This is a genomic window from Pseudomonas sp. TMW22080, from assembly GCF_022496745.1.
Lineage (GTDB): Bacteria > Pseudomonadota > Gammaproteobacteria > Pseudomonadales > Pseudomonadaceae > Aquipseudomonas > Aquipseudomonas bubulae.
Genome location: NZ_SCFF01000003.1, coordinates 626,657 through 683,711, shown reverse-complemented (window position 1 = coordinate 683,711; position 57,055 = coordinate 626,657). Strand labels below are relative to the sequence as shown.

52 protein-coding genes (2 of these 52 cut by a window edge) are annotated in these 57,055 nt (G+C 59.5%); 28 read left to right on the top strand and 24 right to left on the bottom strand.

Annotated features, from left to right (window positions below):
* A protein-coding gene (locus tag EQV96_RS13430; RefSeq protein ID WP_016779282.1) for a DUF1820 family protein crosses the window boundary here: on the top strand, positions 1-190 show its 3' portion. The gene continues 137 nt to the left of window position 1, outside the view; 190 of the gene's 327 nt are visible here — the last part of the coding sequence; its start codon lies beyond the left edge, outside the window; the stop codon is at positions 188-190.
* 35 nt (positions 191-225) lie between these two features.
* Here the strand turns inward: EQV96_RS13430 and EQV96_RS13425 are convergent, their stop codons facing one another.
* From EQV96_RS13425 to EQV96_RS13405, 5 genes are all read right to left on the bottom strand, one after another.
* A complete protein-coding gene (locus EQV96_RS13425) occupies positions 226-1,344 on the bottom strand; it encodes a succinylglutamate desuccinylase/aspartoacylase family protein (protein WP_095023451.1) in 1,119 nt (372 codons plus the stop codon).
* 10 nt (positions 1,345-1,354) lie between these two features.
* On the bottom strand, positions 1,355-2,065 hold the full coding sequence (locus EQV96_RS13420) for an ABC transporter permease (RefSeq protein WP_240882110.1): 711 nt from the start codon (positions 2,063-2,065) through the stop codon (positions 1,355-1,357).
* Positions 2,062-2,754, bottom strand: a complete 693-nt coding sequence (locus tag EQV96_RS13415; RefSeq protein ID WP_095019043.1) for an ABC transporter permease subunit — start codon at positions 2,752-2,754, stop codon at positions 2,062-2,064. Before EQV96_RS13415 ends, EQV96_RS13420 begins: the two co-directional genes overlap by 4 nt.
* Positions 2,751-3,548: a transporter substrate-binding domain-containing protein gene (locus EQV96_RS13410; RefSeq protein WP_095020948.1), complete on the bottom strand. Its 798-nt coding sequence runs from the start codon at positions 3,546-3,548 to the stop codon at positions 2,751-2,753. Before EQV96_RS13410 ends, EQV96_RS13415 begins: the two co-directional genes overlap by 4 nt.
* Before the next feature lie 86 nt (positions 3,549-3,634).
* Positions 3,635-5,689: an FAD-dependent oxidoreductase gene (locus tag EQV96_RS13405; protein ID WP_340068449.1), complete on the bottom strand. Its 2,055-nt coding sequence runs from the start codon at positions 5,687-5,689 to the stop codon at positions 3,635-3,637.
* 572 nt (positions 5,690-6,261) lie between these two features.
* Here EQV96_RS13405 and EQV96_RS13400 point away from each other — a divergent pair.
* A complete protein-coding gene (locus EQV96_RS13400) occupies positions 6,262-6,504 on the top strand; it encodes a hypothetical protein (protein ID WP_133143810.1) in 243 nt (80 codons plus the stop codon).
* Here EQV96_RS13400 and EQV96_RS13395 read toward each other — a convergent pair.
* From EQV96_RS13395 to EQV96_RS13380, 4 genes are all read right to left on the bottom strand, one after another.
* Positions 6,490-7,038 carry a tetratricopeptide repeat protein gene (locus EQV96_RS13395; RefSeq protein ID WP_094999416.1) on the bottom strand — a complete coding sequence of 183 codons (549 nt, stop codon included), beginning with the start codon at positions 7,036-7,038 and terminating at the stop codon, positions 6,490-6,492. The genes EQV96_RS13400 and EQV96_RS13395 overlap by 15 nt on opposite strands.
* A gap of 223 nt (positions 7,039-7,261) precedes the next feature.
* Positions 7,262-8,545: a glutamate-1-semialdehyde 2,1-aminomutase gene (hemL, locus tag EQV96_RS13390; RefSeq protein WP_095019041.1), complete on the bottom strand. Its 1,284-nt coding sequence runs from the start codon at positions 8,543-8,545 to the stop codon at positions 7,262-7,264.
* A 31-nt stretch (positions 8,546-8,576) separates the two neighbouring features.
* Complete coding sequence (thiE, locus tag EQV96_RS13385; RefSeq protein ID WP_094999414.1) at positions 8,577-9,200, bottom strand: thiamine phosphate synthase; 624 nt, start codon at positions 9,198-9,200, stop codon at positions 8,577-8,579.
* A 17-nt stretch (positions 9,201-9,217) separates the two neighbouring features.
* Positions 9,218-10,015: a hydroxymethylpyrimidine/phosphomethylpyrimidine kinase gene (locus EQV96_RS13380; RefSeq protein ID WP_094999413.1), complete on the bottom strand. Its 798-nt coding sequence runs from the start codon at positions 10,013-10,015 to the stop codon at positions 9,218-9,220.
* 285 nt (positions 10,016-10,300) lie between these two features.
* Here EQV96_RS13380 and EQV96_RS13375 point away from each other — a divergent pair, with 285 nt between their 5' ends.
* The 4 genes from EQV96_RS13375 (at position 10,301) to EQV96_RS13360 (ending at position 16,809) form a co-directional block, all read left to right on the top strand.
* Positions 10,301-12,679 carry a hybrid sensor histidine kinase/response regulator gene (locus EQV96_RS13375; RefSeq protein WP_095023448.1) on the top strand — a complete coding sequence of 793 codons (2,379 nt, stop codon included), beginning with the start codon at positions 10,301-10,303 and terminating at the stop codon, positions 12,677-12,679.
* 74 nt (positions 12,680-12,753) lie between these two features.
* On the top strand, positions 12,754-14,403 hold the full coding sequence (locus EQV96_RS13370; RefSeq protein WP_240882108.1) for an acyl-CoA dehydrogenase family protein: 1,650 nt from the start codon (positions 12,754-12,756) through the stop codon (positions 14,401-14,403).
* 230 nt (positions 14,404-14,633) lie between these two features.
* Positions 14,634-16,106, top strand: coding sequence for an AMP nucleosidase (gene amn, locus EQV96_RS13365; protein WP_153327098.1), 1,473 nt, complete (start codon positions 14,634-14,636; stop codon positions 16,104-16,106).
* Between the two features lie 136 nt (positions 16,107-16,242).
* Positions 16,243-16,809, top strand: coding sequence for a pseudouridine synthase (locus tag EQV96_RS13360; protein WP_169916967.1), 567 nt, complete (start codon positions 16,243-16,245; stop codon positions 16,807-16,809).
* On the opposite strand, the gene EQV96_RS13355 is transcribed toward EQV96_RS13360, so the two are convergent.
* A complete protein-coding gene (locus EQV96_RS13355; protein ID WP_016779292.1) occupies positions 16,804-17,013 on the bottom strand; it encodes a DUF2788 domain-containing protein in 210 nt (69 codons plus the stop codon). The genes EQV96_RS13360 and EQV96_RS13355 overlap by 6 nt on opposite strands.
* Before the next feature lie 349 nt (positions 17,014-17,362).
* A complete protein-coding gene (locus EQV96_RS13350) occupies positions 17,363-17,860 on the bottom strand; it encodes an Lrp/AsnC family transcriptional regulator (RefSeq protein ID WP_016779293.1) in 498 nt (165 codons plus the stop codon).
* A gap of 397 nt (positions 17,861-18,257) precedes the next feature.
* Here EQV96_RS13350 and EQV96_RS13345 point away from each other — a divergent pair, with 397 nt between their 5' ends.
* The gene (locus tag EQV96_RS13345) at positions 18,258-19,094 is read left to right on the top strand and encodes a DUF6515 family protein (protein WP_095023446.1); all 837 of its coding nucleotides are present in this window, start codon (positions 18,258-18,260) and stop codon (positions 19,092-19,094) included.
* A gap of 11 nt (positions 19,095-19,105) precedes the next feature.
* Here EQV96_RS13345 and EQV96_RS13340 read toward each other — a convergent pair whose 3' ends face one another.
* The gene (locus EQV96_RS13340; RefSeq protein WP_240882107.1) at positions 19,106-20,008 is read right to left on the bottom strand and encodes a cation diffusion facilitator family transporter; all 903 of its coding nucleotides are present in this window, start codon (positions 20,006-20,008) and stop codon (positions 19,106-19,108) included.
* A 29-nt stretch (positions 20,009-20,037) separates the two neighbouring features.
* On the bottom strand, positions 20,038-20,457 hold the full coding sequence (locus EQV96_RS13335; protein ID WP_094999406.1) for a polyribonucleotide nucleotidyltransferase: 420 nt from the start codon (positions 20,455-20,457) through the stop codon (positions 20,038-20,040).
* Positions 20,458-20,536: 79 nt separating this feature from the next.
* On the opposite strand from EQV96_RS13335, the gene hrpB reads away from it, so the two are divergent.
* Entirely contained in the window at positions 20,537-23,056 is a 2,520-nt protein-coding gene (hrpB, locus tag EQV96_RS13330; protein ID WP_218722779.1) for an ATP-dependent helicase HrpB, read from the top strand.
* Positions 23,057-23,159: 103 nt separating this feature from the next.
* Here hrpB and EQV96_RS13325 read toward each other — a convergent pair whose 3' ends face one another.
* The 3 genes from EQV96_RS13325 to EQV96_RS13315 form a co-directional block, all read right to left on the bottom strand.
* Complete coding sequence (locus EQV96_RS13325; RefSeq protein ID WP_240882106.1) at positions 23,160-24,605, bottom strand: aldehyde dehydrogenase family protein; 1,446 nt, start codon at positions 24,603-24,605, stop codon at positions 23,160-23,162.
* Positions 24,606-24,788: 183 nt separating this feature from the next.
* Positions 24,789-25,871 carry an endonuclease/exonuclease/phosphatase family protein gene (locus EQV96_RS13320; RefSeq protein ID WP_095018410.1) on the bottom strand — a complete coding sequence of 361 codons (1,083 nt, stop codon included), beginning with the start codon at positions 25,869-25,871 and terminating at the stop codon, positions 24,789-24,791.
* 91 nt (positions 25,872-25,962) lie between these two features.
* Complete coding sequence (locus EQV96_RS13315) at positions 25,963-26,622, bottom strand: YciC family protein (RefSeq protein WP_094999402.1); 660 nt, start codon at positions 26,620-26,622, stop codon at positions 25,963-25,965.
* Positions 26,623-26,797: 175 nt separating this feature from the next.
* Here EQV96_RS13315 and EQV96_RS13310 point away from each other — a divergent pair, with 175 nt between their 5' ends.
* The 5 genes from EQV96_RS13310 (at position 26,798) to EQV96_RS13290 (ending at position 31,146) form a co-directional block, all read left to right on the top strand.
* Positions 26,798-27,466, top strand: coding sequence for a DUF2076 domain-containing protein (locus EQV96_RS13310; RefSeq protein ID WP_150628947.1), 669 nt, complete (start codon positions 26,798-26,800; stop codon positions 27,464-27,466).
* A 124-nt stretch (positions 27,467-27,590) separates the two neighbouring features.
* Positions 27,591-28,067 carry an NYN domain-containing protein gene (locus EQV96_RS13305; protein ID WP_094999400.1) on the top strand — a complete coding sequence of 159 codons (477 nt, stop codon included), beginning with the start codon at positions 27,591-27,593 and terminating at the stop codon, positions 28,065-28,067.
* 28 nt (positions 28,068-28,095) lie between these two features.
* Positions 28,096-28,707, top strand: a complete 612-nt coding sequence (locus EQV96_RS13300) for a 3'-5' exonuclease (RefSeq protein WP_095018408.1) — start codon at positions 28,096-28,098, stop codon at positions 28,705-28,707.
* Positions 28,708-28,850: 143 nt separating this feature from the next.
* Complete coding sequence (gene yedA / locus EQV96_RS13295; RefSeq protein ID WP_094999398.1) at positions 28,851-29,741, top strand: drug/metabolite exporter YedA; 891 nt, start codon at positions 28,851-28,853, stop codon at positions 29,739-29,741.
* 67 nt (positions 29,742-29,808) lie between these two features.
* Positions 29,809-31,146 (top strand): DEAD/DEAH box helicase, encoded by a 1,338-nt coding sequence (locus EQV96_RS13290; RefSeq protein WP_094999397.1) that lies wholly within the window; start codon positions 29,809-29,811, stop codon positions 31,144-31,146.
* A gap of 86 nt (positions 31,147-31,232) precedes the next feature.
* Here the strand turns inward: EQV96_RS13290 and EQV96_RS13285 are convergent, their stop codons facing one another.
* Both EQV96_RS13285 and EQV96_RS13280 read right to left on the bottom strand, forming a co-directional pair.
* Positions 31,233-32,474 (bottom strand): TIGR03862 family flavoprotein, encoded by a 1,242-nt coding sequence (locus EQV96_RS13285; RefSeq protein ID WP_240882105.1) that lies wholly within the window; start codon positions 32,472-32,474, stop codon positions 31,233-31,235.
* A 223-nt stretch (positions 32,475-32,697) separates the two neighbouring features.
* A complete protein-coding gene (locus EQV96_RS13280) occupies positions 32,698-33,618 on the bottom strand; it encodes a histone deacetylase (protein WP_095018406.1) in 921 nt (306 codons plus the stop codon).
* A gap of 91 nt (positions 33,619-33,709) precedes the next feature.
* Here EQV96_RS13280 and EQV96_RS13275 point away from each other — a divergent pair, with 91 nt between their 5' ends.
* The 3 genes from EQV96_RS13275 to EQV96_RS13265 all read left to right on the top strand — a co-directional run bounded on the left by EQV96_RS13275 (position 33,710) and on the right by EQV96_RS13265 (position 35,821).
* The gene (locus EQV96_RS13275; RefSeq protein ID WP_095018405.1) at positions 33,710-34,279 is read left to right on the top strand and encodes a GNAT family N-acetyltransferase; all 570 of its coding nucleotides are present in this window, start codon (positions 33,710-33,712) and stop codon (positions 34,277-34,279) included.
* Positions 34,280-34,364: 85 nt separating this feature from the next.
* Positions 34,365-35,234, top strand: coding sequence for an acyl-CoA thioesterase II (tesB, locus tag EQV96_RS13270; protein WP_094999393.1), 870 nt, complete (start codon positions 34,365-34,367; stop codon positions 35,232-35,234).
* Entirely contained in the window at positions 35,231-35,821 is a 591-nt protein-coding gene (locus tag EQV96_RS13265; RefSeq protein ID WP_095018403.1) for an HAD family hydrolase, read from the top strand. The genes tesB and EQV96_RS13265 overlap by 4 nt, the downstream gene beginning before the upstream one ends.
* Before the next feature lie 166 nt (positions 35,822-35,987).
* Here EQV96_RS13265 and EQV96_RS13260 read toward each other — a convergent pair whose 3' ends face one another.
* Positions 35,988-36,974, bottom strand: a complete 987-nt coding sequence (locus tag EQV96_RS13260; protein WP_095024976.1) for a hypothetical protein — start codon at positions 36,972-36,974, stop codon at positions 35,988-35,990.
* The gene (locus tag EQV96_RS13255; protein WP_094999390.1) at positions 36,975-37,868 is read right to left on the bottom strand and encodes a neutral zinc metallopeptidase; all 894 of its coding nucleotides are present in this window, start codon (positions 37,866-37,868) and stop codon (positions 36,975-36,977) included. It lies immediately after the preceding gene.
* A gap of 203 nt (positions 37,869-38,071) precedes the next feature.
* On the opposite strand from EQV96_RS13255, the gene pcaQ reads away from it, so the two are divergent.
* The 3 genes from pcaQ (at position 38,072) to pcaG (ending at position 40,436) form a co-directional block, all read left to right on the top strand.
* Positions 38,072-39,001: a pca operon transcription factor PcaQ gene (gene pcaQ / locus EQV96_RS13250; RefSeq protein WP_095024975.1), complete on the top strand. Its 930-nt coding sequence runs from the start codon at positions 38,072-38,074 to the stop codon at positions 38,999-39,001.
* A 98-nt stretch (positions 39,002-39,099) separates the two neighbouring features.
* The gene (pcaH, locus tag EQV96_RS13245; protein ID WP_016779340.1) at positions 39,100-39,819 is read left to right on the top strand and encodes a protocatechuate 3,4-dioxygenase subunit beta; all 720 of its coding nucleotides are present in this window, start codon (positions 39,100-39,102) and stop codon (positions 39,817-39,819) included.
* Between the two features lie 11 nt (positions 39,820-39,830).
* Positions 39,831-40,436, top strand: a complete 606-nt coding sequence (gene pcaG / locus EQV96_RS13240; RefSeq protein WP_094999387.1) for a protocatechuate 3,4-dioxygenase subunit alpha — start codon at positions 39,831-39,833, stop codon at positions 40,434-40,436.
* Between the two features lie 65 nt (positions 40,437-40,501).
* Here pcaG and EQV96_RS13235 read toward each other — a convergent pair whose 3' ends face one another.
* A complete protein-coding gene (locus EQV96_RS13235; protein WP_094999386.1) occupies positions 40,502-41,386 on the bottom strand; it encodes a DMT family transporter in 885 nt (294 codons plus the stop codon).
* Between the two features lie 23 nt (positions 41,387-41,409).
* The gene (locus EQV96_RS13230; RefSeq protein WP_094999385.1) at positions 41,410-42,738 is read right to left on the bottom strand and encodes an MFS transporter; all 1,329 of its coding nucleotides are present in this window, start codon (positions 42,736-42,738) and stop codon (positions 41,410-41,412) included.
* A 244-nt stretch (positions 42,739-42,982) separates the two neighbouring features.
* Here EQV96_RS13230 and quiC point away from each other — a divergent pair, with 244 nt between their 5' ends.
* From quiC to EQV96_RS13185, 9 genes are all read left to right on the top strand, one after another.
* On the top strand, positions 42,983-44,893 hold the full coding sequence (quiC, locus tag EQV96_RS13225) for a 3-dehydroshikimate dehydratase QuiC (protein ID WP_218722775.1): 1,911 nt from the start codon (positions 42,983-42,985) through the stop codon (positions 44,891-44,893).
* Positions 44,894-44,960: 67 nt separating this feature from the next.
* Positions 44,961-45,638 (top strand): TetR/AcrR family transcriptional regulator, encoded by a 678-nt coding sequence (locus EQV96_RS13220; RefSeq protein ID WP_095021298.1) that lies wholly within the window; start codon positions 44,961-44,963, stop codon positions 45,636-45,638.
* Positions 45,639-45,741: 103 nt separating this feature from the next.
* On the top strand, positions 45,742-46,248 hold the full coding sequence (locus tag EQV96_RS13215; protein ID WP_095018398.1) for an RNA polymerase sigma factor: 507 nt from the start codon (positions 45,742-45,744) through the stop codon (positions 46,246-46,248).
* Positions 46,249-46,334: 86 nt separating this feature from the next.
* Entirely contained in the window at positions 46,335-47,336 is a 1,002-nt protein-coding gene (locus EQV96_RS13210) for a FecR family protein (RefSeq protein WP_218722795.1), read from the top strand.
* A 128-nt stretch (positions 47,337-47,464) separates the two neighbouring features.
* Positions 47,465-50,245, top strand: coding sequence for a TonB-dependent receptor (locus EQV96_RS13205; protein WP_094999380.1), 2,781 nt, complete (start codon positions 47,465-47,467; stop codon positions 50,243-50,245).
* Positions 50,246-50,351: 106 nt separating this feature from the next.
* Positions 50,352-50,981, top strand: coding sequence for a heme acquisition protein HasA (locus EQV96_RS13200; RefSeq protein ID WP_016779349.1), 630 nt, complete (start codon positions 50,352-50,354; stop codon positions 50,979-50,981).
* 149 nt (positions 50,982-51,130) lie between these two features.
* The gene (locus EQV96_RS13195) at positions 51,131-52,876 is read left to right on the top strand and encodes a type I secretion system permease/ATPase (protein WP_095023432.1); all 1,746 of its coding nucleotides are present in this window, start codon (positions 51,131-51,133) and stop codon (positions 52,874-52,876) included.
* On the top strand, positions 52,873-54,201 hold the full coding sequence (locus EQV96_RS13190; RefSeq protein ID WP_130871832.1) for an HlyD family type I secretion periplasmic adaptor subunit: 1,329 nt from the start codon (positions 52,873-52,875) through the stop codon (positions 54,199-54,201). The genes EQV96_RS13195 and EQV96_RS13190 overlap by 4 nt, the downstream gene beginning before the upstream one ends.
* Positions 54,198-55,517 (top strand): TolC family outer membrane protein, encoded by a 1,320-nt coding sequence (locus EQV96_RS13185; protein ID WP_240882104.1) that lies wholly within the window; start codon positions 54,198-54,200, stop codon positions 55,515-55,517. Before EQV96_RS13190 ends, EQV96_RS13185 begins: the two co-directional genes overlap by 4 nt.
* Positions 55,518-55,635: 118 nt before the next feature.
* On the opposite strand, the gene trmA is transcribed toward EQV96_RS13185, so the two are convergent.
* Together trmA and EQV96_RS13175 are read right to left on the bottom strand one after the other, a co-directional pair.
* A complete protein-coding gene (trmA, locus tag EQV96_RS13180; RefSeq protein ID WP_240882103.1) occupies positions 55,636-56,724 on the bottom strand; it encodes a tRNA (uridine(54)-C5)-methyltransferase TrmA in 1,089 nt (362 codons plus the stop codon).
* Positions 56,721-57,055: the final stretch of an NCS2 family permease gene (locus EQV96_RS13175; protein ID WP_094999374.1), read on the bottom strand. It continues 961 nt past the right edge of the window; the window shows 335 of its 1,296 coding nt (coding positions 962-1,296); the start codon falls outside the window, past its right edge; it ends in the stop codon at positions 56,721-56,723. Before EQV96_RS13175 ends, trmA begins: the two co-directional genes overlap by 4 nt.

The window sequence follows — 57,055 nt, the reverse complement described above, 5'->3', positions numbered from 1 at the left end:
CACACAAATGGTTGTCGACCCCAGCGAAGAAAAGCTCAAGGCTCAGTTTGAAGGTGTGGTGCGCAGCTTTGTGCCGATGCACTCGATTGTCCGTATCGATGAGGTTGAGCGGCTGGGCACGCCTAAAATCAGTGAAGCCCGTGGTGTCAGCAATGTGATGCCGTTTCCGTTTCCGATGCCGGACAAGTAAGGGCTTTTCTTTCCCTTCCCGCGCTCGCAATCCCTTCATGGCGACAGCAAGTCCCCTTGTCGATACGCCTGCGCCCCGGCGACATGGGCAATGGTCATTCCCGCAGTCGCCATGCGCCGCAATGAGCGGACATAGAGCAAGCCTTCGCGTTGACAGACCACTGGAGTAATACGGTCCGTGATGGGGTCAATGATGTCTGCCACCACAGCCCCCGCCTGCAGGTAGTCACCCACTTGCGCATAAAACACCAGCAAACCCCCCGTGGGGCTGTTCAACGGCTCGACGCCCGCTAGCGGGGTCGGCGGGTTGAGCAATGCCGGAAGTGCTTTTGGCTGCCCTTCGACTGCACCCGCATGGATCAAGTAGTCGATCAGCGCCTGGCTATCGTCACGCGCCAGTTCGTGGGTCACATCCGCCACCCCTCGCAGCTCAACGGTCACGGCAAAGCTGCAGCACGCCAGGGGGAAGCGTGGCGCAAAGCGCGCTTGCATCTGCGCCCAGAACAGGGTGAACCATTCATCGAAGGACTGCCCGCCCGACTCGGTGGCCATAAAGCAGGCTCGGGCCCCCAGGTAACGGGCCAGGGGCTCTACCTGCGGCCAGAAGGCCGGGGCCAGGTACAGGTGCTGCACGGCTTCGAAGTCGCAGTGCAGGTCCAGGACCATATCGGCATCGCACGCCAGGGTCTGCAGGGTCTGACGCAGGGCCTGCACGTGGGTCAGCGGCTGCGTGGCGACCAGGACACGGCGCAAGGCTGAGCGAATCAGTTGCGTGTTGTGCTCTGGATCCTGGGTCAACTGGCCCTCGACACTATCGCCCACCTCCTGACTGACATCCACAAAGAAGCGGTTGAAATTCTGTCGGCTTTCGTTATCAAAACGCCCCTGGGGCACGTCCATCAGCACCTGCTCCAGCCCCGCCGGGTTGGCCACGGGCACCAGCACTATGTGCTTGCGCAACAGGCCGGCCTGCTCGAGCTCCAGCATGCGCTGCTTGAGATGCCAGATCACCAGCATGCCCGGCAGCTCGTCCGCGTGCAGCGACGCCTGGATATAGATTTTCCCGTGCTCTGGCGCTGGTCCGTAATGAAAACTATGGATTTGCCGACAGGTGCCCGGTACGGCGGCCAGCACATCATGACGTTGGTGGTGCATGGGGGTTCTCCTATCGGCGCGGGCCGAGAAATGCCAGCCAGCGCCGCTCGGCCAGGCGAAACAGTCCCACCAGGGCAAAGGTGGCGATAAGGTACAGCCCGGCAGCGATGACAAACGAAGGGAAGGTCTGAAGGGTGGCCGCGTTGGCATCCCGGGCGACTTTGAGAATGTCAGGGACCGTGGCGGTGAAGGCCAGGGTGGTGGAGTGCAGCAACAGGATCACTTCGTTGCTGTAAACCGGCAAGGCGCGGCGCAGTGCCTGGGGCATGACGACGCGACGGTAGAGCTTCCAGCCATTGAAGCCATACGCCCGGGCAGCTTGTACCTCCCCCCGGGCGATTGAACGGATCGCACCGGCGAAGATTTCCGTGGTGTAGGCGCACGTATTGAGGGTGAAGGCCAGCAGGGTGCAGTTGATGGCATCGCGAAAAAATGCGCCCAGCAACGGCTGCGACTGAACGGCGGCAAGGCTGTAGATGCCCGAGTAGCAGATCAACAGCTGGATATACAGCGGCGTGCCGCGAAACAGGTAAGTAAAGCCATGCACCGGCCAGCGCACCCAGCGGTTTTCAGAAACCCGGGCAATGGCCAGCGGGATCGAGAGTACAAAACCCATGCCGATGGAAGCAGTGGTCAGCCACAAGGTCATGGCCAGACCGCTGATCTTCTGGCCATCGCTATACAAAAAAGGCTGCCAATACGACAGCAATACTTCGATCATCGCGCACCCCGCTCGAACCCCACGGCGAAGCGCCGCTCAAGCCTGTGCAATACGCTGTTGGAGGCAACGGCTATCAGCAGGTAGATCACTGCCGCCAGCACCAGGAAGTTAAACAGTTGAAAACTGCTTTTTCCCGCGTCGCTGGCTGCCTTTACCAGCTCGGCCAGGCCGATGATCGACACCAGCGAGGTTGCCTTGAGCAGCACCAGCCAGTTGTTGCCCAACCCCGGCAGCGCAAAGCGCATCATCTGCGGGAACAGCACACGACAAAAACACTGCATCGGGCTCAGGCCGTAGGCCCTGGCAGCCTCAATCTGCCCAAAGGGCACTGCGAGAATGGCGCCGCGCAAGGTTTCGGTGAAGTAAGCACCGTAGATAAAGCCCAGGGTCATCACCCCGGCAGTGAAGGCATCTATCTCTATATAGGCCCAGCCCAGCCTGTCCGTGAGTTGGCCGAGCCAGGTTTGCAGGCCGTAGAAGATCAGCAGCATCAGCACAAGGTCGGGCACGCCGCGGATCAGGGTGGTGTAAAGCCGGGCCATCCATCGCGCCGCACGGCTTGTGGATAACTTGGCTCCTGCGCCCAGCAGCCCCAGAAACAGGCTCAGCAGCAGTGATATCAGCGCCAGCTTGATCGTCATCCAGGTTCCCAGTGCCAGCAATGGCGCGTAAACCTGAAGGCCGCTCATTTATTGCTGTACAGAACAAGATCCCCGAAATACTGCTTTTGCAGCCGTGCGTAGGTGCCATCGGCATGCAGTTGGGCGAGGCCTTTATCGAGCATAGCCTTGAGTGCTTGATTGCCCTTGAGGATGCCAATGGCGCTGGTGCCCGGCATCAGGTCGCTTTCAATCGCCTTGCCGGCCTCAAAGGCAGCACCCTGGGGAGAGCGCAAAAAGCCCAGCTCGGCTTGAACCAGATCCTGGAGGGCCGCGTCCAGTCGCCCGACTTGCAGATCAGCGTAGGCCCGATCCTGATCCGGGTATGCCACGAGTTTCGCCCCGGCCTTGGCCAGCACCGCCTTGGCATAGACCTCCTGGGTGCTGCCCTGCAGGTAGCCGATGGCTTTGCCTTTTACCGCCTGCAGGCTGGCATCCAGGCCAGCGCCTTTTTTGAACACCAGCGCATTGGGCGTGGTCATCACCTCGGACGAGAAATCAATGACCCTTTGCCGCGCCGCCGTCACCGCCATAGTGGCCAGAATGCCGTCGATCTTGCGAGCATTGAGGCTGGGGATCATGCCGTCAAAATCGATTTCGACCCACTTGCAGCTCGCCTGCACGCGCTCGCACAGGGCGTTGCCCAGGTCAATTTCAAAGCCCACCAGTGAGCCGTCGGCACTTTTCGAGGCAAAGGGCGGGTAGGTCGGGTCGGTGCCAAAACGTATGACTTGGTAATCCTTGGCCAGCGCCGGGGCAATGACTACGACACAAGCCAGTACGGCCACCACCAGCAGTGCCAGCATCCACAGTATCTTTTTCATGGGTTGATTCCTTATTGTTGTTGTAATAACCGCCCGTCGGGTCGCTATTACCCGTCGGGCGACAGGTTGACCACTCAAGAAAGAACTCAAGGCGCTGGCCAGTCTTCCAGCGCCACCAACTCCCGGCGCATGCGAAGCAACCCGGGGGGGGCGTCGAACTCCCGGGCAAAGCGATGCCCGGAGTACACCGCGGCAGCAATTGTGCCCGGAGCCAGGCAATCACCGATCTGGATCACCTGCTGCACACCCCGGGGCTCGGCCTGCAGGGCGTCGAACAGACCCTGCTCAGGCTCGCGGGAGGTCACCAGCAGCACCCCTGCGGCAGGAATGAAACGCGGGCGCCCGGTGTAGGTGCACGCTGCCTGTACGCCGTACGGCGTGAGGCTGCACAGCGTATGGGAGGTGATGATGGTGACATCCAGTTCCAGCAAGCGGCGCTGGATCCGGTGCTGTTCAAGGGTATTGTGGGTCCAGGGTGCAACATCTGCGGCCGGGGTGACATACAGCACCTCGACTCCCCGGGCAATCAGGCTCTCGGCCAGTACGCTGCCCATGTAGTAGTGGTCATCGTCGAACACCACCACGGGCGAAGGCAGCACAGCGCCTGCCATCACATCATCCGGCGTGAATACGGGCAGGTTTTCCAGCCCAGGGAGAGGCTGGCGCAACACACGGCCCAGGCCATCGTTGCGCCAACGCGAACCGGTGGCGACAAACACGTGGCTGGCTTCAATGTCGAGAACGTCCTGCACTTCAAGGCGGCTTTCACGGTAGATCTCGACATTGCCCAGACGGCTCAAGGCATCCACCCTGTAATCGACCACCCGCGACCAGCTCGCCAGCCCCGGTAGCCGGGACTCGCTGGCCACGCGTCCGCCCAGGGTGCGAGTGGCTTCAGCCAGCATCACTTCCAGGCCGCGAGCGCCGAGTACCCGGGCACACTCAAGACCGGCAGGGCCTGCGCCGATTACCAGCGCTCGCCCCTCGGCACGCCGGACCGGAACCTGCTCCGGATGCCAGCCGCGTCGCCATTCCTCGCCCATAGTCGGATTTTGTGTGCAGCGCATTGGCGTGCTGGTGTGATCGCCGCTGACGCAAACATTGCAGCCGATGCACTCGCGAATTTCGTCGGTGCGCCCCTGGTCGATTTTGTTGGGCAGGAAAGGATCGGCTATAGAAGGGCGGGCCGCGCCGATCAGGTCCAACACCCCGCGGCGCACCAGCGAGGCCATGGTATCGGGCGAGGTGAAACGTCCTACACCCACCACCGGCTTGCTGGTCAAGGCCTTGAGCCCGGTGAGGAATGCCTCCTGATAACCCTCTGCGGCAAACCGCGAGGTCACGCTGTCATTGGCCCAGTCGGCAACATTGATATCCCAAAGATCCGGCAGCTCGGCCAGCATGGAAAACACTTCGACGCCTTCGCTGTCCCGGGTCAGGCCGGCGCAGCCCTGCTGCTCGTCAACGGCCAGGCGCACGGCAACGGCGCAGCGGTCACCGACGGCATCCCGGGTGTCTTCTATCAACTCGCGCAGCAGGCGCACACGATTGAACAGCGCTCCGCCATATTCATCCGTGCGGCGATTGTTGCGTTGCGTCAGAAAGTGGAACGGCAAGCCCAGATCATGGCCAGCGTATACATAAATGATGTCAAACCCTGCATCACGGGCACGCAAGGCCGCAGCCCTGTGCAGCTCGCGCAGTTGCTTGATGTCGGCGCGGCTCATGGCGCGGGCCTGCACCGGGTCGTAGCCGCGCACGGGGGTATTGGAGGGGGCCCAGGGGATTTCGCGGCTGGTGCGATTGGGCGCGGAATAGCCATTGAAGGCCAGTTCCACACCCGCCAGGCTACCGTGCCGGTGAACCGCGTCACACATGCGGGCCAGCGCCGGTATGTCGCGCTTGTCCCACAGGCGTGCTTCGATATAAGGCGAGAATTCGCTCAAGGGGCTGATTTCGCACTCTTCCGTGCAGACAACACCCCACCCGCCCTCGGCCTTTATTGCGCGCATACGTGCCATAGCCGAAGGATGTACATGCCCCATGCCATTACAGTGCGGTACCTGGTAAAAACGATTGCGCGTACGCACGGGCCCTATCTGGACCGGCTCAAACAAAATGTCATATCTCGGATCACGCACAGGTATTCCCCCGTGCCCAAATAGATCGACGCATTTGATACAAAAACAAAGAACAGCGCGTCAATCAAATGAGCACACTATTGCCACGTTTAAAGAGTGAACTGCGTGATGACACGCCAATAGCTACTGCGCAGCGCAAGACCGTGGGCAGCGAGAGGAAATCATGAGTTGTTTCTTGTAACGGGTCAAACCCGTTAAATCGAGGGTCGCGGCCTATCATCATATTCTGTTCAAGGCTCTAAAACAGGGCTTTGAACAATGATGGGCATAATAATCATGGGTGAAAACAACGTAATCAAGTTAACTTAAGCTTAAGTAAGGTTAATCTTTATTTGGCGTAAGAATAATTACCTAGATATATATTTAACAGCTTCAAGCTGCAGCGCTCAGCCCATGAATCACCCCGTGTGCATAATGCATAAGACGAGGATGGTCTTCACGTAGCGTTTGAGGTTGTGCAGGCGCAGCATTAAGTTGAGTTGGGTAAAAAATGTTTTCGGTGGAGGGTTAAGTGATGCGCTATGAAAAATTCATGCGTCGCTCTATTAGTGCCACTCACCATCAGTCGAGTCATGCCCTATTACGGAATAACATTCTTGCGGACTTTGGTGGCTCACAAGCACGCGAGTGACCTGGCGTTGATTTCGTATGTGCTGGCGATTTTTTCTGTAGTGGCCGTGATGCTTTCAATGTCATTGGGGGCGACGGGTAATTTAATCGCTGAACATTCGGATGACATCCAGGAAAAGCCGTATCCGGCACAGGCACGTTGTCGCCAGCAAACCAGTAAGGGTTTGAAATCAGGGCAATGGTGAAAACGGCGAGCGGGCGTCGGTAGATTGCAGCTCCTGCAAATACTTGCGGAAGATCTGTCCGAGTATCTGGGTAGCCGTTTCGAGCTGGTCGCGCGGCATTTGCTCGGCCACCATGTCGGCGGTGTCCAGGGCGTCTTCGGCGCCGTTGACCGCAGCCATTTTCAGCACGATATAGGCCTGAATGTTGTTGGCCGGCACGCCTTCGCCTTTGAAAAACATGGTGCCGAGCTGGAACTGGGCCATGGCGTGGCCTTGCAGCGAGGCTTTTTCGAAGTAGCTCAGCGCCTTGTTGAAGTCTTGCGGGGTGTTTTTACCGTCGTAATAGAACTCGCCCAACTCGTATTCGGCTTCTGCATCCCCGGCTTTTGCCGCCTCTTCACAGGCTGCAAGCGCCTCGGCGAGGTCCTCAGGCTGAGTATTGAGGGTGCAGCGACCCATCGCTGGGATCAACAACGAGTTACCGCCTGCCTGGGCAAGCAACGGCTGTAGGAGCAACAGGCAGCCCAGTGCAAGGGCGCGGCCGGTGCGGTTCATGGGAATCGACGTACCTCTGGATGACGGGTTAACCCGATCATGGGATGTATAGGCGCGCATTATGAAATAAGCAGAGGCAACCTTACAAAGTCTTTACTCGTTTTTCTGCTGCCTGAGCGCGATATCCATTGATTTAAGACGATTATGGACGGGTGGGCTAAAAGATCTGCTCATTACTGGCATAAAAAAACGGCAAGGGCGCTCGCCCTTGCCGTTTCTTGGATTATTTCAGTGCAGCAAATGCGCGTTCTGCGGCGTCCAGGGTCAGTTGCAACTCGGCTTCGCCGTGGGCGATCGAGGTGAAACCGGCTTCGAAGGCGCTGGGTGCCAGGTATACGCCTCCTTCGAGCATCAAATGGAAGAAGCGCTTGAACAGGTCGGCATCGCTGGCCATGACGTCGTCAAAGGTGACAATGTCATCGGCGCCGCTGAAGTACAGGCCAAACATACCGCCGGCCTGTGTGGTCACGAAGGGGATGCCGGCCGCGTCGGCGCGCTGTTGCAGGCCATCGAGCAGGCGGGTGGTGTAATCGCTCAGCTCGGCGTGGAAGCCCGGGCGGCTGATCAGGCGCAAAGTGGTCAGGCCGGCGGCCATGGCCAGCGGGTTGCCGGACAGGGTGCCCGCCTGGTAAACCGGGCCCAGCGGCGCGATGTGCTGCATGATCTCGCGTTTGCCGCCAAAGCAGCCGACGGGCATGCCGCCACCGATGATCTTGCCGAAGGTACTCAGGTCCGGAGTCACGCCGTAGTGGGCTTGGGCACCGCCGAGGGCGACGCGGAAGCCGGTCATCACTTCGTCAAAGATCAGAACCACGCCGTGCTGGTCGCACAGGCTGCGCAGACCTTCAAGGAAGCCTGGCGCAGGCGGCACGCAGTTCATGTTGCCGGCAACCGGTTCGACGATGATGCAGGCCACGGTGTCGCCGACTTCGCTCAGCAGCTGTGCAACCGCGTCGATATTGTTGAACTCGGTGGTCAGGGTGTGCTTGGCGAAATCTGCCGGCACGCCAGCCGAGCTTGGCACGCCCTGGGTCAGCAGGCCGGAACCGGCTTTTACCAGCAGGCTGTCGGAGTGACCGTGGTAGCAGCCTTCAAACTTGAGGATATTGTCGCGACCAGTGAAGCCACGGGCCAGACGGATCGCGCTCATGGTCGCTTCAGTGCCGGAGCTGACCATGCGCACCATTTCCATTGACGGTACGATGGAGCACACCAGATCGGCCATTTCGGTTTCCATGGCGGTCGGGGCGCCGTACGACAGGCCGTGCTCCAGTTGCGCACGTACTGCGTCCAGCACGTCAGGGTGGCTGTGCCCAAGAATCATCGGGCCCCATGAGCCGACGTAATCGACATAACGCTTGTCGTCCTCGTCAGTCACGTAGGCGCCTTCGGCGTGTTTGAAGAACAACGGCGTGCCGCCCACGCTTTTGAAGGCACGCACTGGCGAGTTCACGCCACCGGGAATGTGTTTCTGGGCGTTGGCAAACAGGGTTTCGGAACGAGACATGGTGGGCTCTCTCAGAATCAGGATTCGGTATTTAAATAGACAACAAGGTGTTGAAGGCCTTGGCGCGCAGGGTGACTTCCCGGGCGCTTTCGGCGCCAAACAGGCCATGCACCACGGCCAGCAGGTCGGCACCGTGGGCCACCAGCGGCGCGGCATTGTCCAGGGTAATTCCGCCTATCACGCAGATCGGCAGGCTGAGGCGGGCGCGGGCCTGGTCCAGGGTCTCAAGGGTAGCGGTTGGCGCCCCGGGTTTGGTGCTGGAATTGAAAAAGCGGCCAAAGGCGACATAACTCGCACCTTCTTTGGCGGCTTGCTCGGCCAGTTCGACCTGGCTGTGGCAGGTCGAACCGATAATTGCCTGTGGCCCCAGCAGGGCGCGGGCAGGGGTCAGCGGGCCGTCGGTCTGCCCCAGGTGCACGCCGACACCCAGGCGGGCGGCCAGCTCGCCATCATCGTTGATGATCAGGTGTGCCTTGTAGCGTTCGCACAACCCGCGCAAGGCTTCGGCCTCGCGCAGTCGGCGGGCGTCGTCAGTGCTTTTGTCGCGATATTGCAACAGGGTCAGGCCGCCATCGAGGGCCGCCTCCACATAGGGCAGCAGTTTGCCAGCCAGCAACTGGCTATCAGTGATCGCATACAGGCCGCGAAGCGTCATGGGGTGAGCCTCATTGGTTACGAGCAAAAATCCAGCGGCAAGCGGCGCGGTACAAATTGCCCTTGCCCCAGTTGCTCTGCATCACGCAGGGTGCGCCATGTGTAATTGAGCGCGGTTTGCACGGCGCTGACCAGTTCTTCACCGATGGCCAGGCGCCCGGCCAACGTGCTGGCCAGGGTGCAACCCGAGCCGTGGTAACTGCCCGGCAAGCGATGGCAGGTAAAGGTGTGGCGGCTGCCGTCGCGGCTGTACAGGCGGTTATGCACTTCGTGCTCATCACCGTGACCGCCGGTTATCAGCAGGTGCCGACAAAATGGCAGGAGTTTTTCAGCGCACTCATCGGCGCTGCCATCGGGCAGTTCGGCCAGGATGCGGGCTTCGGGAAGGTTGGGGGTGGCAATGGTGGCCAGGGGGAGCAGGCGTTCGCGCATGGCGTAACCCACTTCGTCCTTGCCCAGTCGTCCGCCACCGCCTGCACGCAGCACCGGGTCACAGACCATCGGCAGATGCGGATTGGCCTGAAGCAGTTCGACTACGGTATCGACCATCTCCAGTGAACCGAGCATGCCCAGCTTGACCGCCGCAACGGTGGAGTCGCCGAGCACGGCATCGGCTTGCGCCAGTACCCACTCGCGATCCAGCACGCGGAAGTCGCGGACATTGACAGTGTTCTGCACAGTCAGGGCGGTCACTACCGGGGCGGCGTGACAGCCTTGAGCCAGCAGGGCTTCGATATCTGCCTGCAAGCCGGCACCACCACTGGGGTCATGGCCGGAGAGACAGAGGACAACGGGGCGAGAACTGTAGATATTCATGGTGCGCGAGCTTACCACCAAACAGTTTTTACGGGCGCTTGCTCGGTGTCAGGTTAGCGGAAGTTTGTAAGCCGTTGCCTGGCCTTAAGAATCTTCGGTCTCAGCGCTTATTTAGCTCTGTAATGCCCGTACTAGAGCCTTTGTGATGAATTGTTAGATGGTGTGTATGTGCCATTAATGGCTATGTTAAAGTGCCTTCAAATTATTAACCGGTCATTCGGTCGACGCGATCTCAAAGGGAATATGGGGTTGCCCGCGTCTTCGAGTGAGCTACGTTGGGGCTGTATGCGCTATTTGCTGATGATGTTGTTGGGCTGGCTACCGATGCTGGCCAGCGCAGTCGCTTTTGACGAATCCACACAAAGCCTGCCCTTGGGCCGCGTGATGCAGGTGTTCGAAGACGCGGGTGGCGAAGCGACTCTGGCAGATGTCACCGCACACGGCGAACTGTTCGAGCCCCATACCAAAGACACGCTGAACAAGGGCTACTCGCACTCGGCCTTCTGGATCAAAGTGGATTTGCACTACCAGCCACAAGACCCGCAGGTGCATCGCACCTGGCTGCTGGAGCTGGCATACCCGCCGCTTGATTCCATCGAGCTTTACCTGGCAGACGCCGCGGGCAATTACCGGCTGGCCGAGCGAACGGGTGATGCACTGCCCTTCGACAGTCGTCAGATCAAAGAAAATAATTACCTGTTTGAGCTCAACTTCAGCCCGGGGCAAAGCCAGACGGTGTACCTGCGTCTGGCCAGCCAGGGTTCGGTTCAGGCGCCGCTGACGCTATGGTCGGCCCAGGCCTATCTTGAAGAGCAGCCCGTGCGGATTTACATCCTGGGCCTGATTTATGGCGTGTTGCTGGGGATGCTGGTCTACAACCTGTTTATTTACCTCAGCGTGCGTGACACCAGCTACCTCTACTACATCTTTTATATTGCCTCGTTCGGCCTTTACCAGCTGTCGGTCAACGGTGCGGCAGTGCAGTACTTCTGGCCTGACAGCCCGTGGTGGGCCAATGCCTCCACCCCGTTCCTGATTGGTGCATCGGCGTTTTTTGGTTGCCAGTTCGCCCGCTCCTTCTTGCACACCGCCTCCCACAGCCGCTGGCTTGACCGGGCACTGATGTTGCTGATGGGCGTGGGTGCTCTGGTGATGGTGCTCGCGCTGACCACCAGCTATGCCGTGTCGTTGCGCCTGGCCACCGGCCTGGCGCTGGCGTTTATTGTCACCATTTTTACCGCTGGTGTGGTGGCATGGGTACGTGGCCTGCGGGTCGCGCGTTATTTTGTGATCGCCTGGTCGGCCTTCCTGCTCGGGGGGCTGGTCAATACGCTGATGGTGCTGGGTTACCTGCCGAACGTTTTCCTGACCATGTACGCCAGCCAGATAGGTTCGGCAATCGAGGTGGGGCTGCTGTCGCTGGCGCTTGCCGACCGGATCAACGCCATGCGTGACCTGCAGGCGCGTACGCTGCAGGAATCGGGACAGAAACTGGCCGCCATGAACCAGCAACTGGCCCGTACCAACCAGCTCAAAGACGAGTTTCTGGCAACCGTTACCCATGAATTGCGCACGCCCATGAACGGTGTCATTGGCTCTCTGGAATTGATCAAAACCCTGGACATGAGCCCTGAGCTGGAGCAGTACACCAAGACTGCGCAAGGTTCAGCACGAGAAATGATGCACATGGTCAATGGCATCCTGACCCTGACCGAACTGCAGGCCGGACGACTGGTCGCGCAACCCCGGCCCTTCAGCCTGAATGAACTGCTGCAGGGGCTGAGCGATCAGTTCAGGCCGGCGGCACGCAGTAAAGGGCTGGAGTTTTCGTACGAAGTGGGCCGCAATCTGCCGGATCAATGGGTAGGTGATGCGGATAAAATTCGCCAGTGCATGGAGTGCCTGCTGGATAACGCGATCAAGTTCACCCGTGAGGGCGGGGTGATTTTGCGTGTTACCGGTAAACCCGCAGAGACCGGGCGCTGGGCGCTGGCGTTCAATGTAATCGACAGCGGCATTGGTTTTGTTCACCAGGAAGAGGCCGAACTTTATCAGCACTTCTTTCAGGTTGATGGCTCCATGACCCGTGAATATGGCGGCCTGGGTATCGGCCTGGCGATTTGCCGGCGCCTTGTGGAACTGCTCGGCGGGCGCCTGACCCACCATTCCCAGCCGGGGCAAGGCTCACAGTTCCAGCTGTTGCTGGAGCTTGAACCCTCGGTGCAAACCCCGTCGCACACGACTCATTCGGCGTTGCAGCTGAGGGCGCCCGGGGAGTGTGTGGTCTTGCTGGTAGAAGGCCCGGAAAACCCTGTGGTAGTGCGCGCCATGTTGCTCAAACTGGGTTATCGCGTGCTCGGCGTTGACACGGGGCAGGCGGCCATAGAAGCGTTGCGCCGCGAGCGGGTCGATGCGGTGCTGCTGGCGTGCCCGTTGGCCCAGGTCTGTGCTACGTCGATGGGCAGCCAGCTGCTGACATTGGCCGCCTGTGCGCAGTTGCCCGTGCTGGCGCTGTTCGAGTCGCAAGCCCAGGCGCAGCAAGCCCGCGAGCAGGTCGACGGGATCACTGATTATCTGCTGAAACCGCTGCGTTTTGAGGACTTGCAACAGACCTTGGCGCAACGCCTGCTGATCGACAATAACGATAAAAACGCCGAGTTTTAGGCGTTTATGCCCCTTGTTTAGCCGCAGATGCGTGCTTCACTGGCTCATTGGTACGATCCCAAGGAGCCCGCGCAATGAACTTGCATCAATACGCAGAAACCCATCAGGTGACCAATCAGCCGCCGTCTCTGGACGGCGTGAACCTGTACCGCATTGACCTGCCGTTGCAGTATTGGAGCCAGCATTTCGGCGCGGGATGGGCGCAGGCGCGGATTGACGAGTACGGTGCTCTGGCGGGCGGCCCGCTGATGGCTGCGGGTTTTCTGGCCAATGAAAACAAACCGCAGTTTGTCAGTCATGACCGTTTCGGGCATCGGATTGATCTGGTGGAGTTTCACCCGGCTTACCACGAACTGATGCGCACGGCGATTGAGCATGGTTTGCCGTCCTTGCCCTGGGCCCACCCGCAACCCGGTGCCCATGTGGCCCGCGCATCCATGACCTACCTGCACAGCCAGGCCGAAGCGGGCAGCGGCTGCCCCTTGACCATGACCTTCGCCAGCGTGCCGGCCTTGCGTCTGCAACCGGACCTGGCTGCCATCTGGCTGCCCAAAGTGCTGGCCACTGAATATGACCCGCGTAATGTCGATATCAGCCAAAAGGCCGGCGTGACCCTGGGCATGGCCATGACTGAAAAACAGGGCGGCACCGATGTGCGTGCCAATACCACGCGGGCTTACCCCGTAGGGGCCAAAGGGCCGGGGCAGGCCTATGAACTGCTGGGGCACAAATGGTTCTGCTCGGCACCCATGTGTGACGGCTTTCTGACCCTGGCCCAAACCGAAAAAGGCCTGAGCTGCTTTTTGCTGCCGCGCCATCGTCCGGATGGCCGCCGCAACGAATTCTATATTCAGCGCCTGAAGAACAAACTGGGCAATAGCTCCAACGCCTCCAGTGAAGTTGAGTTTCGTGGGGCATTGGCCTGGATGATCGGCGAAGAAGGTCGTGGCGTGCCGACCATTATTGAAATGGTCGCCATGACCCGGTTCGACTGCATGGTCGGCTCCAGTGCCTTGATGCGTCAGGCGCTGACCCAGGCCAGCCATCATTGCGCCCATCGACTGGTGGGCGGTCGGGTGTTGGCAGATCAGCCACTGATGCAGAACGTATTGGCTGACCTGGCGCTGGAAAGCGAGGCGGCACTGGCCCTGAGCCTGCGCATGGGGCGGGCGCTGGACAATCCGGATGACCCGCATGAGGCCAGGTTTTCCCGGTTGGTCACAGCGGTGGGCAAGTACTGGATCTGCAAGCGGGCTCCAGCCATGATCAACGAAGCGGCCGAATGCATGGGGGGCGCAGGTTATGTCGAAGACAGCATCCTGCCGCGCCTGTATCGCGAGGCGCCGGTCAATTCGACGTGGGAAGGGTCGGGTAATGTGCAGTGCCTGGACGTGTTGCGAGCCTTGTCCAAAGAGCCGGGCGTGCTCGATGCGCTGTTTGCCGAGTTGGGCGACGGGCATGGCGATGTGCGCCTGGGGCAGCACATTGTGCAGCTTAAGGCGGCGCTCAACGACACTGACGATATCCAGTATCGCGCTCGCCAACTGACAGAAGACATCGCCCTTGGCCTACAGGCAAAACTGCTACTTGAGGCTGGTAACAGTGATGTCAGCGACGCCTTTATCGCCAGCCGGTTACAGGGCAGCGGCCGGGTTTACGGTACATTGCCACGGGGTTTGAATGTGGCAGCCATCGTTGCCCGCGCTACCCCGCAGGTTGCCTGAATATCCCCAACCCTGTGGGAGCTGGCTTGCCTGCGATGCAGACGACGGGTTTTATCTGCCAGACCCGGTCGATGCCATCGCGGGCAAGCCCGCTCCCACAGGGATTTGCGTGAGGCAGCCGATATTCTGTTTATCCCCAGCAGCCACAGGAAATCTTCGGCAGGCAATTTTGTAGCTGCCTTTAGCCATCGATACAGGCAAGATAAAGGCCTGCCCGCTCAGAAGACAGGATGCTTATCGTGACCGAAGCTTTTATTGTCGTTTCCACCGCTGAAGAGGCCGTTGACCGGCTTGCTGCCTTGCACGAGCGCGCAACCACGGCCTTGAGCCAGGCACTCAAGCGTTATCTCAAGGATCGGGTTGAACCCTCTGCGCAAGAACGCGCGCTGTTTCGCTACCCCGAACTGCGTTTGACCTACCGTATCAACGGTGAAGTGCCGACCACCACCCGTGCTTATGCCAAGGTCCAGTTACCGGGCACCTACAGTGTGACCGTCACCCATCCCGCCTCTTTCCGTAACTACCTGCTGGAACAGCTGGTGCCATTGATGCGCGACTTCACCGTTGAAGTAGAAGTCGGCGTCAGTGAGCAAAATATTCCTTACCCTTATGTGGTCGAGCAAGGTGATGAACTGGCCGGCTCCGGCGTTACCGCTGCTGCGCTGGCGCGGGTGTTTCCGAGCACCGACCTGTCTGCTGCCACCGACGGCATCGCCGATGGCCTGTACGACTGGGAAAACACCGATCCGTTGCCCCTGGCGCTGTTCGACGCCGCGCGGGTCGACTTCTCCCTGCGCCGCCTGGTGCACTACACCGGCAGCGACTGGCGCCATGTGCAGCCGTGGATTCTGCTGACCAACTACCATCGCTATGTTGACCAGTTCATCCTCCATGGCCTTGAGCAATTGCGCGACAACCCGCGCTTTGTGCGCATGGTGATGCCGGGCAATGTGATCATCGAAAAATCGATGGACTACGGCGAGGCCCAGGCCATCGCGGCGGGGGTGGTGTGGCATCGCTACCAGATGCCGGCGTATCACTTGCAGGCCAGTGATGGTCATGGCGTGACGCTGGTCAATATTGGCGTCGGCCCGTCCAATGCGAAAAACATTACCGACCACCTGGCCGTGCTGCGTCCGCATTGCTGGCTGATGATTGGTCACTGCGGCGGTCTGCGCCAGTCGCAGACCATTGGCGATTATGTGTTGGCCCACGCCTACATGCGTCGTGACGGCATTCTTGATCGGGTCGTGCCGCCGAACATTCCGATTCCGGCCCTGGCTGAAGTCCAGCTGGCGCTGCAGGAGGCTGCCGCACAGGTTACCGGTGAGCGCGGCGATGAGCTGAAAAAACGCCTGCGTACCGGCACCGTACTGACCTATGACGATCGCAACTGGGAGCTGCGCTGGGCTCAGGAACGTCCGCTGATCAACCTGTCCCGTGCTGTTGCCGTGGACATGGAAAGCGGCACCATTGCTGCCCAGGGTTATCGCTTGCGCGTCCCGTATGGCACGCTGTTGTGTGTGTCGGACAAACCGCTGCACAGTGAAATCAAACTGCCAGGTTCGGCCAATGCCTTCTATGAGCGTGCGGTCAGCCAGCATTTGAAAATCGGCATTGCTGCCGTGGACTTGATGCGCAGCCAGCTCAACTCCCTGCATTCGCGCAAGCTGCGCAGCTTTGATGAACCGCCGTTCCGTTGATCGGTGATGGTCATTTAGCGATCGGGGGACTAGCATTGCCAGCCCTGATCGCTAGATAGCCTTTTTTGTCATGTCTCGTCCCGCCCCACGCCGCCCGGCCTCGAAAAGCCTCACCGCGCCAGCTGCCAATCGCCGCGTGGCCAAAGCGCCACCGTCTGATCCCAAGCTGTACCTGTTCAATAAACCCTTCGATGTGCTGACCCAGTTCAGCGACGAAGGCGGGCGCGCCACGCTCAAGGACTTTATCCCGATTCCGGGCATCTACCCCGCCGGGCGACTGGACAGGGACAGTGAAGGTTTGCTGCTGTTGACCAATGATGGCCAGCTGCAGGCGCGGATAGCCGACCCCAAGCACAAGTTGCCCAAGACCTACTGGGTTCAAGTTGAAGGCGAGCCCACGCCGGAGCAACTGCAGCAGTTGCGTGATGGCGTTGAACTCAATGACGGCAAGACCCTGCCTGCCGAAGCGCGTGCCCTGGACGAGCCGCACCTATGGCCGCGCAACCCGCCGGTACGCTTTCGCAAAAGTATCCCGACCGCCTGGCTGGAACTGGTGATTCGTGAAGGTCGCAACCGTCAGGTGCGGCGCATGACGGCGGCAGTGGGCTTGCCGACCTTGCGCCTGGTGCGGGTACGCATTGGTGACTGGAGCATTGAAGGGCTGGAGCAGGGGCAGTACCGGGAAGTTCCGGCGCGGCTATAGGGCTCCGGATTCGATCAGGCCGATGACCACGCTTTTGATGATAAACGCGGCAACGCCCAGGCCGAGGACGAAAAACAGGATCATGGAGCCGAAGCGTCCAGCTTTGGACTTCTTCGCCAGATCCCAGACGATAAAGGCCATGAAAATGATCAGCACGCTGACCAGAATCGTCATCATCCATTCTTCAAGTACGGCAGGATCCATCGGTATTCTCCGGCGACATCGTGGGAAAAAGCCGTAGGAGTATACGCCAGGGAAGTGTGGGGATATTGATCTGGGTAGTGAGAGGATGTCGCTACACCCGTAGCAGCTGCTGAAGGCACGAAGCTGCGTTCGATTGTGAAGCAATCGCAAGATCAGAGTGCGCGTTACAACTGAAGAATCGCGTGGGCTGATTTTACGACTGCTTCGCAGCCGAACGCAGCCTTCGTTCCTCGGCAGCTGCAGGAACACTGCAACTGTGGGAGCGAGCCTGCTCGCGAAGGTCGTTCGCGAGCAGGCTCGCTCCCACAATAGGGCTTGACCTGCAACAGAGTATCTACAGGTTCTATTTTTACGTGCGCAAATGGGTCAGCGGCAGCTCGGTGCTGTTGAGCACCTGATTGAGCACAAAGCTCGAACGCACGCTGGTTACGCCTTCGATACGGGTCAATTCACCCAGCAGCAGCTTCTGGTAGTGGTCCATGTCGGCAACCACCACTTTGAGTTGGTAGTCGGCGTCCATGCCGGTCACCAGGCTGCATTCCAGCACCTGCGGCAGGGCGCGGATGCAGGCTTCGAAGTTCTCGAAACGCTCTGGTGTATGTCGGTCCATTCCGATAAGCACGTAGGCTGTAAGGCTCAAGCCCAGCAGTTTGCGGTCGAGCAGCGCCACCTGACGGCTGATGTAGCCGTCATCCTCAAGCTGTTTAACGCGGCGCGAGCAAGGAGATGGCGACAGGCCAATACGTTCGGCCAGTTCCTGGTTAGAGATGCGTGCGTCACGCTGCAATTCCGCCAAAATGCTCAGGTCATACCGGTCGAGTTTGCTCACGAAGTTACCCTTTGTCATAACTATTGCGTGAAAGTATCCACCTTAAGTCAAAAATTGCGCAAGTAATGTTTTATCGAGCAATCTTCGCAATCGCCTGCCGCGGCCAAACGCCTATTCTTTAAACCAGAATCACTGCCCGGACATAGAGTCCACTGCGGCCCGCCGAATCAGGCCAGCCGCGGCCGCCAACCCCACAGGGTTGCCCCGGCCCCCGGGCTACGCACTGTCCAGAAGACGGAGCGAGGTGAGCCAACATCACAAGTGTTGAGCCAGGACAGAAAATTCAAGGGGCGACCGACGGGTCGCCCTTTTTTCGTCTGGCAAAAAATAAGTTGCGTTATGCACTGCCTGGCGTAGAACCGCTTCCTGAAACCCCAGTCTTATCTATAAGCCCTGTCCTTCAGTGAGAAACAGCATGAAATCGCGTATCTGGCGTTTGGCTACAGTTGGCGTGCTCTTTGTGAGCGTCAGCGGCCAGGTGTTGGCCGATGAGCGTGGTGATGGCGGCTGGCAAGGTCGGCCACAGGGTGCAGACAATCATCAGCCGCGCCCGAATCAACAAGGTAATAACCTGCCGATCCAGCCGCGCCCCGACAGGGTTCAGCAGACTCAGTCGCCGAACCGGGGCGGCAATCAGAATTGGTATGGCGGCGGTTACGCTCCTGGCGCGAATAACCGTCATCCCAACGACCAGCGCTGGGCCGGTCGCCCGTCCGGGCATGGCAATGGCTGGGGCCCGGGGCCGCAATATCGCCCGGGTAATGTGGTAGAGCGGTTCCCCGGTCAGCACTGGCAAGTGCCGTATCGCGGCCAGAATTACTACTTTTCAGGCGGCTACTGGTATCGCCCTCAAGGCCCGCGTTACATCGTGGTGCAGCCGCCTTATGGACTGCGCGTAGGGTTTTTGCCTGATTACGCTAGGGAAGTGTGGTTTGGCAGTACCTTGATGTTTCTCGCGGCGGGGGCGTATTACGCCTATCAACCTGCAACTCGCGATTACATAGTGGTCCAGCCGCCGACGGTCTACCAACAGCCCGCGAGCAACAACTATGAGATGGTGGCTTACCCGATGAACGGTCAAAGCCCGGCCCAAATCGGTCAGGACCGTTATGACTGCTATCGCTGGGCTGTGGAGCAAAGCGGCTTCGACCCTGCCAAGGCGACATACGCCCCAGCGGCGCAAGTGGTGCAAGCCTATCGGCAGGCGCAGGGCAGTTGCCTGAGCAGTCGTGGTTATCAAGTGACGTATTGATCTGAAGCCTGCTACGGAGCCTTGCTCAGCCTCGGTTTGACCACTTCCTTCGGGTCTGCATGCACCAGTACTTCGGCCCGCGGATAGGCCTGTTCAATGGCTTCAGCCGCGCGGTCACAGATGCTATGGGCTGCGGACAACGTCAGTTCACCCGGCAGCTCCAGGTGAAACTGCACAAACCAGGTATTGCCCGAGATCCGTGTGCGCAGGTCGTGGGCGCCGAGCACGCCGGGCACGCTGCAGGCCAGATTCAGCATGTTTTCACTGACATCCGTGGGTAACTCCTGATCCATCAACACGGCAAAACTCTCACGGGCGATCTGCAGTGCGCTCCACAGGATATACACCGCAATCCCCAGGCCAAACCAGGCGTCCAGCTGCGGGAAACCTACACTGGCCAGCACCAGCGCCAGCAAAATACTGCCATTGAGCATCAGGTCCGAGCGGTAATGCAGCGAGTCGGCGCGCACCGCGTTGGACCCCGTGGCCTTGATCACCCGGTGTTGCAGCACCAGCAGTGCCACGGTCATCAGCAACGAAAAGACAATGACGCCAATTCCGATCCACGGTGCGCCTACCGGCTCCGGGTTTTTCAGCCGTTCCACTGCCTGAAAGGCAATCAGCACTGCACTCACGCCAATAAACAGCGCTTGCGCCATGCCCGCCAGGGACTCGGCTTTGCCGTGACCATATCGGTGATCCTCATCGGCGGGACGCAGCGCGTAATGCACGGCCAGCAAATTGAGAAACGAAGTTACGCCATCGAGCAGCGAGTCGGTCAGGCCGGCGAGCATGCTGATCGAACCACTGAGCCACCACGCGATGGCCTTGGTTACGATCAACAGGCTGGCCACCGCCACTGATGCGCGGGTAGCCAGACGTAACAGGCGGGCGTGTTCCGGGCTGCTGGTCATGGTGCTTTCCTGATGAATGATGACGTGCTTCAGGCTGCTGGCTGCAAACCATACATAGCCAGTTGCTGGGCGCTGCCCCGGTGCTGGATCAGGCGTGGATCGTTCAGCGGGAAGCTGCGGCCCAGTTCGCTTTCAAGGATGGCCTGGAGCTTGGCGTTATCCACCTTGCCGTCTGCGCCGATGGCTTCGCGCAGTTTTTCCGGGGCGATTTGTGCGGTCTTGCCCGGCGGGAAATAAATTGCGCCGGTGGCGAAGTCGACACCGAAGGCGATCAGCCCCGGGATCACATAAAACAGCAGGCCCACGGCATCCAGTACGACGATCATGGGGTCGATCTTGCCGTCGATCTGGCCGCGGCGGTCTGGAAAGAAAATACTGCCGCAAGCAGTCAATTGGGTGAACAGTGCCGCAACCACGACACCGCCGATTACTCGCGAAGGCATACGCATACTTAAAACCTCAAACATGTTCAAAGGACTGGATCATTACTGTTCGCCGTTATACTCGCCGCTCTGTTCTGGAGCCACCATGATTTCTTTGCCGATTGATGAAGTTTTACCTGCGCTGCGCCTGGCCCTGGCCGAGCGCCATGAAACCGTGCTCGAAGCGCCGCCCGGCGCCGGTAAAACCACCCGTGTGCCGCTGGCCCTGCTCAACGAGCCGTGGCTGGCCGGGCAGAAGATCCTGATGCTCGAACCCCGGCGCCTGGCGGCCCGTGCGGCGGCCGAGCGGCTGGCCAGTGAACTGGGTGAAAAAGTCGGCGAAACCGTAGGTTACCGAATACGCCTCGACAGCAAGGTCGGCCCCAACACCCGTATCGAAGTGGTCACCGAGGGCATCCTTACTCGACGTCTGCAGCACGATCCGTCGCTGGAAGGGGTAGGCCTGCTGATTTTTGACGAGTTCCATGAGCGTAGTCTGGATGCCGATCTGGCGTTGGCCTTGAGCCTCAATGGGCGTGAGCTGTTTCGGGATGAACAGCCGCTGAAAATTCTGCTGATGTCCGCCACTCTTGAGGGCGAACGACTGGCGAGCATTCTCGACGATGCGCCGATCTTGCGCAGTGAGGGCCGCATGTACCCGGTGGCGATGCGCTGGGGGCGGCCGTTTGTGCCCGGTGAATTTATCGAGCCGCGAGTGGTGCAGACCGTACTTGATGCCATCAACGATGAAAGCGGCAGCCTGCTGGTGTTCCTGCCCGGGCAGGCGGAGATTCGTCGGGTCAATCAGCAATTGGCCGACGCGCTGGGTTCGCGCAGCGATATTCTGCTGTGCCCTTTGCATGGAGAACTGGATCTGACGGCCCAGCGTGCGGCCATCGAGCCTGCGCCAAAAGGCCTGCGCAAGGTGGTGCTGGCCACCAATATTGCCGAGACCAGCCTGACTATCGACGGCGTGCGTGTGGTGATCGATGCCGGGCTGGCGCGAGTTCCGCGGTTTGACCCGGGCAGCGGCATGACCCGCCTTGATACCCAGCGCATTTCCCGCGCCAGTGCCACCCAGCGCGCCGGCCGCGCCGGGCGTCTGGAACCGGGTGTGTGTTATCGCCTGTGGTCCGAGGACCAGCACGCGCAGCTGGCGGCCTATGGCAGTGCGGAGATCCTGCAGGCTGATCTGGCCGGGTTGGCGCTGCAACTGGCACGCTGGGGTGTCACTCCCGAGCAACTGATCTGGCTCGATATGCCGCCCTCGGCCAGTTATGCACAGGCCCGACAATTGCTCGATCGGCTGGGTGCCTTGCACGGAGCAAAACTCACCCCCCACGGCGAAGCGATGGCTGAACTGCCTGCACATCCGCGGATTGCCCATCTATTGCTGCGCGGTCAGGACCTTGGGCTGGCCGACATGGCCTGTGATATCGCGGCGTTGTTGGGGGAGCGCGATATCCTGCGCGGCGTCGGAGCTGACCTGCATAGCCGGCTGGCCCTGCTGTCAGGCGAAAGCCGCGCCGCACGGGGCGGGCAGGGCGGTGTGCAGCGGGCCAAACAACTGGCCCGGCAGTATCGCGGGTACTTGCGTGGCAAGGCCAGGCAGCCGGTCGCCGACCCCGACCACCCGCGCTGGCTGGGTGCCTTGCTGGCGCTGGCCTACCCCGATCGGGTCGCCCAACAGCGTAAACCCGGTGGGGCGGAATATCGTCTGGCCAATGGCCGTGCGGCGTTGTTCAGCGAAGTGGATGGCCTGATGAAACAGCCCTGGCTGGTCATCGCCGATTTGGGCAGCCGTCAGGGGCAACGTGAAGAACGCATTTATCTGGCGGCCGAGTTTGATCCTGCCTTGCTCGAGGGTGTTTTGAGCGAGCAGGTCAGCGTTGTCGATCAACTGGACTGGGATGAGCGCGAGGGTGTGCTGCGTGCCGAGCGCCAGCGCAAGGTCGGCGAGCTGGTCCTCAGTCGCGAGCCATTGACCGGGCTCGACGAAGCGGCCCGTACGCAAGCGCTGATCAATCTGGTGCGACGCAAGGGGCTGGAGCTGTTGCCGTGGACGCCCGAGCTGCGCCAGTGGCAGGCGCGGGTAGCGTTGTTGCGTCAACTGGACCTGCAGATCCAGGGGCACAGTGAATGGCCCGACGTCAGCGATGCCGCCTTGCTGGCCGGGCTTGAAGACTGGTTGGGGCCGTATCTGGGGCGTGTGTCGCGGCTCAGTCACTTTGCCAGCCTCGACCTGTCGAGCATTGTGCATAACATGCTCAAATGGCCGCTGCCCCAGCGCCTGGACGAACTGGCGCCCCACCATATCAAGGTGCCTTCAGGGTCTTCGGTGCGGCTGGACTACAGCGAACACCCGCCGATTCTGGCGGTGCGCCTGCAAGAGTTGTTTGGGCTGGCGGACACCCCGCGTATTGCGGGCGGGCGCCAGGTGGTCAAGTTGCACCTGCTTTCTCCGGCAAGGCGTCCGGTGCAAGTAACCCAGGATCTGGCCAACTTCTGGCGAAGTACCTATGCCGAAGTGAAAAAAGATTTGAAGGGGCGCTACCCCAAGCATTACTGGCCCGATGATCCGCTGGTGGCCGAAGCCACGGCGCGGATCAAGCCGCGTAAGGTGTAGCGACCGGGCGTACGGATCGCGAGCAAGCCCGCTCCCACAAAAATTGCGCAGATCTTGTGGGAGCGGACTTGCTCGCGATGGCATCAACGCGGTGAGTAGAGCTTCACGACCCGATATAGCTGGTCTTGACCAGGGTGTAGAATTCTTGCGCATAGCGGCCCTGCTCGCGCGAGCCATAGGACGAGCCTTTGCGCCCGCCAAACGGCACGTGGTAATCCACCCCCGCCGTGGGCAGGTTGACCATCACCATCCCAGCCTGGGAATGACGCTTGAAGTGATTGGCATATTTGAGCGAGGTCGTGGCAATACCCGCCGACAAGCCAAACTCGGTGTCATTGGCCATCGCCAGGGCGGCTTCGTAGTCTGCAACCTTGATGATATTGGCTACCGGGCCGAACACTTCTTCGCGGCTGATGCGCATGTCGGCCGTGCTGTCGGCAAACAGGGCCGGGGCCAGGAAATAACCCTCGGTATCGCAGGTCACCAGGCTGCCTCCGGCAACCAGGCGGGCGCCTTCGTTGCGGGCGATGTCGATGTAACCCAAATCCTGGTCGAGCTGCGCTCGGGACACCACCGGGCCGATATCAATCCCGGCCTGCAAGGCATGCCCGACCTTGATCGAACGCATGCGCTCGGCCATCGCCTCGACGAATTTGTCGTGGATGCCCGCGGTAACAATCAGGCGGCTGGAGGCGGTGCAACGCTGGCCGGTGGAGTAAAACGCACTCTGCACCGCCAGTTCGACCGCTTGCTTGAGGTCGGCATCGTCGAGGATGACCTGTGGGTTTTTACCGCCCATTTCCAGCTGCACCTTGGCCTGGCGCGACACACAGCTGATGGCGATCTGGCGACCGACGCTCACCGAGCCGGTAAAGCTTATACCGTCCACTTTCGGGCTGTTGACGATAGCGTCGCCAACCACGCGGCCGCTGCCCATCACCAGGTTGAACACGCCTGCCGGGAAGCCTGCGCGAGCAATGATCTCGGCCAGTGCCCAGGCGCAACCCGGTACCAGATCGGCCGGCTTGAACACTACACAGTTGCCATAGGCCAGGGCCGGGGCGATCTTCCAGGCGGGGATGGCGATGGGGAAGTTCCATGGCGTGATCAGGCCAACCACGCCCAGGGCTTCACGGGTGACTTCTACATGCACGCCGGGGCGCACCGAAGGCAGGTAATCACCCGACAGGCGCAGGCATTCACCGGCGAAAAACTTGAAGATATTGCCGGCACGGCTCACTTCACCGATGGCTTCGGGCAGGGTCTTGCCTTCTTCGCGAGCCAGCAGGGTGCCCAGTTCTTGCTTGCGGGCGAGGATTTCGCTGCCGACCTTGTCCAGCGCATCGCTGCGCGCCTGGATGCCGGAGGTCGACCAGGCAGGGAACGCAGCCCGTGCCGCATCAATGGCAGTCTGGACCTGGGCGACGTCAGCCTTGGCATATTCGCCAATCACATCGCTCAGGTCGGAGGGGTTGATATTGGTGCTGTATTCAGTGGCTGTTACCCACTCGCCACCGATGTAATTGTCGAAACGCTTTGAACCAGTCATCAAATTTCTCCACACGTGGACAGGCATCGATTTCCAGTAGTTATACGTCATCGTACGACTTGAGGCAAAAACAATCGGCGCGGCGAAACTGAGCGAGGGAGGGAACCGTCTGATTGGGTTTCAACTGTGGGAGCGAGCCTGCTCGCGAATACAGTCTTCGCGAGCAGGCTCGCTCCCACAGGGTCAGTCTGCAGGCAGCAGCAATCGGGCCAGCACCGGCAGGTGGTCGGAGATGGTCTGGGTGTCTTCCTGGCGCACATAGCCTTCGATGCGCTGCAGCTTGGGGCTGTGGAAGAGGTAGTCGAGCGTACGGTCGGGCTCGTCCGCGTCGGGGAGATTGGGAAAGTGGGTCAGCCACAGTTCGCGGTCGATGCCGGTAGCTTCAGGGTTGCTGGGGATCATCGGGTACTTTTCCCAGAGCAGGTGCAACTCGCTGTCTTGCGAGTAGCCCTGGCGCAATGGCTCGGGCAGGCGCAAGTACTGGCCGATGGGCAGCAGGTTGAAGTCCCCGCCGATCAACCACGGCGTGCCCTGGCCTTCCAGCTTGTCGGCCAGTTCGGCGACAGTCTGCATTTGCAGGCGCAGGTTGCTGTTGTTGGCGGAGGGCGCATCCAGTTGTGTGTTGATTGCTGCCAGTTGCCCGCCATCATTGAGCGGCAGGTAGTTGACCAGCAGCGCGGGCCTTGGCTGGAACTGACGGCTGAGAAAGTTGGTATCGGCCAGGGGCAATTGCAGACGTTCTGCGTGTTCGATCTGGAAGCGGCTGAGGGTGACCAGAGAGCGCCCGACACTGCCGAAAATATGCCAGTCGGGCACAAAGTCGGCCTTCCAGGTAAAGGCCTGGGTGCTGCAGGGGTAGAGGTCGATCAGGCGTTCTTGCAGCAGGGCCAGCTGGTTCTGGTAATCGCTGGCCTTGGCGTTGTCATCGACTTCCTGCAACAGCACGAGATCCGGGCGTTCGTCACGTATGACCCGCGCTACCTCATCAAGGCTGAAGGCCATGTCTTCCCGGGTGGGGCGGGTGTCAGGGCCGCTGCCGTCAGCCAGGTTGTACCAGAACACATAGCGCTTGCCGGCCAGGTACTGGATGTTCCACGTCATTACCTTGAGCGCCTGGCCTGGTACCAGCACCGGGGCGGTGCCGGGGCACGTCAGGGGCAGCACCTCGCGGGCACCGGGCCGCCATGTAACGCTATAAACCAGACATGCCAGCAGCGCTGAGATCAGCAGCAAACCTGATGCGGTGCGGCGTAATAAACGTGACATGAGCTCGACTTAATAACGTTACAGGGAAGGCTCGAACATACCCGACGGCAGTGCGGCCTTCCAAGGTTCTTTGTGTAGGAAATTTCTGTTTTTATAGTTCTGACTTTTCGCTGATCAACATAAATAAACGAAACAGTACGACGGAAACAAACAACTGCAAGAAGCTGTTGGCGCTATCGAGTGCCAGCGATAGCAGTGTGTTGTCGTCCTTGGAAAACAGGGTGTAACTGAATTCCTTGAGCAACATCAGCGGGCCCAGTACGGCCAGTATGCAAACGAAAATCCGCCAGAAATGCCCGCGGGTCAGGGTGAAGCTCGATTTCATGGCCGCCAGCGGAGCATCACCACGCAATACCAGTCGGTACTCGGAGAAGGCCAGTACCACGGTCAGGAAAATGCCCGGAATAAAAAACATCGACAGCCCCAGCACGATCAGCAGCGTGCTGATTGCCGACAGCAGGGCGAATTTGGGCCAAAGATTAACCGCCGAGGCCAGCAGGTCGCGGTTGCGCGGGCTTTCGCCCTGGCTGCGGGCATCGAGAAACAGGATCAGGGCGGCGGTGTACAGAGGGTACAGCAGCAGTCCGACAACCAGGCCATAACCGGGCGATGCATCCGGGCCTGCGGCGTTGTCGACAATGTGCTGCAGCACAGCTTCAAGGATGACCAGCGGCAGGCACAGCGTTACGATCTGGCTCAGATTGCGCTGGAAGAAGTACAGGGAGTCGCGAAGAACAGTCAGCGGATTCATTGGCAGTTGTCAGCAGTCAAGAGCGGTGCGTCACTTTAACCGATGAGACGCCAAGATGAACAAAAGTTCACGCAGGCCTGATGCTGTTGAAACGGGTTGTAGTGCCCCAATAACGCGTTTGAGCTTCTGCGTAATGCAAGGGGCAGGTTTCTATCTGCAATCGAAAGAGGTTGTCATGAACAGCGAAGAGCAAAGCCTGATTGACGGGTTGTTTACACGGTTGCAGCAGGCCGAGGCAGGATCAGCCCCGCGCGATGCCCAGGCCCAGGCGCGGATCAATGAACATCTGGCGCGTCAGCCTGCGGCAACGTACTACATGGCTCAGGCGCTGCTGGTGCAAGAGGCTGCGCTCAAGCAACTCGACCAGCAGAACAAGCAATTGCAGGCAGAACTGGCTCAGGCGAAGGCTGCTGCGGCACCTGCGCCATCTGGGGGGAGCTTTCTGTCGGGACTTTTTGGCGGTGGCGATCGGGTATCGGCCCCCACGCCCGGCCCAACGTCGGGCACCGGGGGCTGGCGTGATGGCCCGGCAGCGGCTCCTGTCGTGGCCCCTCAACCAGCAGCAGCGGCGCCGGCCCCAGCATTGGGCAGCGGCTTTTTGGGCGGAGCCCTGAAAACGGCAGCGGGTGTGGCGGGCGGCGTGATGCTGGCGCAAGGCATCAGTAACCTGTTCCACCACAATCAGCAGCCACAGATTGTCGAGGAAATCATCGAGCAACCAGGCTCTGTCAGCGACGCTGGCTGGGGCAGCGGCAACCAGCAATACGCCAATAGCGGCTCGGGAATTGAAGACGTCGGCCTGGACGATGACGGCTTCTTTTCTGACGACGACTCCTACGTTTGAGTCCATCGCCCGGTGCCTTATTGCACGCCGGGCGGTTTATCCGCGCAAACCCCCGGCAGGCTGGCATACTGCAGCCTTGTTTTTCAGTCGCGTGCCCGCTGCCCGGGCGCCATGAGGTTTGCCGGTGAAAAAAATTGCGGTCTTCGCGGATGTGCAGAACCTTTATTACACGGTTCGCCAGGCCTATGGCTGCCATTTCAATTACGCCGCCCTGTGGGCTGATATCAGCAAGCGCGGTGAAATTGTCGAAGCCTATGCCTATGCGATTGACCGGGGTGACAGCAAGCAGCAGCAGTTTCAGCAGATCCTGCGCAACCTCGGTTTTATCGTAAAACTCAAACCCTATATCCAGCGCAGCGATGGCTCGGCCAAGGGCGACTGGGATGTGGGCATTACCATCGATATCATGGACTCGGCAGCCAATGTCGACGAAGTGGTACTGGCCTCGGGTGACGGTGATTTCGACCTGCTCCTGGAGCGTATTGCCAGCAAGCATGGGGTTGAAACCGTGGCCTACGGTGTGCCCGGTCTGACGGCCAACTCATTGATTCGCGCTGCCAGCCGCTATGTGCCGATTGAAGGCAATTTGCTGCTTAAGTAACCCTTATTTTTTACAGGATTGACCAGGTTTGGAACGCATCGCGGTAATTGACTTTGAGACCACCGGCATCTCCCCGAGCAGCACCTGCCGGGCCACTGAAATTGCCGTGGTGATTCTTGAGCGCGGTCGCATTGTCGAGCGTTATCAAAGCCTGATGAATGCCGGTGTGCGGGTGCCTGGGTTTATCGAGCAGTTGACCGGCATCAGCAACGCCATGTTGCGCACCGCGCCGTCGGCTGAGCAGGTGATGAACGAGGTCAACGAGTTCGTCGGCATTACCCCGTTGCTGGCGCACAATGCTGCGTTTGACCAAAAGTTCTGGGATTTTGAAATGGGCCGCATCAAGCGCACCCGTTTACAGAACTTCGCCTGTTCATTGTTGCTGGCGCGTCGCCTGATGCCTGCGGCGCCTAACCACAAGCTGGGCACGCTGACCACCTTTGCCGACTTGCCCCACACCGGCAAAGCTCACCGGGCCATGGCCGATGCGGAAATGGCGGCCAACTTGACGGCTCACCTGGCTGAGCAACTGCGCCAGAAGCACGGGTTACGTGAATTGAACCACGACCTGTTGTGCAGCTTGCAGAAAGTCCCGGCGGCGAAGATCAATGAGCATCTCAAGCGGTATCGCGGGTTTTAAAAGCGACCCTCTCCCTTTGGGAGAGGGCTATTTGATCTCCATCGAAAAGTGTACGGCCCCTTTTGGTGCGTTCTGTTACTTATTATTTCCCGGCGCCCTGTCTAAACTCTCCAGTCCCCTGCCTCTGCCCTTGAGCTGCCTTCATGCCTGCCGCACGTCGTTTTCCGCTACAACTGATCGGTGCTTTTTTTGCCTTGTACATCATTTGGGGCTCGACTTATCTGGCTATCCGCATCGGTATTGAGTCCTGGCCCCCGTTGATGATGGCTGGCGTGCGCTTCCTGATTGCGGGCAGCCTGATGTATGGCTTTATGCGCTGGCGCGGTGCCCCCGCACCCACTGCCGTGCAATGGCGTTCGGCAGCCATGATCGGCTTTCTGTTGCTGGCGTGCGGCAACGGCGGTGTGACCCTGGCCGAACACTCGGGCGTAGCTTCCGGCGTCGCCGCCCTGGCCGTAGCCACCGTGCCCCTGTTCACCCTGCTGTTTGGTTACTTCTGGGGCAACCGCAACACCCGCCTGGAATGGGCCGGGATTGTCCTGGGGCTGATCGGCATCGGCATGCTCAACCTGGGCTCCAACCTGCAGGCCAGTCCAATGGGCGCGGCAATGGTGATCTTTGCCGCCGCGGCCTGGGCCTTTGGTTCGGTGTGGAGCCGCCACTTGCCACTGCCAGCCGGGCCAATGGCCAGCGCTGCGGAAATGCTCACCGCCGGTGCCGTATTGCTGGCGGGCAGTCTGCTCAGTGGCGAGCGCATGACTCAAATGCCCACCGCTGCAGGCTGGGGTGCGCTGCTGTATCTGGTGTTCTTCGGCTCGATCATCGCCTTCAGCGCCTATATGTACCTGCTTAAGAATGTGCGGCCGGCGGCGGCCACCAGCTATGCCTACGTCAATCCGGCGGTGGCGGTCATGCTGGGGATTGCCTTTGCCGGCGAGAGCATCGGTTTTGAGGAGTGCCTGGCCATGGCGGTCATCATCAGTGCGGTGGTGTTGATCGGTTTGCCACAGTGGCGCAAGCAGAAACCGGCCTGAATTAGGGTAAACTGCGCGCCATTGCAACTTATGCACCCACGCGCTGACCTTTTTCGACGGTATCCCCATGACATTCGCCACCCTTGGCCTGATCGAACCCCTGCTGCGCGCCCTTGAGACGCTCGGCTACAAGACCCCAACCCCGGTTCAGGCCCAAGCGATTCCCGCAGTACTGGCTGGTCGCGACCTGATGGCTGCGGCCCAGACCGGTACCGGCAAAACTGGCGGTTTCGCTTTACCGTTGCTGCAGTCGCTGACCATGGAAGGCCCGAAAGTGGCCAGCAACTCGGTGCGTGCACTGGTGCTGGTGCCGACCCGCGAACTGGCCGAACAGGTTCACGAAAGCATTCGCCAGTACGCCGAACACCTGCCGTTGAGCACCTACGCGGTGTACGGCGGTGTCAGCATCAACCCGCAAATGATGAAAATGCGCAAAGGCGTTGATGTACTGGTGGCCACACCGGGCCGTCTGCTGGACCTCTATCGCCAGAAAGCGATCAAGTTCAACCAGCTGCAAACCCTGATCCTCGACGAAGCTGACCGCATGCTCGACCTGGGCTTCTCCGAAGAGCTGCGTGATATCTACCGCGCCTTGCCGAAAAAGCGTCAGACCCTGCTGTTCTCGGCGACCTTTTCTGACGCGATCCGCCTGTTGGCCGAGCAGATGCTCGACAACCCGCTGAGCATCGAAGTCAGCCCGCGCAACGTGGCGGCCAGCAGCGTCAAGCAGTGGGTCATCCCGGTCGACAAAAAGCGCAAGGCCGAGCTGTTTTTGCACTTGTTGCGCACCCAGCACTGGAAGCAGGTCCTGGTGTTCGCCAAGACCCGCAACGGTGTCGATGAATTGGTAGGCAAGCTGCAAGGTCTGGGGATCAACGCTGACGGTATTCATGGCGACAAGCCACAGGCCACGCGCCAACGGGCGCTGGACCGCTTCAAGGCCAGCGAAGTGCAGATCCTGGTGGCTACCGATGTGGCTGCCCGTGGTCTGGACATCGAAGACCTGCCGCTGGTGGTCAACTTCGACCTGCCCATCGTGGCCGAAGACTACATCCATCGCATTGGCCGTACCGGTCGTGCCGGTCAGAAAGGCGAGGCCATTTCCCTGGTCTGTGCTGATGAAGTGAACATGCTGTCGGCGATCGAGATGTTGACCCGTCAGACGTTGCCACGCCACGAAGAGCAGGATTTCGAGCCTGAGCACCGAGTGCCTGAAACTGATGCTTCGGGGCAGGTGATCAAAAAGCCGAAGAAGCCGAAAAAACCTAAAACCTCGGGCGGTGGCGGCAAGCGCAATCTGGGCAAATGGGTGGATAGCGGCGAAGCAGCACCCGCCGAGCCATCGGTAAAGCCGGTGCGCAAAGTGCCTGTATTCAACACCGGCCCGCGCAAGCGCAAGCCGTAAGCCCGGTCGAGGCTAAAAACTCCAACTGTGGGAGCGAGCCTGCTCGCGAACGGCCTTCGCGAGCAGGCTCGCTCCCACAGGGACGGTCAACGTTTAGCCTTCAACCAGCTTAATGCCCCTAACCCTGCGGCACGACCACTGGCAAAACAGCCCGTGAGCAGGTAGCCGCCGGTGGGTGCTTCCCAATCCAGCATCTCGCCTGCACAGAACACGCCGGGTAATTGCCTGAGCATCAGATTTTCATCCACAGCCTCGAACCGCACGCCACCGGCGCTGCTGATGGCTTCGTCCAAGGGGCGGGCTTTTATCAGCTTCAACGGTAGCGCCTTGATGGCCTGAGCCAGTTGCGCCGGGTCATTGAAGCATTCTGCAGGCGCCAGCTCGCGCAACAGCGCCGCTTTTACCCCATCAATCCCCAGCTGGCTGTGCAAATGCTTGCTCATCGAGCGTGAGCCGCGGGGTTTGGCCAAGGCTGCCTGGATTTTATCCACAGGCTTGCCCGGCAGCAGGTCGATCAGGATCGTCGCTTCACCCTGTTGATTGATCGCTTCACGAATCGGCGCCGACCAGGCGTAAATCAAGCTGCCTTCAATGCCTGTGGCGGTAATCACGCATTCGCCCAGGCGCGGCGTGCTGTGTTCCAGGGCAATGGCGATGTTTTTCAGCGGGGCGCCGGCGAACTTGCTGCGCAGCACCTCGCTCCAGCCCGCCACATCAAACCCGCAATTGCTCGGCTGCAAGGGGGCCAGGTCAACGCCGCGCTCAGCCAGCAAGGGCATCCAGGCACCGTCCGAGCCCAGTCGCGCCCAACTGCCACCGCCCAGGGCCAGTAGCACCGCGTCGGGGTTGAGCTGCTTTTGGCCTTCGGGACTGTCCACCAGCAACTGGCCATCGGCCTGCCAACCCAGCCAGCGGTGGCGGGTGTGGATAACTACACCGGACTCGCGCAGGCGCTTGAGCCATGCGCGCAGCAGCGGCGCGGCTTTCATATCGGTGGGGAACACCCGGCCGGAACTGCCGACAAAGGTTTCGATCCCCAACTCATGAATCCACTGGCACAACGCATCGGTATCGAAGGCGCGCAGCAACGGTGCCATCTGCGGTGCGCGTTCGGCGTAGCGCGACAGGAAAGCCGGGTAGGCTTCGGAATGGGTGATATTCATGCCGCCGACCCCGGCCAGCAGAAACTTGCGGCCCACCGACGGCATGCCATCGTAGAGATCGACCTTCATCCCAGCCTGACTCAACACTTCGGCGGCCATCAAACCGGCGGGGCCACCGCCAATAATGGCGACGTGACGGGAAGGGAGTGTGGAGGGTTCAGTCATGGCAGGGCTGCAAATCGGCGAAATAGGCCGGGCATTCTACCTGACTGGGCGGAGCAGATCCCCTGTAGCAGCAGCCTTCGTCCCTCGGCAGCTGCTACAGAGATAGCGATGGCTGTACGAAAAACATACAGCCTTCTGGAGGCCATGTTCTCTGTGCCCTGCAGGCGCTTTCACTCAGGTTATCCACAGGCAGTTCCACAGGCATTGTGGGTAAAATCACACCTCAGTGACAACCTGATGACAGCCAGACCTTCTGTGCACTGTGATGCAATATCCCGTGGCGGCGCGCCAGGGCCTTGCGATCCTTGCTGTATCCGCCGCCAATCACCCCGACCACCGGTATGTCGCGACCCAGGCAGTGGCGCATCACGCTCTCGTCACGGGCCGCCACACCTTCATCGGTGAGCTTCAAATAGCCCAGGGCGTCGTCTTTATGCACATCGACCCCGGCGTCATACAGCACCAGATCCGGTTGATACAACGGCAGCAGGTAATTGAGCGCCTCGTCCACCACTTGCAAATATTCAGCATCGCCCATACCCATAGGCAGGCCGATGTCCCAGTCGCTTTGCGCCTTGCGTGCCGGAAAGTTTTTTTCGCAGTGCAGGGAAACGGTAATGGCATCCGGCGTATGTTCAAGAATTCGCGCAGTACCGTCGCCCTGATGCACATCGCAGTCAAAAATCAGTACGCGGTTTACCCGGCCGCTTTCCAGCATATAGCGGCTGATGATCGCCAGATCGTTGAAGATGCAAAAACCCGCCGGGTGATCGTAGTGCGCGTGATGAGTGCCGCCCGCCAGATGGCAGGCCAGGCCGTGTTCAAGCGCCTGCTCGGCGGCCAGCAGAGATCCGCCCACGGCGCGAACGGTACGTCGCGCCAGTGCCTCGCTCCAGGGCAGGCCCAGGCGGCGTTGATCTTCGCGGGCCAGCTCGCCTGCCATATAGCGCTCGATATAGCTGCGGTCATGGGCCAGGGCGAGGATATCCACAGGGCATAATTCGGGACGCAGCAGCTCTGCATCAAGGGTCAGCCCGGAGTCGACCAGGTGATCGCGTAACAGGCGGAACTTATCCATAGGAAAACGATGCTCCGCTGGAAACTGCGGGCTGTAGTCATCGTGGTAAATCAGCGGCACTGGCATAGGGATTTTCGCGTCGTAACGAGCGCTGGATATTACCAGCGCTGTACACTCTCATCATATGTAAAGCCCGGTAACAAATCGGAGAGGACGGATGGAGCAGATCAAAGAGCTCGAAAGTGCCCGTTTGCACTTGCGCCCCTGGCGTGACACAGACTTGCCCGAGTTCGCTGCCATGTGCGCCGACCCTCAGGTGATGCGCTATTTTCCGGCGCCCCTGAGCCGCCTTGAAAGCGCCGCGCTGATTGGCCGGGTTCGTGGTCACTTTGCCGAATATGGCTACGGGGTATGGGCATTGGAGCGCAAGGACACCGGTGCCTTTATCGGCTTTACCGGGCTGATGAATGTGTCGTTCGAGGCGCCGTTTACCCCTGCCGTAGAAATCGCCTGGCGTCTGGCTCCCGAACACTGGGGCCTGGGTTACGCCAGTGAGGCGGCCTGGGCCGTGTTGCGCTGCGCCTTTGATCGCCTGGCCCTGGACCAGGTGGTGTCGTTTACCAGCGAGCTGAACCTGCCCTCGCAAAAAGTCATGCAGGCGATTGGCATGCAGCACGATGTCGACGGTGATTTTGAACACCCCTTGCTGCCCGCAGGCGACCCGCTCAGACCCCATGTGCTGTACCGGATCACGCGGGCACAGTGGCTGGAAACCCTGCACGGCTAGGCGGTGTGTTTAGCGGCGCAAGCCGAAAATTTTGACCTGCGTAACGAAGATTACGACGGTAATGCTCTGTGTGAGGAGAATCTGAATGAGCCAAGTGTTGGATGATCTGGTCAATTTGCTGACCCTGGAACCGATCGAAGAGAACCTCTTTCGCGGCAGCAGTCAGGACTTGGGCTTTCGCCAGTTGTTCGGTGGTCAGGTGCTCGGTCAATCGCTGTCGGCCATGAGCCAGACGGTTGAAGACGCCCGCCACGTGCATTCCATGCACGGCTATTTCCTGCGCCCTGGTGATGCCGGTTTGCCCGTGGTGTATCAGGTTGATCGCGTGCGGGACGGCGGCAGCTTCAGCACGCGCCGGGTGACCGCGATCCAGAAGGGCCAGCCGATTTTTACCAGCAGCGCCTCGTTTCAGTACGACGAAGGCGGTTTTGAACATCAGACGACTATGCCTGACGTTGTGGGCCCTGAGAATCTTCCCTCGGAACTGGACATGATGCGCCTGCGTGCGCACCTGATCCCCGAGTCGATGCGGGAAAAACTGCTGTGCGCCAAGCCTATCGAGTTCCGCCCGGTGGTAGGAGAAGACCCGTTCAACCCCAAGGTTACTGATCCGATCAAGTACGTGTGGTTTCGCGCCGACGGCACCTTGCCCGATACCCCGGCGCTGCATAAGTACCTGCTGGCCTACGCCTCGGACTTCGGCTTGTTGACCACGTCCTTGCTGCCCCATGGCAAAGGGGTATGGCAAAACGATATGCAGGTCGCCAGCCTTGATCACGCACTGTGGTTCCATGCCGACCTGCGTGCCGATGACTGGTTGCTCTACGCCATGGACAGTCCATGGGCGGGCAATTCCCGTGGATTCTCCCGTGGCAGTGTCTACAACCGCGCTGGCCAACTGGTGGCTTCGGTCACGCAGGAAGGGTTGATCCGCCATCGCAAGGACTGGGCATGACACTCAAGGACGTCAAACACTGGGTTTTCGACATGGACGGCACCCTGACTGTTGCCGTGCATGACTTTGCCCTGATCCGCCGTGAGCTGGAGATCCCGGCGGATGCCGATATCCTCACTCATCTCAACGGCCTGCCCACCGAGGTGGCGGCGGCCAAACACGCCTGGCTGCTGGAGCATGAACGCGAGCTGGCACAGGCCTCCACCGCCGCGCCGGGCGCGGTTGAGCTGGTGCGCGACCTGGCGGCTCGTGGCTGTCGTCTGGGGATACTGACCCGAAATGCCCAGGAGCTGGCGCATATCACCCTCAAGGCCATTGGCCTGGGCGAATGCTTTGCGCCCGAGGATGTACTGGGCCGGGACAACGCGGCGCACAAACCCGACCCGGACGGCCTGCTGCAACTGGCGCGGGCATGGGATGTAGCAGCGGCGAACATGGTAATGGTGGGGGATTACTACTTTGACCTGGCGTGTGGTCGCGCGGCAGGCAGCAAAACCGTACTGGTCAATGTTCCTGAAAACCCGTGGCCGGAACTGACCGACTGGCATGCCAAAGACTGCTACGCGCTGCGCCGGTTGCTCGGTTAACGAAATACGCGTAGCAGCTGCCGAAGGAACGAGGCTGCGTTCGACGGCGACGCCGTCGTAAATCCAGGCAGCGCGGTGAGTCAGTTAAACCGTGCACTCAGACTTCACGATCGCTTTGCAATCGAACGCAGCCTCGTTCCTTCGGCAGCTGCTACAAAGGGTGCTCTTACTCGCCAAACAACGCCTTCTGACCTTCAGGCGAGGTAAACATCTGATCGCCGTTGTGCCCCACCCCGGGCACTTCAATCAACCGTTGATTGAGCCCTTGTGGATGGCGCTGGGTCAAATACTCAAAGTAGTTCTTGCCCCTTACCAGCCTGAACGCCCCCTGGGCCTCGGCTTCGCAGCCTTTATCAAGCGCCGGGTGGTTGGGGTCGATGTCCTTGGCGCCTAGCAGATAGGTAATGTCGCGCTCTATATAGGCCTGTTCCAACTGTCGGTGTTTTTGCCCATCTGCGTAGGCTGGCAGATCCTTGAGCCCGTATTTCCAGGTATTGAAGCCCGGGCAGTTTGCAGCATCAAAGGTCGGAATCGGTCGCTGTGCATTGAAGTAGGCATAAGAAGACGGGTTGGCCACTACATAGCGCACCTTGATCCCATCTGCCTGCAAGGCCTTGTCGGCCTGGGTGGTCAGGGCATAGCGCTGCACCACTTGGGCGCCGCCGGAGTGCCCGGCAATCACCACCTCGCGCAAGGCCGGGAAGCGCTTGCGGTCATCAAGACGCTCAAGGATCTGATCCAGTGCCGCGTAGGAACTCAGTGCCTGTGGGCTCACAGCAGGGGCACCGGCCATCCAGTCATTGGCATGCCAGCGCAGCACATTGTCGGGCAAGGTATGGCGCGAGCCATCGCTTTCATTGAGAAACTGCGGTGCAATGACCAGGGTTGTGGACAGCTGCCCGGCCTGCGTCGCGGCTTGCTCGGCGCTGTGTAAATACGTCTGGGCGTTGCGCAGACGACCATGAATCACGATCAGTGCGCGTTGCACCTGAGGCAGTGGCTGTTTCCAGTCCTGACTCACCCCGACACTCAACTCGCCGGGGCCGATCTTGAGATGTTCGGGGCTGAGTTCTTTAACTCCGTGCTCGGCTGCTTGAACCACAGAGCAGACCAGCATCAGGCCTATTAATGAAGCGATAGAGCGTATTCCCATTTAAAGCCTCGCTGCCGAGAAGGTATCGCACTGGTTGATATTGCCTTGGGCAAAACCGGTCTTGAACCACTTCACCCGTTGTGCCGATGTGCCGTGGGTAAAAGAGTCCGGCATCACACGGCCCTGGCTTTGCTGCTGCAAGCGATCATCGCCAATGGCATTGGCGGCGTTCAAGGCCGATTCTATATCGCCTGCTTCCAGCCAATTGTGACGTTTTTGCGCAAGGTTGGCCCACACCCCGGCCAGACAGTCGGCCTGCAATTCCTGGCGCACCAGCAAGCCACCATCGCCTTCCATACGTTTGCCTTGTTGACGGGCCATCTGCATTTTCGACGACACGCCCAGCAAGGTCTGCACATGATGGCCAACTTCGTGAGCGATCACATAAGCCTGGGCAAAATCGCCAGCAGCCTTGAAGCGTTGGGCCATTTCCTGGAAGAAACTCATATCCAGATAGACCTTCTGGTCGGCCGGGCAATAAAACGGCCCGCTGGCAGCTGTTGCAAAGCCGCAGGCCGAATTGATCTGGCCGCGAAACAGCACCAGGGTCGGGTCTTTATAGCTGCGTCCGGCTTGCTGAAACACTTGGCGCCAGGTGTCCTCTGTGTCACCCAGAATCGCCCGTACAAAATCGGCCTGCTCGTCATTGGCCGCCGGTGCGCGACCGGCTGGCTGGGTGACCTGAGGCGAAGACTGTTCGGTGAGCTGGCCGCTTAACTGTCCGAGGATCTGCATGGGGTCCTGCCCGGTCAACAAACCGATGCCAACAATCACCACCACGGCCATCAAACTCAGACCTTTGCCGCCGCCAAACCGCATCCCGCCACCACCACCGGTGCCTTGATCGCGTACGTCTTCGACATTATCGCTACGTCGACCTTTTTTCCAAAGCATGGGGGAGTCCTCTGATAAATCGTGTGTTCAAGTGTTGTTGCTGAGTCGGGACAATGCCAGCCCGGCTGTCAGACGTTTCTTGGGTGGGGGGGGCGAGTATGGCATTGCGCTAAAAAGACCTGAACGCCTTAATACAGTTCCGGGCATCGGGCTGAAGTGGTTGAATACGCCACGCCAATCCCCGCCCCGGAGTTGTTAGCCCTGTGAATATCGATACCCGTATCAAGTACCGCCACCTCGTATGCTTTTTGGAGATGGCGCGCCAGGGCAGCCTGGCGCGGGCGGCGGATGTGCTGGCGGTAAGCCAGCCGGCGATGTCAAAAACCCTCAAGGAGCTTGAGGAGTTACTGACGGTCAGCCTGTTTGTACGCAGTAAAAGCGGGGTCACCCTGACCGAGGCCGGGGTGGCCTTTCTGCGTTATGCGACACCTTCGGTGCAGGCCTTGCGTGAAGGTGTGAATGCTCTGCGGGGTGGCGAATACGTGGGCGGTATGGTGCGTCTGGGGGTGTTGTCGACGGTAGAAAGCCTGCTGATACCCGAGTTGGTGCAGCGCCTGCACGCCAGGCATTCGTCGCTGGTGGTGAGCGTCGTGACCGGGCCCAGCGCCTATCTGTTATCGCAGTTACGGGTAGGCGATGTCGATTTGGTAGTGGGGCGCATGACCGATAGCCCGGAAATTCAGGGTATGAATTTTGAGCATCTCTACAGCGAATCCATGACCCTGGTGGTGCGCGCAGATCACCCCTTGATCCGGGGACCGCTGGACCGCAGCCAGCTGGAAAATTACCCGCTGGTTTTGCCATTGGCCAACACCACCATTCGCACCTTTGCCGACAGCCTGTTTGTGCAGTGCGGCATCAGCCAGTCCCGCCAGCGCCTGGAAACCCTGTCGATCACCCTCAGCCGGCGTTATGTGCTGCGCAATGATGCGGTGTGGATCGCCCCGCTGGATGCCGTGCGCCTGGACCTGGCCAGTGGCGAGCTGCAAGAAATCGACCTGGGCCAGCGTGAGCCGGGCGGTTCGATCGGTATTTGCAGCAACGCCCATGTGCCGATGTCGGTGGCAGCGCAAGGGTGTGTCGAGGTTTTGCGTGAATTGGGCCAAGCTTACGGCGAAGGCATTTATCCATAACCATTTGGTTATGGATAGGCCTGGCCTTTTCAATAGTCGTTACGCCCCTGTTGGTTAAAACTGGCGCCCAGCCTTTATAAAAACAACAGGAGATCGACATGTCTGATGCAGACAGCCGGCGCTTTATCATCCGTGACCGCAACTGGCACCCCAAAGCTCTGACCCCTGACTACAAGACTTCCATTGCCCGTTCCCCGCGTCAGGCGCTGGTGAGCATCCCGCAATCGGTGAGTGAGACCAGCGGGCCTGACTTTTCCCACCTTAAGTTCGGCAAGTTCGACAACGACTTGCTGCTGAATTTCAATAATGGCGGTTTGCCGATAGGCGAGCGGATCATCCTGGCAGGTCGCGTGCGCGATCAATATGGCAAGCCGATTCCTCATACCTTGGTGGAAATCTGGCAGGCCAACGCAGGCGGTCGATATCGTCACAAGAACGACCGCTACCTGGCGCCGCTGGACCCAAACTTCGGCGGCGTGGGCCGCACCCTGACCGACAGTGAAGGTTATTACAGCTTTCGCACTGTCAAGCCAGGGCCCTACCCGTGGCGCAACGGGCCAAACGACTGGCGCCCGGCGCATATCCACGTTTCCATCAGTGGCCCCTCGATTGCCACGCGCCTGATTACCCAGCTGTACTTCGAAGGTGATCCGATGATCCCCATGTGCCCGATCGTCAAATCGATTACCAACGCCGATGCCGTGCAGAGCCTGATTGCCCGGTTGGACATGGGCGCGGCCAATCCGATGGATTGTCTGGCCTATCGTTTTGACATTGTGCTGCGCGGTCAGCGCCAGACTCACTTCGAAAACTGCTGAGGAGCCCCGTCATGCCTATCGAACTGCTACCGGAAACCCCATCGCAAACTGCTGGCCCCTACGTGCATATCGGCCTGGCGCTGGCTGCGGCCGGCAACCCGTCGCGTCCAGAGGAAATCTGGAGCGAAATGGCCAGACCCGATGCTGCGGGCGAGCATATTGTGCTGTTTGGCAACGTTTATGACGGTAATGGCCACCTGGTGCGCGACTCTTTTCTGGAGCTTTGGCAAGCCGACCATAAAGGGGTCTATGACGAAAACTTCGACTCGGAAAAAGCCTTCAACAGCTTTGGTCGCACCGCCACCACCTTCGATGCGGGTGAGTGGACACTCAATACCATCAAGCCGGGCGTGGTGAACAACGCAGCTGGCGTGCCGATGGCGCCGCATATCAACGTGTCGCTGTTTGCCCGGGGTATCAACATCCATTTGCAGACGCGGCTGTACTTTAGCGATGAGCCAGAAGCCAATGCCAAGTGCCCGGTGCTTAACCTGATCGAACAGCCGCAACGGCGTGAAACCCTGATCGCCCAGCGTTGCGAAGTAAATGGCAAAACGGCCTATCGGTTTGACATCCGCATTCAGGGCGAAGGCGAGACGGTGTTCTTCGACTTTTAAAAGGATATGAGGCAAATGCAAAATCTGTAGCAGCTGCCTCGTTCCTTCGGCAGCTGCTACGGGAATTATGTGCGGCTGCGCCGCTGCTGCCACGCCGCCGCCAACCCGCTGGCACAGATAATCGCAATACCGACCCGGCTGGCCAGATCTGGTGTGTGGTCAAATAGCAACCAGCCCAATATCCCCGAGAATACGATCTGGCAGTAACTGAATGGCGCCAGCAATGCCGGTGCAGCAACGCGAAACGATTGGGTCAGCAGCAAGTGCGCAGTCATGCCCAGGCTGCCCAAAGCCAGCATTTGCAGGCCGTGGGTCAGGGTTGGCGTTTGCCAGAAAAAAGGCACCAGCGCACTCATCACCAGCACATTGAACAACCCGGCAAAAAAGTTGCTGGTGGTAGGGCTGTCGTACGCGCTGAGCTTGCGCGTGAGGATTTGATAGCAGCTAAAGCACAACGCCGCCGCCATCGGCAATAACACCGCTGGGGTAAACAGTTCGCCACCCGGGTGGATGATGATGACCACGCCGATAAAGCCGCACACCACCGCCAACCATTGCCCGCGCGTGACCGTCTCGCCCAGCAGCGGCCCGGACAATGCCGCCACCAGCAGCGGTGCCAGAAAGTTGACCGCGGTATTTTCAGCCAGCGGGATAAACAGCAAGCCATAGGTGAAGAACAGGCCCGAGCCCAGCAGGCAGATAGCCCGCAACACCTGAAGCAAAGGCCGTTTGCTGCGCAGTACACGCAACCCCGACTGCGGCAGAAAGATCCCTGCCATCAATACGGTATGCACCAGGTAACGTGCCCACACCACCATCACCACCGGGTAAAAACCACTGAGGTACTTGGACAGCGCATCGTGGCTGGAGAACAGCGCTGTGGCCGTCACAATCAGCAAGATGCCCTTCAAGGGTTGGTTCACCCCCGAAAGGGGTGTGGGTAATGTCATCGAATACCTCGGTGTTCTATGCGCTAAACCTGCGGGATTTTTCGCGGTGCCATGAAGTACATCCACACTAACGCAATGAAGTACATCGCTGGAATCATGGTGAACAGCAAGGTGTAATTATTGTTGGTGACGGTCAGCACATAGCCCACGAACTGGGTCATAAACATCCCGCCGATCGCAGCGCACATGCCGCCAAAGCCGAACACGGTGCCCATCATATGTTTGGGCGTGTAGTCCATCACCATGCTCCACACGTTGGCCGTCCAGGCCTGGTGCGCACCCAGGGCCAGGGCAATGGCGCCCACGGCGACCCACAGCTGGCTGGAGCCTGCGGCCATGACCACGCCGATGATGCTGATGGCACACAACAGCATCGACACCAGGCGCGCCTTGACTGCCGCCATGCCGCGTTTGATCAGAACCGATGACAGGATCCCGCCGCCCACACTGCCGAAATCGGCAGTGATGTAGATGATGATCAGCGGGATGCCCATTTGCGTCACGCTGATGCCCAGGTTGTATTGCTGGTTCAGGAACGGCGGCAGCCAGTACAGGTAGAACCAGAACACCGGTGCCGTCATGGCGTAGGACAAGGCGAATGCCCATGTGCCGCGCATCTTGAGGATGGTGCCGAACGAGACGGTGGTTTGCTCAGGCTCTTTCTCTTGTTGGATGTAGTCCAGCTCGGCCTTGGTGACGGTCGGGTGCTCTTCCGGGTTGTAGTACTTCAAACCCCAGAAGATCAGCCAGATACCGCCCAAGGCTGCCATGCACAAAAAGGCCGCCTGCCAGCCCCACACATGCAGTACCAGCGGCAACATCATCGGCGTGAACATGGCGCCTACGTTGGTGCCGGCGTTGAAGATGCCGCTGGCCACGGCGCGCTCGCTGGCCGGGAACCACAGGCGCGTGGTTTTTACGCAGGCCGGGTAATTGGCGGCTTCAGTGATGCCGAGGATAAAGCGGCAGATCATAAAGCCCACCGCCGAAGTGGCCAGGCCATGTGCGCCGGTGGCCAGGCTCCACAGCAACACGGCGCAGAAGAACACGCGCTTGACCCCGACACGGTCGATCAGTCGGCCTTGCAGCACGAAGCCGATGGCGTAGCCCACCTGAAACCAGAAGTTGATGTTGGCGTAATCCATCGCCGTCCAGCTCATCTCCTTGGCCAGGATCGGTTGCATTACGCCCAGGGCAGCACGGTCGATAAAGTTGAGGGTGGTGGCGAAAAACACCAGTGCGAGCATGCCCCAACGGGTTTTGCCAGTCGCCAGGGTGCCGCGAATCTTGTCACCGATTCCTGCGTTTGGAGCATGGGCAGAAGTGGTGCGTGCAGTCGGAGAAGGGACCATGGATGTTTACCCGTTTCTTGGAATTTTTATGTGGTGTTGCACAACAAGTGACGCAGGGAGTACGGGCTTGATGGTGGCGAGTGGACAAAAAGTCGTCAATTCAAGATAGGCCATATTGTTCGATAATCGCACGCAAAACTAACCGGTTGGTACAGATTGGTTGCTCAATAATAGGGCGCCCTTAATAATCAAGCCATTAAGAAATGCCGTCGCCTGCAGGCTGCGCCAATCCTGGGAGTTATAAATGAAGCGTTCGATCGCCACGGTTTCCTTGAGCGGCACCCTGCCGGAGAAGCTCGATGCCATTGCGGCGGCAGGTTTTGACGGGGTCGAAATTTTTGAAAACGACCTGCTGTATTATGACGGCAGCCCCCGAGAGGTGCGTCAGATATGTACCGATCTGGGGTTGGAAATAAGCCTGTTTCAGCCGTTTCGTGATTTTGAAGGCTGCCGCCGCGACCGTTTGGCCCGCAACCTCGACCGCGCCGAACGCAAGTTTGACCTGATGCAGGAACTGGGCACCGATCTGGTGCTGGTGTGCAGCAATGCCGCAACGGATTCGGTGGGTGACCGGCAGATTCTGCTCGATGACCTGAGCCTGCTTGCCGAGCGCGCCGGGGCGCGCAATCTGCGTATTGGTTACGAAGCCCTGGCTTGGGGCCGTCATGTCAACACCTGGCAACAGGTCTGGGACCTGGTGCGCGAGGTCGATCACCCCAACCTCGGCGTATTGCTCGACAGCTTCCACACCCTGTCCCTCAAGGGTGACCCGAGTGGCATTGCGCAGATTCCCGGTGACAAAATCTTCTTTGTACAGATGGCAGACGCCCCGATTCTGGCGATGGATGTGCTGGAGTGGAGCCGTCACTTCCGCTGTTTCCCGGGGCAGGGCGAGTTCGATCTGCCAGGCTTCCTGGCACCGATCATACAAAGTGGCTACACCGGGCCGCTGTCGCTGGAGATCTTCAACGACGGTTTTCGCGCCGCTCCGCCCCGCGCCAATGCGGCCGATGGCTTGCGTTCGTTGCTGTATCTGGAAGAGAAAACCCGCGAGCGGCTTGCCCTGCAAAATCCCCCGGTCGCTACCTTGGAGCCACTGTTCGCCCCGCCCGCTGCCAGTTCGTACGATGGCATCGAGTTTCTCGAATTTGCCGTGGATGAAAGCCAGGGCGCGCAACTGACCCACTGGCTCGAGCGACTGGGTTTCAGCAAGGCCGGGCAGCACCGCTCAAAAAATGTGAGCTTGCTGCGCCAGGGTGATATCAACCTGATCCTCAACGCCGAACCCTATTCTTTTGCTCATAACTTTTTTGAAGCCCACGGCCCGTCTTTATGTGCCACTGCCATTCGGGTGCAAGACAGTGCCAGCGCACTGGCCCGTGCCGTGGCCTACAAGGGGCAGCCTTATCGCGGGCTGGTCGGCCCTAACGAACTGGAGCTGGCGGCAGTGCGTGCGCCCGATGGCAGCCTGATTTATCTGGTGGACAAAGACGCTACCGGCAAGCCGTTGTATGAATCTGACTTCAACCTCACGTCAGCCCCATCACCCCAGGGCGGCCTTAAACGCATCGATCATATGGCGATGGCATTACCCGCCGACAGCCTCGACAGCTGGGTACTGTTCTATAAGAGCCTGCTGGATTTCGAAGCCGATGACGAAGTGGTGCTCCCCGATCCCTATGGTCTGGTAAAGAGCCGCGCGCTGCGTAGCCGTTGCAGCTCGATTCGCTTGCCGCTGAACATTTCCGAAAACAGAAACACCGCCATCTCACATGCTCTGTCGAGTTATCGCGGTTCGGGTGTGCACCATATCGCCTTTGAGTGTGACGACCTGTTCGCCGAAGTCAGCCGCGCTAAAGCCGCAGGCGTGCCGCTGCTGGATATCCCGCTCAATTATTACGACGACCTGGCGGCGCGCTTTGATTTTGATGACGAATTCCTGAGCAAACTGGCTTATTTCAACGTGCTGTATGACCGCGATGCCCAGGGTGGCGAGCTGTTTCATGTGTACACCGAGGCGTTTGAAGGGCGGTTTTTCTTCGAGCTGCTGCAACGCAAAAATGGCTATGCCGGGTATGGCGCGGCGAACGTTGCGGTGCGCCTGGCGGCGATGGCCAAGTCACGCAGTGGTGCGGTGCGTCAGGCAAAGTTGTAGGGCGACTTCCTTCATGGGGCGGGGCGCCCCATAATCCCGGGCACTCCAACCTGGCCGTGAGCCTTAAATGACCAATACTCCAGAAGTCGATACCGGCGCCACGGCACCGGTAGTCGAACCGCGCAAAAGCCGTAAGAACAACCCTGAAAAGACCCGGGAAAATATCCTGCAAGAAGCCATTGTCGAGTTTGTCGAACAAGGCCTGGCGGGGGCGCGGGTGGATGCGATTGCCGAGCGCACTAAAACCTCCAAGCGCATGATCTATTACTACTTCACCAGCAAGGAGCAACTCTACGTCGAGGTGCTGGAGAAGTTGTACGGCGAAATCCGCAGCATCGAAAGCTGCTTGAATCTGGATCAGCTTGAGCCGGTTCTGGCGATTCAACGACTGGTGGAGTTCACCTTCGACCACCACGACATGAATGCGGATTTTGTGCGTATCGTCAGCATCGAAAATATCCACAAGGGTGAATACATCAAGCGCTCCGAAGGCATCAAGGCCATGAACGACACGATCGTGCAGGCACTTGAAAACATCCTGCAGCGCGGCGTTGAACAACGGGTGTTCCGTGCCGGGCTCAACCCGCTGGATGTGCATTTGCTGGTCAGCTCATTCTGTTTTTACCGGGTATCGAATCGCTACACCCTGGGTGAAATTTTCCAGGTCGACTTCTCTGATCTGCAGGTCAAGCAGCGTCAGCGCGACATGATGTGTGATGCCGTATTGCGCTATTTGCAGGCGTGAACAGGCGGCACACTTTGTACTAATGAAACACAATACCAATTGAAAATCATTCTCGACAAAAAGTAAGATAGCGGCCCCTTTCCTTCATGCTCAGGGAGTCGGTTTGTTGGATACGGATCTCAAGGGCTTGTTCCTCAAGCATGCCAGTACCCTGCGCGGGTATCTGGCGCGCAAGGTACGAGACCCACAACTGGCCGCGGACCTGGTGCAGGAAAGTTTTCTGCGCATGGCCGAGCGTGACCGCAAAGAGCACATCGACAACTCCCCCGGTTACCTCTATCGCATTGCTGGCAACCTGCTGGTCGATCATATCCGCCAGGAAACCCGGCGCAAGACCGATACGGTCCCCCATGAAGCACTGGCCGAAATCGAAGACGAAATGGCAGGGCTGGAGGCCCAGGCGATGGCTGAACAACAGCGCATGGCTCTAAAGCAGGCATTGTCCGAATTGCCCGAACGCACCCAGGAAATCTTCCGTCTCAACCGCATCGAGGGCATGACCCATGCTCAAGTTGCGCGCCATCTTGAAATTTCCGACAGCTCGGTGCAAAAGCATCTGTCGAAAGCCTTGGCTTACGTCATGCAGCGTCTACAAGAGCCCGAGAAATAACTTTCAAATATGTGGATGAACGGCTTACTGAGTTTTAGCCGGCGAGACGTCACTGCTTATATATAACGAGAAATAGAGATTCACACCTGATGAGCCAAGGCCCCGAACAGCAGAGCATTACTGAAGCGGCCGCCGAGTGGGCGGTGCGTCTGCACGCGGGTGCGTTGAGCGAGGAGGCGCAGGCGCAGCTGGAGCAGTGGCTGGCGGCCGATAAGCGCCATCCAGAGGCCTTGCGCTTTGCCGAGCAGACCTGGGCAGCGCTGGGGGATTTGGCGCTGGAGCCGCGGCCTGTTGCCCATCGCCATCGACCAGCAGAAGCCCGACCCGCGCCAGTGACCCGCCGTCGACGCCCGTTGCGCTGGATCGGGCGTGCGGCAGTGCTGTCGTTGGTAGTCGCAGTTGGCTGGGTCAGCGGCCCGACGGTACTGATACAGATGCAGGCCGACTACCGCACAGGTGCGGGAGAAATCCGTACGGTTCAGCTCGACGACGGCAGCTCAGTGGAGCTGGATGCCTCCAGTGCCATCAGCATCGACTACGACACTGGAGAGCGGCGCATCAGCCTGCTGGCGGGTTCGGCGGTGTTTGATGTCGCCCCGATGGGCGAAGCTGAAACACGACCTTTTGTGGTGCAAAGCGCGGGCGGGCGTACCCGGGCGCTGGGCACGCAATTTGTGGTGGGCCGCGAAAGCCGCGATCAGGCGTGGGTCGGCGTGCTGCAACACAGCGTTGCCGTGAGCCTGCAAACGCCGCCGGCCCAAGGCGCAGCGCAGCAAACCCTTGAGGAGGGCCAGAGCGCCCGCTACAGCGCAGCGCAGGGTGTAGAAAAACTGCCCGGTTTCGACTTGAGCGCAGCCACCAGCTGGCGCCGTGGCGTGCTGGTATTTGATCACCAGCCATTGGGCCATGTGATCAAACAGCTCAACCGCTATCGCCCCGGCCAGATCATCTTGGCCAACCCGGCCCTGGCCAGTCGACAGGTCAGCGGCGTATTCCGCCTCGAAATGCTCGACAGCGCCCTGCACACCCTCACCCGGGAGTTGCAGGTGCAGCGCGTCGAACTGGCGGGCGTGAGCCTGGTGTATTGAGCCACCACAAAGCTCTGCAGCGCTTTTTGAAAATTAATCGCAAAAACCTTTACTGACTTTTCCCCCATCTTACGTCTTGCTATTGAGATTCATTCGCAAAGCAGCTCGTAAGCCTGGGGAAAATAAAAATGATGGGTAGTCAGCGCAAAGGGGTGCAATCCGCAAGTCGGTTAGCCTTTGCAGTTCATGTCGGGATTTTCGCCCTGTTGGCGGCGCAAATGCCGGTGCAGGCCGCAAATAAGATCAGCAGCGCCGTTCAGCAAGAATTTATTGCTTTCCATATTCCGGCCCAGCCGCTGGACAAGGCCGTACTGATATTTGCCGAGCAGGCCGGCCTGCAAGTGCTGTTTGACAGCCAGATGCTGCGCGGCCTGAACTCCGTAGCGCTGAACGGTGACCTTGGCGTACAGGAAGGCCTGGCGCGCTTGCTGGGCAACAACCCGGTGGAGTATCGCTTTACCGGCGAACGCCAGATCACCCTGACCCGCGTCAGCGGCGAACACAACGGCGCCCTGGCCCTGGGCACCACATCGGTGACGGCCAGTGAGGGTAATACTGCGGATTGGGTGTACCAGACCCCATCCTCCGTCGCTGTCATTACCCGTGAGCAAATCAACAAGCGTGCCCCCCGTCATGCCGCTGACATGCTTGAAGAAACCGCGGGCGTGTACACCGCCGTCAACCAGCGTGACCAGGGCCTGTCGGTCAATATCCGCGGGATTCAGGACTATGGCCGGGTCAACATGAACGTTGACGGCATGCGCCAGAACTTCAATGTCAACGGCCACCAGCAACGCAATGGCGTGATGCTGATCGACCCGGAAATGGTCTCCAGCGTTGAAATCGACAAAGGTGCCCAGTCCGGTATGGGCGGTGCTGGCGTATTGGGAGGCATTGCCAGCTTTAACACCCTGCAAGCCAGCGAGTTCCTGAAAGACGGCAAAGAGTACGGCGGGCGCATCCGGGCTGGCAGCGGTATCGGTAAATTGGGTAATGGCACCTATTTCAATGGCGGTGGCGTCTTCGCATTTGGCAATGATCTTGGCGATGTTTTGGTCGCTTATAGCGAACGCCATTTTGGTGACTACCGTACCGGTCGGCAAAACGCCGATAACCTGGGCGTAAATATTCTCAGCAAGAACAAATATCGCGAAGCCTGGAAAGACTGGCTGTCCAGTGAAGTAGGCGATACCGGCAGTGTGACCCGTTCGCAGATGGTCAAGTTCGGGCTGAACCTGCCCAACGACCAGCGAGCGCAGTTCACTTACCTGGAAACCGACAGCGATAGCGCTGACGCATGGACCAACCTCAATGCGACGAAGGATGGTTATGACTATGTTCGTACCGGTAAAAGCAATATCAATACCGGCAACCTGGCGCTGGACTACAGCTACAACCCGGATAACGAGCTGATCGACTTCAAAAGTAAACTTTATTACGTCAATACGCAGCTTGATCGACGTAATGCCCCCCACAAAGCGTCGGCTGATAGTGGTAATGCATTTGATGGTTACGAAGATGAGTTTCGCACCAGTACATGGGGCTTTCAGGTAGAAAACACGTCCCGGTTTGACTTCAACAACTACGGGCAACTGAGCTGGAACTATGGCCTGGAGAGTTATCAGGACATCTTTAAGTCCAAGAACAATCTGGTGCCTGCAGAGAATGAGACCGATCTGCCCTGGGTTGAGGGTGCTGACCCGGAAGGTAAACGTACCATGGCCAGCCTGTTCAATAACCTGCACTACCAGTACAGCTATTGGCTGACGCTGGATGCCGGGTTGCGTTATGACCGCTATCGTCTGGAAGGCAAGACAGGCATGAGCTTATGGCAAGCGCCAGTCACTCCAGGGGAGAATGGTGGCGAGGTGATGACATCGGGGAGTTCTGTAAGAAATGTTTATTTCTATGATTCCGATCGTGAAGAAGGCAAGTTTTCTCCGACGTTTGGTATAGGGGTAAAACCCGGAGTTGACTGGTTGCAGTTTTATGGGCGGTGGGGTCAGGGCTGGCGCCCGCCGGCGGTGACTGAGGTGTTTATGACCGGGCGGCCCCATGGGGGGAATGCGCCGGAGCGGGTTTACCCCAATCCATACCTGAAAGCTGAGGAAAACCAGGAATGGGAGTTCGGGTTAAATATCTTTAAAGAATCCCTGTTCTTTAATAATGATCGGCTCGGGGTGAAAGTTGCTTACTTTGATAACAACATCAAGAACTTCTCGTTTTTAAATTATGGCGTCTCTCTACCAGGTTCGGACGACATTTCCACGCCGGGTCGTTCGGCATATGTGAATAACCTGGCTGAGACCCGTTTTCGAGGTGTCGAATATCAGTTGAACTACGACATGGGGCGGTTGTATACCAATCTGAGTTATACGCATATGATTGGCAGTAATGACTTTTGCTCAAATGAATTCTATATGGGTGGGGCCAAAAAAAGGGGTGAGGTTATTAAGATAATCAAAGTGCCCTATACCCGGCCTAATGGCACGATTGGCTACACCAATACTCGAGTCTCTGAATGGCTCGATGACCCTGACAGAAACAACGCAATCACTTGCGGGGCTATCATGGGTAATGCGGCGCATATACCCGCAGATCGAGGGTCTCTAACGGTCGGAGCTCGTTTTCTTGAGCGGCGCCTGGACACTGGGATACGCTTGCGCTACAGCCCTGGTAATGACGCGAGCTTGAATGAGTGGAGTTACAACGGTATAGAGCAAGCACTCTGGCCTAAATACAGCGTGTACGACCTGTATGCAAGTTACTGGCCGACGAACACGTTGAATATTACCTTGTCGTTAGAGAACGCTACCGACGAAGCCTACTTTGTGGCCATGGGAGATGCCAGCAACTTGAGCATGGCGCGCGGTCGGACATTGAGCGGCATGCTCGAATATAAATTCTAAATAACGGACTGTTTGCTTCGTTATATAAAAGATTGCTCGTTGTGAGCAAAGGCGTGCATCGCTGTACGCCACTTCACTGAAACTATCTAAGGAAGAAACTCAAGTCATGACTATTTCGATTAACTACAGCTCGTTTATTGGTTCTGATTCGATTGGTGACGTACTCAGCGACTGGGCTCAAGGTTTTAAAACTGCGGGTCACGGTCTAAGTAATACCGGTGGTTTCAACAGTGGTGTTAGCGCTCAAGATGGTGAGCAGTATGCGACGCATGGTGCCAATAAGTCGGACTACGCCTTTATCGCAGGAAGCGATACCAACAATGGCCTGCATTATGTGTATGACCCTAAAGTCTCTGCTGGCGACAACATGAACCACTACCTGTGGGGTGAACTGGACAGCGTGAGTTTGGGTGAAGTGCTGACTGGCGGCTCGGGTAGCGCGTTTGGCCTGGGCGACTACACCGTCTCCTTCAACGGCCTCGACCTGTCTGCCGCCAGCGATGCCGGCCGTGCTGGCAACGCTGTTCAGGACGTGATCTACGGCCTGATGAAAGGCGACGTATCGGGTCTGGAAGGCGTGCTCAACAACCTGCTGAGCGGGTTCGGCCTGAGCACCGATTCAACCTTCGACCAACTGGCGGCAGCTGGCCTGGCTCACGCCGATGCACCGCTGGCGGCTGATATCAGCCTGATTGGTGTGCTGGATGTGGCTCAGGACTGGGCACTGGCGGCGTAACTCCCGCCCACCTCAGTGAACTCCAATCCTGTGGGAGCCGGGCTTGCCCGCGATGGCATCGGCATGGTCTGGCAGTCAGACCGCGCCGCTAGCATCGCAGGCAAGCCAGCTCCCACAGGGTTTTCGGCCCATATCCTCGGAATCTTTCCATGACCCGGCCCAAAGCCAACGAGATGCTGGCTGCCTTGACGGCCTACAAACGTGCTTTTTTCAATATCGGCCTGTTCTCGGCCGTGATCAATTTACTGATGCTGGCCCCGGCCCTGTACATGCTGCAGGTCTATGACCGGGTGTTGGCATCGGGCAATCAAATGACCCTGTTGATGCTGACGCTGATGATCCTCGGCCTGTTTGGCCTGATGGGGGCGTTGGAGTGGGTGCGTAGCCAGGTGGTGATCCGCCTCGGCACGCAGATGGACATGCGCTTGAATCAGCGCGTCTACGACGCCGCTTTCGAGGCGCAATTGCGCACCGGCAGCCCGGCAGCAGCGCAGGCGTTGAATGACCTCACCAGCCTGCGCCAGTTCGCGACGGGCAATGCGCTGTTCGCGTTTTTCGACGCGCCGTGGTTTCCGGTGTATCTGTTTGTGATCTTTATGTTCAGCCCCTGGCTGGGGCTGTTGGCCCTGGGCGGCGCGGTACTGTTGATGATTCTGGCATGGGTCAATCAGCGCGTTTCCCAAGCGCCGCTCAAGGCCGCCAGCGAGTTGTCGGTGCAGGCCACCCAGCAGGCCAGCGCGCATCTGCGCAATGCCGAGGCCATTGAAGCCATGGGCATGCTCGACACCTTGCGCGGGCGTTGGCTGGCGCAGCACACGGCCTTTTTGGCGCAGCAGAATCTGGCCAGCGAAAAAACCGCCACCGTCAGTGCCTGGTCCAAGGGCGTGCGCCTGGCCCTGCAATCCCTGGTGCTTGGCCTCGGTGCCTTGCTGGCGGTGCAGGGGCAGATCACGGCCGGGATGATGATTGCCGGCTCCATTCTGATGGGCCGGGTGTTGAGCCCCATCGATCAGTTGATCGGCGTGTGGAAACAGTGGAGTTCGGCGCGGCTGGCCTATCAGCGTCTCGAAGCCTTGCTGCACAGCTATCCGGCTCGGGCGCAACGCATGGCTTTGCCCGCGCCACGGGGCGAGCTGGCGGTGGAGCAATTGAGCGCCAGTGCGCCCGGCACCCGTCGCGCCACCCTGGCCAACCTGAGTTTTACCCTGCCGGCCGGGCAGGTGCTGGGGGTGATCGGGCCTTCTGGTTGCGGCAAGTCAACCCTGGCCCGGCTGCTGATCGGCGTATGGCAGCCGCTGGCGGGCAAGGTGCGGCTGGACGGTGCCGAGCTGTCGCAGTGGGACAAACACCAGCTTGGCCCGCACTTGGGTTATTTGCCCCAGGACATTCAGCTGTTTGCCGGCACCATCGCGCAAAACATCGCACGCTTTGCCGAGGTGGATGCCGACAAGGTACTGGCCGCCGCGCAACTGGCGGGTGTGCATCAGCTGATTCTGCAATTGCCCGACGGTTATGAAACGCGCCTGGGCGAGGGTGGCGCTGGTTTGTCCGGCGGGCAGAAGCAGCGCATCGGCCTGGCCCGCGCGCTGTACGGTCTGCCTGCGGTGATCGTGCTCGACGAACCCAACTCCAACCTCGATGAAGCCGGGGAGCAGGCCTTGTTGCAGGCCATTACCCAGCTCAAACAGCACAAGCGAACCCTGATTTTGATCACCCACAAACCCAATGTGCTGACCCTCACCGACCAACTGTTGATCCTGCGCGAAGGCCAGCTACAAGCCTTTGGCCCCACGGCCAAGGTGCTCGGCGCGCCCGCTGCAGCTAAACCTGCGGCGCCCAAGCCGGCGATGAACGTGAGCTACCGGCTCGGTACGGCAGAGGCGAACAAGGCATGACGCAGTTAAATGCCAAGGCCGTTGGCGACAGCAATGTGCTGCAACTGGATGACACCCGATATGCGCGCCTGGGCTGGTTGTTGATGCTCGGCGGCTTTCTCGGATTTCTCGGCTGGGCCGCATTGGCACCGCTGGATAAGGGCGTTGCGGTGTCGGGCAAGGTGATGGTTTCGGGCCATCGCAAAGTGGTGCAACACCCCAGCGGCGGGATTGTTGAGCGCATCGATGTGCGCGACGGCGACAAGGTGGTCGCAGGCCAGGTACTGATTCGCTTGAAGGAAACCCCGCTGCTGGGTCAGGCCCAATCCTTGCGCAGCCAGTTTTATGGCTCGCTGGCCAGTGAAGCGCGGCTTAATGCCGAGCGCGACGGTGTGGCCAGTGTGAGCTTTCCCACCGAGTTGACGGCATTGGCGAGCGAGCCGGAGGTGGCGTCCAATCTGGCTTTGCAACGGCAATTGTTCGATAGCCGGCGTCAGGCATTGCTGCTGGATCAGCAGGGTATCGATGAAAGCATCGCGGGCGCCGAGGCGCAGTTGCGTGGGGTACGTGACTCCCAGGCCAGCAAGGTGCTGCAGCGCACGGCCCTGGCCGAGCAGTTACAAGGTTTGCGTGAGCTGGCCCGTGAAGGCTATATCCCGCGCAATCGCCTGTTGGACAGCGAGCGGGTGTACGCCCAGGTGCTGGGTTCGATCAGTGAAGACTACGGTCGCATCGGCCAATTGCAGCGACAAGTACTGGAGATGCGTCTGAAAATTCGGCAACTGGCCGAGGAGTATCAAAAGGAAGTTCGTACGCAACTGGCCGATACCCGGGTTCGCACTGAAGACCTGCGCAATCGGCTGGCGTCGGCCGAGTTTGAACTGGCCAACAGCCAGCTGCGTGCGCCGGTGGCCGGGATTGTGGTGGGCCTGGATGTGTTTACCGAAGGTGGGGTGATCAAGCCCGGTCAGGCGCTGATGGAAATCGTGCCCCAGGGCGAGCCCCTGCTGGTCGAGGCCCGGGTGCCGGTCGAGCTGGCCGACAAGGTGCACGCCGGGTTGCCGGTGGAGCTGATGTTTTCGGCCTTTAGCCAGAGCACCACGCCGCGGGTGGCGGGGGAAGTGATGCTGGTGTCGGCGGATCGCCAGGTCGATGAACGCACGGACGAGCCGTATTACACACTGCGTGCCCAGGTCACTGAAGCAGGCATGGCCCAGTTGGCAGGGTTGCAGATTCGCCCGGGCATGCCGGTTGAGGCATTTGTGCGCACGGGCGAGCGCTCGATGCTCAATTACCTGTTCAAACCGCTGCTCGACCGTACTCACATGGCATTGGTGGAAGAATGACCGTGCGCCAGTTTGTATGTGGATTATTGATGGTGTGCACGGGGCCGGTGCAGGCATTGGGGTTGCTGGACGCCTACGATCTGGCCGTGCGCAATGACCCGACCTTCCAGGCCGCCATCGAAGAGCGTGCCGCCGGTGAGGAGAACCGCGCCCTTGGCCGCTCCGCGTTGCTGCCGACCCTGTCGTGGAACTACAACAACTCACGCAACGAGTCTGAAGTCACCCAGGCCAGCACCCGGACCGATCGCGACTACCGCAGTTATGCGGCAACCTTGACCTTGCAGCAACCACTGCTGGACTACGAAGCCTACGCACGATTCCGCCAGGGCGCGGCGCAGGCGTTGTTTTCTGATGAACGCTTTCGCAGCAAAAGCCAGTATCTGGCGGTGCAGCTGCTTAATGCCTATAGCCAGGCCTTGCTGGCACAGGAGCGCATTGAACTGAGCCGTGCGCAAAAGCGTGCTTTTGCCGAACGTTTGCAACTTAACCAGCGGCTCCTTAAAGGGGGGGAAGGGACCCGCACCGATGTGCTGGAAACCCAGGCACGCCTGAGCATGGCGGTGGCCGAAGAAATCGAGGCGCAAGACAATCAGGACGCTGCCCTGCGGGAGCTGGAGGCGATGCTTGGGGAGCCGTTGCAGATCGAGCAGCTGGCCCCGCTGGCGGCGCACTTTGTGATTGCGCCGCTGGAGCCGCAGCGCTTTGAAAGCTGGCGCGAACTGGCCCTGGCCAATAACCCGGAACTGGCCTCGCAGCAGCATGCGCTGACCTCGGCTGAGTACGAGGTGGAGCGCAAGCGGGCCGGGCACTTACCCAAACTCAGCTTGTATGCCAGCAGCCGTCAGACCAGTTCTGACTCCGAAAGTACCTATAACCAGAAATACGACACCAACAGTGTCGGCATTCAGCTCACCGTGCCGTTGTTTGCGGGGGGATCGGTGTCGGCATCGACCCGCCAGGCCGCGCGGCAATTGTCCCAGGCCCAGTATGAACTGGACGCGCAAACAGCCAGCACGCTGGTGGATCTGCGCAAGCAGTACAACCTCAATAGCAGTGCCGCGGCCAAGGTGCGGGCCTATGAAATGGCGGTGGAGTCCGCCGGTGCCCTGGTGCAGGCGACGCAGAAAAGCGTGAGTGGCGGCGAGCGGGTCAATCTGGATGTGCTGGATGCCGAGCAGCAGTTGTTCAGTGCCAAGCGGGATCTGGCCGAGGCACGCTATGCGTATTTATTGGCACGGGTACAGCTCAGGTATTACGCGGGGGTATTAAACGAAGGGGATTTACGGCAGGTGGCAGGGTATTTTCGGGCCCATTAAACATGGCCATATTGCGGCGTTACCATCGCGGGCAAGCCCGCTCCCACAGGTATTGCGCTGATCCTGTGGGAGCGGGCTTGCTCGCGATTCGGTCGACACGGTGTATCAGAACCTGTGTTTACCGACGAACCAGCAACACACCCGATTCCATATGGTGCGTCCACGGAAACTGGTCAAATACCGCGCAGCGCTCGATACGGTGAGTATCGTGCAGTTGGGAGATATTCTCGGCCAATGTCGCCGGGTTGCACGAGATATACAGGATGTTGTCGAAACGGCGGGTCAGCTCACAGGTGTCCGGGTCCATGCCCGCGCGAGGCGGGTCGACGAAGACGCTGCCGAACTCGTAGCTTTTCAGATCGATGCCCTGCAAGCGACGGAACGGACGTACTTCGTTCAGGGCTTCGGTCAGCTCTTCGGCCGACAAGCGTACCAGCGTGACGTTATCCACAGCGTTGTCGCGCAGGTTGTTCAACGCGGCGTATACCGACGTCTTGCTGATTTCGGTGGCAAGTACCTTACGCACACGGGTAGCCAGCGGCAGGGTGAAGTTGCCGTTGCCGCAATACAGCTCCAGCAGATCATCCGAACGCTCGCCCAGTGCGTCGTATGCCCAATTGAGCATCTTCTGGTTGACCGTACCGTTTGGCTGGGTGAACGCGCCTTCAGGCTGTTGATACGTGAAGGTGCGGCCTGCCACTTCCAGCTTCTCGACTACATGATCGCGGCCAATCACAACACGTTTGCCCTTGGAGCGACCGATCACGCTGATACCCAGGTCTTTGGCCAACTGCTCGGCGGCGGTTTGCCAGTGCTCGTCCAGCGGGCGGTGATAGCACAAGGTGACCATTGCATCGCCGGCCAGGGTGGTCTGGAACTCCACCTGGAACAACTTGTGGCTCAGGGCCGAACTGGCTTGCCAGGCAGCCTTGAGCTGGGGCATCAGTTGGTTGATGCGCAGGCTGGCGATCGGGAAGTCTTCGATCAGGATCGGTGTGCGCTTGTCGTCCTGGGCAAACATGGCGTAGTGACGCTCACCACCCTCGCGCCACAGACGGAACTCGGCCCGCAGGCGAAAGTGCTTGAGCGGCGAGTCGAACACCTGCGGCTCAGGCGCATCGAAGGGCGCCAGCAGCTCACGCAGACGGTTGGCCTTGGCTTCAAGCTCAACGGCGTAGGTAGCAGAATCAAACGGCAAGGCACTCATGCGTTAAACCAACCCAGCTTGACCACAAACAGAACCGACAAAATGATCAGCGGTGCATTCAACTCGCGGGCGCGGCCCGACAGCAGCTTGATCACGGTCCAGGAAATAAAGCCGAAGGCGATGCCGTTGGCGATGGAGTAGGTGAACGGCATGGCCAGGGCGGTGATTACCACCGGGGCGGCGACAGTTACGTCGTCCCATTCGATTTCTGCCAGGCCGCTCATCATCAGTACGGCCACGAACATCAGCGCAGGCGCGGTGGCGAAAGCTGGAACGCTGGCCGCCAATGGCGAGAAGAACAGCGCCAGCAGGAACATGATGCCAACCACAA

Bases quoted from the DNA above. Each gene is read 5' to 3' on its own strand.
- EQV96_RS13395 (WP_094999416.1), bottom strand. From the start codon at position 7,038: ATGAACCGCACCGGCCGCGCCCTTGCACTGGGCTGCCTGTTGCTCCTA.
- tesB (WP_094999393.1), top strand. From the start codon at position 34,365: ATGAGCCAAGTGTTGGATGATCTGGTCAATTTGCTGACCCTGGAACCG.
- EQV96_RS13370 (WP_240882108.1), top strand. From the start codon at position 12,754: ATGAACTTGCATCAATACGCAGAAACCCATCAGGTGACCAATCAGCCG.
- EQV96_RS13230 (WP_094999385.1), bottom strand. From the start codon at position 42,738: ATGGTCCCTTCTCCGACTGCACGCACCACTTCTGCCCATGCTCCAAAC.
- pcaH (WP_016779340.1), top strand. From the start codon at position 39,100: ATGTCTGATGCAGACAGCCGGCGCTTTATCATCCGTGACCGCAACTGG.
- EQV96_RS13410 (WP_095020948.1), bottom strand. From the start codon at position 3,548: ATGAAAAAGATACTGTGGATGCTGGCACTGCTGGTGGTGGCCGTACTG.
- EQV96_RS13375 (WP_095023448.1), top strand. From the start codon at position 10,301: ATGCGCTATTTGCTGATGATGTTGTTGGGCTGGCTACCGATGCTGGCC.
- EQV96_RS13310 (WP_150628947.1), top strand. From the start codon at position 26,798: ATGAACAGCGAAGAGCAAAGCCTGATTGACGGGTTGTTTACACGGTTG.
- EQV96_RS13335 (WP_094999406.1), bottom strand. From the start codon at position 20,457: ATGCGTATGCCTTCGCGAGTAATCGGCGGTGTCGTGGTTGCGGCACTG.
- EQV96_RS13345 (WP_095023446.1), top strand. From the start codon at position 18,258: ATGAAATCGCGTATCTGGCGTTTGGCTACAGTTGGCGTGCTCTTTGTG.
- pcaG (WP_094999387.1), top strand. From the start codon at position 39,831: ATGCCTATCGAACTGCTACCGGAAACCCCATCGCAAACTGCTGGCCCC.
- EQV96_RS13280 (WP_095018406.1), bottom strand. From the start codon at position 33,618: ATGCCAGTGCCGCTGATTTACCACGATGACTACAGCCCGCAGTTTCCA.
- quiC (WP_218722775.1), top strand. From the start codon at position 42,983: ATGAAGCGTTCGATCGCCACGGTTTCCTTGAGCGGCACCCTGCCGGAG.
- EQV96_RS13275 (WP_095018405.1), top strand. From the start codon at position 33,710: ATGGAGCAGATCAAAGAGCTCGAAAGTGCCCGTTTGCACTTGCGCCCC.
- EQV96_RS13235 (WP_094999386.1), bottom strand. From the start codon at position 41,386: ATGACATTACCCACACCCCTTTCGGGGGTGAACCAACCCTTGAAGGGC.
- EQV96_RS13190 (WP_130871832.1), top strand. From the start codon at position 52,873: ATGACGCAGTTAAATGCCAAGGCCGTTGGCGACAGCAATGTGCTGCAA.
- EQV96_RS13265 (WP_095018403.1), top strand. From the start codon at position 35,231: ATGACACTCAAGGACGTCAAACACTGGGTTTTCGACATGGACGGCACC.
- EQV96_RS13350 (WP_016779293.1), bottom strand. From the start codon at position 17,860: ATGACAAAGGGTAACTTCGTGAGCAAACTCGACCGGTATGACCTGAGC.
- amn (WP_153327098.1), top strand. From the start codon at position 14,634: ATGCTTATCGTGACCGAAGCTTTTATTGTCGTTTCCACCGCTGAAGAG.
- yedA (WP_094999398.1), top strand. From the start codon at position 28,851: ATGCCTGCCGCACGTCGTTTTCCGCTACAACTGATCGGTGCTTTTTTT.
- hemL (WP_095019041.1), bottom strand. From the start codon at position 8,545: ATGTCTCGTTCCGAAACCCTGTTTGCCAACGCCCAGAAACACATTCCC.
- EQV96_RS13285 (WP_240882105.1), bottom strand. From the start codon at position 32,474: ATGACTGAACCCTCCACACTCCCTTCCCGTCACGTCGCCATTATTGGC.
- hrpB (WP_218722779.1), top strand. From the start codon at position 20,537: ATGATTTCTTTGCCGATTGATGAAGTTTTACCTGCGCTGCGCCTGGCC.
- EQV96_RS13220 (WP_095021298.1), top strand. From the start codon at position 44,961: ATGACCAATACTCCAGAAGTCGATACCGGCGCCACGGCACCGGTAGTC.
- EQV96_RS13355 (WP_016779292.1), bottom strand. From the start codon at position 17,013: ATGGATCCTGCCGTACTTGAAGAATGGATGATGACGATTCTGGTCAGC.
- trmA (WP_240882103.1), bottom strand. From the start codon at position 56,724: ATGAGTGCCTTGCCGTTTGATTCTGCTACCTACGCCGTTGAGCTTGAA.
- EQV96_RS13290 (WP_094999397.1), top strand. From the start codon at position 29,809: ATGACATTCGCCACCCTTGGCCTGATCGAACCCCTGCTGCGCGCCCTT.
- EQV96_RS13255 (WP_094999390.1), bottom strand. From the start codon at position 37,868: ATGCTTTGGAAAAAAGGTCGACGTAGCGATAATGTCGAAGACGTACGC.
- EQV96_RS13425 (WP_095023451.1), bottom strand. From the start codon at position 1,344: ATGCACCACCAACGTCATGATGTGCTGGCCGCCGTACCGGGCACCTGT.
- EQV96_RS13260 (WP_095024976.1), bottom strand. From the start codon at position 36,974: ATGGGAATACGCTCTATCGCTTCATTAATAGGCCTGATGCTGGTCTGC.
- EQV96_RS13195 (WP_095023432.1), top strand. From the start codon at position 51,131: ATGACCCGGCCCAAAGCCAACGAGATGCTGGCTGCCTTGACGGCCTAC.
- EQV96_RS13185 (WP_240882104.1), top strand. From the start codon at position 54,198: ATGACCGTGCGCCAGTTTGTATGTGGATTATTGATGGTGTGCACGGGG.
- EQV96_RS13320 (WP_095018410.1), bottom strand. From the start codon at position 25,871: ATGTCACGTTTATTACGCCGCACCGCATCAGGTTTGCTGCTGATCTCA.
- EQV96_RS13315 (WP_094999402.1), bottom strand. From the start codon at position 26,622: ATGAATCCGCTGACTGTTCTTCGCGACTCCCTGTACTTCTTCCAGCGC.
- thiE (WP_094999414.1), bottom strand. From the start codon at position 9,200: ATGACGCTTCGCGGCCTGTATGCGATCACTGATAGCCAGTTGCTGGCT.
- EQV96_RS13200 (WP_016779349.1), top strand. From the start codon at position 50,352: ATGACTATTTCGATTAACTACAGCTCGTTTATTGGTTCTGATTCGATT.
- EQV96_RS13380 (WP_094999413.1), bottom strand. From the start codon at position 10,015: ATGAATATCTACAGTTCTCGCCCCGTTGTCCTCTGTCTCTCCGGCCAT.
- EQV96_RS13325 (WP_240882106.1), bottom strand. From the start codon at position 24,605: ATGACTGGTTCAAAGCGTTTCGACAATTACATCGGTGGCGAGTGGGTA.
- EQV96_RS13400 (WP_133143810.1), top strand. From the start codon at position 6,262: ATGCCCTATTACGGAATAACATTCTTGCGGACTTTGGTGGCTCACAAG.
- EQV96_RS13420 (WP_240882110.1), bottom strand. From the start codon at position 2,065: ATGATCGAAGTATTGCTGTCGTATTGGCAGCCTTTTTTGTATAGCGAT.
- EQV96_RS13205 (WP_094999380.1), top strand. From the start codon at position 47,465: ATGATGGGTAGTCAGCGCAAAGGGGTGCAATCCGCAAGTCGGTTAGCC.
- EQV96_RS13415 (WP_095019043.1), bottom strand. From the start codon at position 2,754: ATGAGCGGCCTTCAGGTTTACGCGCCATTGCTGGCACTGGGAACCTGG.
- EQV96_RS13340 (WP_240882107.1), bottom strand. From the start codon at position 20,008: ATGACCAGCAGCCCGGAACACGCCCGCCTGTTACGTCTGGCTACCCGC.